Source organism: Sinomonas terricola (assembly GCF_034931225.1).
Lineage (GTDB): Bacteria > Actinomycetota > Actinomycetes > Actinomycetales > Micrococcaceae > Sinomonas > Sinomonas terricola.
Map to the genome: position 1 here is coordinate 169563 of NZ_JAYGGQ010000005.1, position 55294 is coordinate 224856.

Consider the following 55294-nt stretch of genomic DNA (forward strand, 5'->3'; position numbering starts at 1 on the left):
TCACGGCGACGACGAGCTGGCGGCGTGCGTGCGTGGGGGCTGCTGCGGGCTCAGGCGCGGCTGCTTCGGCCGAGGCGGCCGCGGTTTCGCCGAGACCCAGGGCCTCGTTGACGAGGTCCACGACTTCCTGCGGGGTGCGGGCCTCGCGGAGCGATGCCGTGAAGTCCTTCTTGATGAGGCTGCGGGCGAGCTTCGCGAGGAGCTTGAGGTGCTCCTGGTCGGCGCCGGACGGGGCGGCGATGAAGAAGACGACATCGGCGGGGCCGTCCTTGGCTCCGAAGTCCACGGGCTGCGAGAGGCGGGCCATCGCGAGGGACGGGACCGTCACCGCTTCCGAGCGGCAGTGGGGGATCGCGATACCCCCGGGGACGCCGGTCGACGTCTTCTGCTCGCGGGCGTAGGCGTCGGCGAACAGGCCTTCGGCGGCCGTCGCGCGGCCGGCATTGGCCACGGTTTCTGCGAGCTTGCGAATCACGTCGGCCGAAGTGCTGCCGAGCGCGACGTCCAAGAGGACGAGCTCAGGGCTGATGAGTTCGGTCATGGTCAGTCCTTCGTGAGAGCCGTGATGGTCACGGCGGAGGGGTCGGTCTGGTTGACTGCCGGGACGGTTGACCCGGGCAGGGAGGCGGCGGCCGCGCCATGCGCGACTGCCTGGCGGAGGCGGCCTTCGGCGTCCGCTCCGGAGATGTCGGCCAGGAGGTACCCGGCCAACGAGGAGTCGCCGGCACCGACGGTGCTGACGGCTTTGATGGGGGCGTGTGCGGCGAACCACGCGCCGTCGGCCGTCACGAGGACGGCTCCCTTCGCGCCGAGGGTCGCGAGGACGGCGCCGACCCCCGCTTCCACGAGCGAGCGCGCGGCGGTGGCCGCCCGCTCCGGCGAGGCCTCGAGTTCCGCCGGGGTACCGACGTCGGGGAGGCCTACGAGCGCGGCGAGCTCGGCAAGCTCGTCCGCGTTGGGCTTGAGGAGGTCCGGGCGCCCGCCGAGGGAGGCCGCGAGCGGCGCGCCGGACGAATCGATCGCGATCTTCGGCGCCGCGGCGCCGAATTCGGCGCGCAGGCGCTCGGACGCGGTCGTGTAGAAGTCGGTCGGGATGCCGGGCGGGAGGGACCCCGCGAGGACGACCCACGTCGCCCCGCTTGATTCCTTGACCAAGAGCGTGAGGAGCTGCTCCCGCTGGTCGCCGTCGAGCTCGGGGCCCGGCTCGTTGACCTTGGTCGTCACGCCGCCGGGCTCGGTGAGCGTCACGTTCGAGCGGAGCGCCTGGCCGATGGGGAGGGCCGCGAACGGGACGGAGGTGGCCTCGAGTCCCGCGAGCACGGGGTCGGCGGGGTCTCCTGGGAGGACTGCGATGGTGTCGAGGCCCGAGGCCACGAGCGCGCGGGAGACGTTGACGCCCTTCCCGCCGGATTCCTGCCGCACGGCGACGGCGCGCTGCACCTCTCCACGGAGGAGCGGCCCGCCGAGCTCGACCGTGCGGTCGAGGCTCGGGTTCGCGGTCAGGGTCACGATCATGGATTCACTGCCTTCACAACTTCCACTCCTGCCTGGTCCAGGGCTGCTGCCAGATCCGGCTGTGGATCGGCATTGGTGACGAGCGAGTCGAGCTGATCGAGCCGCGCGAACTGCACGAGCGTCTCGACGCCCAGTTTGCTCGCATCGGCGAGGACGACGACGCGACGCGCCGCACGGACAAACGCGGCCTTTACCGCGGCCTCCTCTGTGTCCGGCGTGCTGAGCCCGAAGGCCGCGTGCACGCCGTTCGTGCCGATGACGGCGAGGTCCGGGCGCAGGCGTTCGACGGCGGCGATCGTCTCGGGCCCGACGGCCGCCTTCGTGAGCCCGCGGATGCGGCCGCCGAGGAGGTGGACGGCGTGCCCCGGGCTTGCCGCGAGCTTGTCGGCGATCGGCAGCGCGTTCGTGATGATGTGCTGTTCGGCCCCCTGCGCGCCGTTCGATCCTGAGGGGCGCATCCGCAGGAGGGCGTCCACGAGGGCCTCGGTCGAGCTGCCCGCGTCGACGAGGATGCTGCCGGGCCGGCTGGCCGCGATGAGCTGTGCGGCGGCTTCGGCGATGAGGAGCTTCTCGGGGAGGTGCTGCACGAGACGCTCGGAGAGCGTGGTCTCGGTGGTCGAGACGTCGTCGGCCGGGACGGCGCCGCCGTGCACGCGGCGCAGCACGCCTGCCTGCTCGAGGGCCGCGAGGTCCCGGCGGACGGTCTCGGTCGTGACGGCGAACCGCTCGGCCAGCTCGGTGACGCTCACGCGGCCGGCTTCCGCAACCCGCGCGGCGACGAGCCTCTGGCGCTCCTCGGCGAACATCTGCATCGAACGTCCTTGTCCTTGTGGCCCTCACCCTCGAGGTGTGGTCCCCATCACATCAAGCTTTGATTCATTGACTCTATCTGTGTTTATGTTGCTTTGTCAACGGGTTCCAACATAAACGCAGAATGGGGTCTGCGGGCATGGGAAGAGCCCGGCGCGGGCCGGGCTCTTGGGCTCTCAAGGTGCCTCTCAGGTCAGTACTCTCGGACGTCCGGCTCTTGCCGGTGCACGACCGTCCGGTGAGACGAAGCCATGATGAGGGACACGATGAGACCGATCACTCCGACGGCCATGAAGATGTAGCCGATGATCACCTGGTTGACGTACGGAATGAGCCCCGGCGTGAGCGCGAAGGACAGGACGGCGCCCAGCGCGATGAGGACGATCGATGAACCAATGCGCATGATCCGCTCCTAATCTGTCAGTGGGATATTCAGGGCGCCCGGGTTCACACCCTGTGGATGCTTCGTTACCCCGCCCAGCGGCGCTCCAAACATCCGGCCCCCGCTAGACTCGCGCCCATGTCAGTGCGCCCGGTCGACGCCGTGTGGTCCCGCCCTGAGGGCGAGCGCGAGGGGACCCCGCTCGTCGTCCTCCTCCACGGCTACGGAAGCAACCCCGAGTCGATCCTCGTCGCCGCGCGCGGCCTTCCGCCCGAGTTCACGCTCGCAGCCCCGCGGGCGCCGCTCGACGTGGGCGGAGACCGCGGGTGGTTCCTCCTCGACTACTTCCTCGCCAACGACTTCGCGGAGGTCATGGCGACGACGACGGCGGTCCAGGCCTGGGTGAACACCGTCCGGGGCTCGCATTCGAGCGTCGCGCTCCTCGGCTTCTCCCAGGGCATGGCCCTCGCGAGCACCCTCATGCGCCTCAAGCCCGAGGCGTTCTCCGCAGTCGTCGGCCTCTCTGGCTTCATCCTCGAAAGCGAGCTCCTCTCGCTCACGGAGAGCCTCCCCGAGCCGCCTCCGTTCTTCTGGGGCCGCGACCCCGAGGATCTCGTGATCCATCCCGACGCCGTCGCGGCGACCTCCGCATGGCTCGACGCCCACACGCGCCTCACGGCGCGGACCTATCCGGGCATGGGGCACCGCATCGGGACGAGGGAGATCGCGGATGTGTCTGTGTTCCTCTCGCACTATGTCCTGAGGGCGCAGCGCTGAGGGCAGGGATCCCCTGAGCGGCGCGCTTCGTCCGCCGCTGGCTAGGCTGGAACCATGGCGAGGAAGAACTCTGCCCTCCGCATCGCCCAGGACGGCGCACGCAGCGCCATCCTCGATCGGGAAGGCCGCGCGCGGCCGGGCCTCCAGCGCATGCTCCTGCGAGCCGTCGACGTCCAACGCCCCCTCGTCCTCGCCAATCTCCGCCGCATGCAACGCCAGCACCCGTACGAGACGGCCGCCGAGCTCAGCCGCCGGCTTGAGCGCAACTACCTCGCCGCCGTCGGAGGAACCGGAGCCGCCGTCGGCGGGAGCGCCGCCGTCCCGGGCATCGGCACGGTGACGTCGCTCGGGCTGTCCGCCGCCGCGACCGTGGGCTTCCTCGAGGCCACGGCCCTCTACGCGGCCTCGGTCGCGGAGCTGCACGGCGTCCATCTCGAAGACCCGGAGCGCGCCCGCACTACGGTCATGGCGATCATGCTGGGCGAGGAGGGAACGGCCCTCCTCGGCGCCTTGACGCGACACGCGCTCGGCCACGGCGGGGATCCGCGCGCCGCATGGGGCGCCGCCATCAATCGGTCGATCCCGGGCCCCGCGGCACGGCTCATCCAGCGTCAGGTCCAAGACCGATTCTTCAAGTGGCTCCTGCGCAAGCAGACCGGGGCGTTCCTTGGGCGGGCCCTTCCCTTCGGCATCGGCGCGGTGATCGGGGGAATGGGCAACCTCGCGATGGGCCGGGCCGTCGTGCGGTCCACGCGGATTGCCTTCGGCCCTGCGCCGGTAGCCCTGCCGCCTGCGCATCCCGTCGGCGCGGCTCCGCTCGCCATGCGGCCGAGGGAGTCGCCCGAGCAGGAGGTCGAACGCGAGATCGAGGAGCGGCGCGCTCGGCTGCACCCTGAATCTCCGTAGTGTCAGGAGGCCCCAAGGCGTCGTCGGGAGTCCCCGTCCCGGCCGATCGCAGTCCCCTGCTCGCTGTGAAGTTCTCTTCAAGCGGACTTGCGTGCGAGGAGGGAACTGCGATCGGCCTGCCGGTGAGGCTCGCTCCGGCTACTTCTTGCAGAACGCGATGTAGTCGGTGAGCGGCGGGTAGGGAACACTGTCGCCGGTGGTGAGCAGGACCTCGACGCTCAGGCTCAGCAGGTACGCACACGGGGCGAGCGACCCGAAGGACCACCCGCCCGCGGGCACCGCGTTGCCGTAGAGGTTCTGGCCAGCCGTCGATCCCGCGTCCGGCACGAGCGTGAACGCAAACGGGCCGCCCGGGCCCTGAAGCTCGGCGGACACGCTCCCGAGGTGCGAATGCGCGGCCGTGAACTTGACCGTGAGCGAATCCGAGAGCGTCGAGCACGGGTTGACCCGCAGCTCCTCGATGCCGATGTCCGAGACCGCGAGTTCGTTCGACGCCCCGAACAGCCCGCCGGGCCAGTACGGGTGGTGCGAGACGTTGTTGTACAACGTGTTGTTGATCGCGATGTGCGGGCACGTCCCGGCCTCGGCGCCCGAGCCGCTCGTTCCCTGATTGCGCAGCCGCATGCGGATCCCGTAGTGGACGTCCGTCATGAGCGGCGCGTTGGCCGAGGCGCCCGCGACGACGCCCGTCTCGTCGACCGACGCGGTGTAGGGCAGCGTCGTCGTCATGAAGTTGATAAGCGCGTCGCCCGGGTAGAAGCGCCAGTTCGGATCGGGGACAGGCACCATGGGCGGCACGGGGAACATCGGCGGGACCTTGATCCAGCCGTCGGGGCTCGGCGTGATGTTGTAGTCCGCGGGATTCGTGCCATTGACGACGACGCGGATCTCCTCGAAGAAGGGCGGGCCCGCAATGGGTCGCTCGAACACCCCGATCTCCGTCGCCGCGATCTGCGCCGGCACGACGGGCTGCCAGGAGGTCGGGAGGATCGGTGTGCCGTCCGCGAGCGTGCTGCCGTCCGAGTTGGTATTGACCGTCTCGAAGCGGTACTCGACGAGCGGCGCGCCGTCGACGAGAGAGAGCCCGCCGTTGAGCCGCAGCGTCGAGTAGAAGGCGCGTGCGTCGGCGACGGTCAGGCCCGTGTTCCCAGCGGCGCTGTGGACGTCGGTTGCGTAGTGCAGCGCGCCGATCTTCGTGAAGATGCCGAGGTTGCGCGGCGGGCACACGCAGAAGCAGAACCGCGTGCACCGCAGGAGGCACACCCAGTGGCAGAACTGGAGGCAGAAGCGCTCGTAGCCGAACTCCTTGGCCAATTCGCCAACCAGTTCGGCGTCCCCACGAAGGGCCGCCGCCGCGAGACGTTCGATGCCCGCCTGGGGGAGTGCCGCCGTCGCCCGTGCGAACTCGAGCATCTCCCCGATCGGCGATTCCGGTGCCGCGAGCGGGAACCGCCGGCACAGCTCGATGCACCGCAGGAAGCACCGCCAGCTGCAGAACCACTCGCACACGAGTCGACACCACGGGCCGAGGGCGGCCCGTTCGAGGACGTCCTGGAGCCCGAGGCACCGATCCGCGATGACGGCCTTCTCCGCCTCGGCGAAGAGCTCCCGGTCGGCCGCGAGGGCGCCGATGGCACGTCCCGCGGCGCCGAGCTCGGCGACGAGGCTCTGCCGTGCGACGACCGGCTTCGGGTTGCACACGACCTCGCACACGAGGCGGTAATGGACGGCCGAGGCCCAATGGCACAGCTCGTGGCTGAATCGTGCGGCGTCGGCCTGCTTGACGAGTTCGTCCCAGGATTCGCGGCTGCGTTCCGTTACGGCCCTCGCAAGAAGTTCGATCAATTCTTCGTCGGCTGCGATCTTTGCGACGACCTGTGCGAATCCGAACGCGTCGCCGGAGACTTCTTCGGTGGGCGGTCCCGCGAGTTCGAGGCAGAGCAGCACAGTTTCCTTGCTGCGCAGCCACCGGCAGATGATCTCGCATTGCTCCGCCAGCTGATGCCGGGCCAGAAGGCCGGCCATCGATTCGCCGTCTTCCGCGCGGAACGCGTCCACGGCGGCCCGGAATACCTCTTCGTTGCCTGCGAGGGCGCCGAGTGCGGCGGCGCCTGCTATGAGCTCGTCGAGCTCGTGACGGCCAGTCGGCTCTTCGGCCATGACCATCCCTGTCCCTTCATCGGAATGTTGAAAATGGGGATGCGCGCGCACGCAAAACCAGTTTCTAACTTCGACAGATAAAAGGTCAACGACTAGACGATACTGTCAAGATAATGAGATCCAGCCCTCGAGAGGGGGACGGCTCACCCGCCGAAGACCGCGTGGGCCACGGCGTAGATGAGGAGCCCAGCCAGGGCTCCGACGATGGTTCCGTTGAGTCGGATGTACTGGAGATCGCGCCCCACTTGGAGCTCGATCTTCTGCGAGGTCTCCTCGGCGTCCCACCGGGCGATGGTGTCCTCGATGACCCCCGCGATGTCAGAGCGGTACGTCGAGACGATGTAGCCCGCGGCGTCGCCGATCCACGCGTTGACCTTCCCCGCGAGCTCGTCCTCGGCGACGAGCCGCGCGCCGAAGTCGCGCACCGCCGTCGTGAAGCGCTGGTAGAGCTCGCTGTGCGGATCGTTGACGGCGTCGAGGAGCGCGTGCTTGATGGTCGTCCACGTGCGGCGCGCGAGGTCGCGGACTTCGGGGTCGCCGAGGATCTGGCCCTTGATGTTCTCGGCCCGCGCGATCATCGCCGGGTCGAATTGGAGATCCCGCGCGAGGTCAGTGAGGTACTTGTCGATCGACTTGCGCACCTGGTGGTTCTGGTCCGACTGCACCGCTGCGACGAACTTCGAGAGCTCGATGTAGACCTTGTCCCCCACGAGCTCATTCGCGAAGTTCGGCACCCAGGACGGGGAGCGATCGGTCACGAGCCGCGAGACGGTCGAGTAGTTCCCTGCCACCCACTCGGCAGCGCGGTCCACGAGGAGGTCCACGAGACGGTGGTGATGCCCTGCCTCGAACACGCGCTCGGCGAGCCGCCCGAGGGGCGGCCCCCACGGCGGGGTGAGCAGATGCTTGCGGACGAGCCCCTCGATGACCGCCTGGACGTCGTCGTCATTAAGGACGGTGAACGCTCCGCGGACGACGGCGGCGCCCTCCTTCGCGATCCGCTCGGCCCCCGCCGGGGTCGCGAGCCACGCGCCAGCCTTGCGCGCGATGTCCGCCGAGTCCAGCTTGGCGCGCACGACGTCGGCCGAGAGGAAGTTGTCCTCGACGAAATCGCTCAGGGCCGTGCCGATTTGGTCCTTGCGGCGCGGGATGATCGCGGTGTGCGGGATCTTGATCCCCATCGGATGCCGAAAGAGCGCGGTGACGGCGAACCAGTCCGCGAGGGCGCCGACCATGCCGCCTTCCGCGGCCGCCCGGATGTACTGGAGCCAGGGGTACTGCGCCTGCAGGGCAAACGCGACCGCGAACACGACGGCCATCGCGACGAGCAGGCTCAGCGCGATCGTCTTCATGCTCCGGAGGCCTGCGGCACGCTCCGCGTCGGCAGGGCTCAGCTCGGGCCGGGCGGGCTTCCGGCGCGGATTCGGTCTCTGCCGCCGATCGAGCGTCACCATACGCCTCACCCTACTCGTGGGGGCTGACAAGCGAAGGGTCGTCGTCGCCCTGGGGCGTCCGCGGAACTCCGCCCGGGGGATGCAGGATGATCCACGTCGCGACGGCGTTGACAGAGGAGCGGTTCGAGAGCAGGTGCGGCGTGGTGCTCGGGAAGGAGATCGAGTCCCCGGCGCACAGCGTCAGGGTCTCGGATCCGAGCTCCACGGTGAGCTCCCCGGAGGTCACGGTCCCGAGCTCGAGTCCCTCGTGCTGGACCGGGGCCCCGGCGTTGGACGCGGAGCCGGGAGGGTAGACGGACTCGAAGAATTCGACGCCGTCGACGGGGCGCGGCGTGAGACGCCGGATGGTCACTCCGCCGCGGACCGGGACGGCGCGATTGTCCCCCGAGCGGGCGACGACGACGCCCTCCGCACGCACGATCGCGCCAGGGGGGAGGCGGCCGGGGGCGAAGGCAGACGTCAGGGGGACCCCGAGGGCTTCGGTCATGGCGATGACGCGTCCGAGCGACGGCTGGAGGTGCCCTCGCTCGATCTGCGAGACGGCGCTCGGGCTGATGCCGAGGGCCTTCGCGAGGCCCCGCAAGCTCACGCCGGTGGATTCGCGGAGCGCGCGGAGCCGTGCGCCGACGCCCTGCGCCATGTCGTCCTGCATCCCCCGGCTCCCTTCTTCCCCCCAAGCGTCGCGGTCTCAGGCCCTCTGGCCGCGCGCCCTCCCACGGTTTCACACACTCGTTACACGAGTGAAACGGCATCGGCGATCCGCACTTCTAACTTTGAAGGGTGTTAAGCAGCCGCTTAACACCCCCTCCTCTTCCCGGAAGGCGGGACCGATATGTCCACCTCCACACCCCCTGTCGCGGCAGAGGCCGTCGCCGAGCGCGATCCGCGTCTTTCGAATAAGGACCTCGTGCCGTTGGAGGATCAGCATTGGGGTTCGTACAACATCTTCGCGTTCTGGATGTCCGATGTTCACAGCGTCGGCGGGTATCTGACGGCGGGCAGCCTTTTTGCCCTCGGGCTCGCCTCCTGGCAAGTGCTCGTCGCACTCGTCGTCGGGATCGTGATCGTGCAGCTCTTCTGCAACCTTGTGGCCAAGCCAAGCCAGGTCACCGGCGTGCCGTACCCGGTGATCAACCGGGCGATCTTCGGGGTCAAGGGTGCGAACATCCCGGCCATCATCCGCGGCTCCATTGCGATCGCCTGGTACGGGGTGCAGACCTACCTGGCCTCCCAGTCCCTGGTGATCGTGATGCTCAAGTTCTGGCCGTCGCTGGCCCCGCTCGCGGTCAATGAACACGGCTTCCTCGGGCTTTCCCCGCTCGGGTACATCGCGTACGCGATCCTGTGGGTCGCCCAGGGCTTCGTGTTCTGGCACGGCATGGAGGCGATCAAGCGCTTCGTCGATTGGGCCGGCCCGGCGGTCTACGTGGTCATGGTCCTCCTCGCGATCTATCTCGTATCCAAGGCCGGATGGGACCACATCTCCCTGAACCTCTCCACGGGCAAGCCACTGGACTTCGGGGCCTCGATCCCGGTCATGCTCTCCGCGATCGCCCTCGTGGTGTCCTACTTCTCCGGCCCGATGCTGAACTTCGGCGACTTCTCCCGCTATGCCAAGTCCTTCGACAAGGTCAAGAAGGGCAACTTCCTCGGCCTGCCCGTGAACTTCCTCTTCTTCTCGCTCCTGACCGTGATCACCGCCTCCGCCACGGTTCCGGTGTTCGGCGAGCTCATCACCGACCCGATCGAGACCGTCTCCCGGATTGACGCCCCGTTCGCGACCATCCTCGGCGGGCTGACCTTCGTGACCGCGACCGTCGGGATCAACATCGTGGCCAACTTCATCTCCCCCGCCTTCGACTTCTCCCACGTGAACCCGCAGAAGATCTCGTGGCGCGCCGGCGGCATGATCGCCGCGGTCGGCTCAGTCCTGCTGACCCCGTGGAACTGGTACTCGAACCCGACCGCGATCCAGTGGTCCTTGGGCATCCTCGGCGGTCTTATCGGGCCCCTGTTCGGGATCCTCATCGCCGGCTACTTCGTCATCTCCCGCCAGAAGGTCTGGGTCGACGAGATGTACACCATGAGCCCGACCGGCCGGTACTGGTTCGTCAACGGCTTCAATCCCAACGCCGTGTGGGCCACCGTCATCGCCGGCGTCCCCTCGATCGCGTCCGGCCTCGTCCCGAGCCTCATCGGCCAGGCCAAGTGGATCTCCGACTACTCCTGGTTCATCGGCTGCGGCCTCGGCTTCATCGCCTTCATCGCCCTCGAACGGACCCGCCCCCAGATCAAGACCACCGAAACCGAAACCCTCACCACCGCCTAACCCCACCCCCCACCGGGGGCGTTCGGAAGTCCGATAGCTTAGAGCCATGACCTCCGAGCGCCCCCTCGTGTATGCCCACCGCGGCGCGAGCGCCCAGTTCGCCGAACACACACGCGCCGCCTATCTCCAGGCCATCGCCGACGGAGCCGACGGCGTCGAATGCGACGTCCACCTCACCCGGGACCAGCACGTCGTCCTCCTGCACGACCCGAATCTCGACCGCACGTCGAACGGCACGGGACCCGTCGCGGATCGCTCCCTCGACGACCTGCGCGAACTCGACTTCTCGTCGTGGAAGGGGGCGCGCATCCCGGTCGAATACGGCGCCGTGAGCCAGCAGCTGCTCACCCTGTCCGAACTGCTCGACCTCCTCGCGGGCGCGGGCCGCGAGATCGGGCTGGCGATCGAGCTCAAGCATCCGAGCCCCTACCAGCTCCGGCTCGAGGACACCGTGCTCGGCCTCCTCACGGACCGCGGCTGGGACCCCCAGACCTCGCGGCTCGGGAACGTCCGGGTGAGCTTCATGAGCTTCGACGCGGACGCCGTGCGCTACCTCCTCGAGCGCGTTCCGCCCGAGCACGTGTGCATGCTCGTCGACGACGTGCAGGTCGAGGACGTCCGCGCGGACCTCGCGCTCGGCCGGCTCACGGGAGGCGCCGTCGCGAACATGCTCAAGGCGGCGCAGGCCGAGGCGGAGGCGATCCTCGACGCGGGCAACGCCGGCATCGCGGGGCCAGGCATCGGCTACGTGCGCAACCACCCGAACCGCGTGCGCGACTGGCTCGCCGACGGCCGCCGCTTCCGCGTATGGACCGTCGACGCGCCCGAGGACGTCGACCACTGCCTCGCCGTGGGAATCCAGGAGATCACAACCAACCGTCCGGCCGAGGTCCTCGACCGCGTGGGCGCGGCCATTGTCTGAGCGGAATTCTGGGCCTGACGGGCATCCCGGGGGCGGCGGCGGAGCGGACGACGGCGCCGCCGGCGTCCCGTTTCGCTCGTCGCCGGGGTTCCGGGTCGGGCTGTCCATCGCCGTCGCAACGGGCCTCTACGGGGTCTCCTTCGGCGCGCTCGGGGTCGCGTCCGGCCTGAGCGTCCTCCAGACGATCGCCCTGAGCCTGCTCATGTTCACGGGAGGCTCGCAGTTCGCGTTCATCGGCGTCGTCGGCGGGGGCGGCGCGGGGGCCGCGGCCGCCGCGGCAGCGGCGCTCCTCGGGATCCGCAACGCCGTGTACGGGATGCAGCTCAACGCGATGCTCGCGCCGCGGGGATGGCGGCGCTTCGCCGTGGCGCAGGTGACGATCGACGAGTCCACCGCCACGGCGTCCGGCCAGGCGGAGCGGCTCGAGCAGCGCCGCGGGTTCTGGACCGCGGGGCTCGGGATCTACGTCCTCTGGAACATCTTCACGGCCGTGGGCGCCTTCGCGGGCAATGCGCTCGGCGACCCCAAGCAGTGGGGGCTCGACGGCGCCGCCGTCGCCGCGTTCCTCGGCCTCCTGTGGCCCCGCCTGAGAGGGAGCGAACCCGCGGCGATCGCCGTCGTCTGCGCGCTCGCCACCGTGCTCGCTGTCCCCTTCGTACCGCCCGGCGTGCCGATTCTCGTCGCGGCGTTCGTCGCCGCCGTCCTCGGGTGGGTGAGCCACGCGCGGGCGACGGCGGGGCGTCCCCTCGAGGTCGAGGGTCTTGAGCCCGACGTGGATCCGTACGCCCATGGCGCGCCGCGTCAGCACGGGGCGGGGCGCCAGCGCGGGGCGGAGCGCCCGCGCGAGGAGGACGACGCCGAATGAGCCTGTGGGCGTGGATCATCCTGGCGAGCGTCGCGGCCTACGCGATCAAGCTCCTGGGCTACCTTCTGCCGAGACGCTGGATGGAGAACGAGCGCATGACCCGCATCGCTGGGACCATGACGATCGGGTTGCTCGCGTCCCTCACGGCGGTCAACGCCGTCGCACATGGGCAGGCGATCGCCGTCGACGCTCGCCTCGGCGCTCTAGCGGCCGCCGCCGTCGCCCTCGTGTTCCGGGCGCCGTTCCTCGTCGTCGTCCTCGCCGGCGCCGCGGCGGCGGCCAGCCTGCGGATGCTCGGCTGGGGCTGACCGCGCCCTACCATCACCTCGTGCGGAAGCCGGCCCACACGACGACGGCCCCTGCCGGGTTGGCAGTGGGAACCGCCAACGCCTGCGGGGGCCGTCGGACTGCTGAAGGTGTTACTGCTGCGGACCGCCGGGCTCGCCAGGCTGCTGCTGCGGGGGCTGCTGGCCGTACTGCGGGGGCTGGTAGCCCTGCGGGGGCTGCTGCCCGTACTGCTGCGGCGGCTGGCCGTACTGCTGCGGCTGCTGGTAGCCCTGCTGGCCGTAGAAGCCTGCCGCCTGCGGGCCCATGAGGGCGCCCTGGCCGAGGTAAGGCGACTGGCCGTAGCCGAGGATCGAGACGAAGACCACCGGCAGGAGGACGAGGCCGACCGTCCACGCGGTGTCCTTGCCGAAGGACTTTGCGAGGTCGTTCATGACGAAGATCTGGAGGACGAGGATTCCGACCCACGCGAGGAAGCCGATGAACGGGATGAAGCCCACGACCGTGGCTCCGACGTAGAGCCAGATCCACCACGACGGGCGGCCCACGATGTCGAGGAGGACGTAGATGTTGTAGTAGGGGACGAACGCGGCCCACACGGGCTTGCCGGCCTTGCGGAAGACCCCCATGAAGACGAGGCCGGCCACCGCAACGCCGATGATCAGGGTGAAGATCAGGGAGACGAAGAAGATCCCCATGGCCGCCGCACTCGTGGCGCTGTCGTTATAGGTGCTCATGATGTGCATGTGCGAGACATTAGTCGGAGGAATGGACTTTTGGCGACAGGTTGAGGTGAACATTGCCCCTGTCGCGGGTAAAAATCGCGTCAGAGCGGCAGATCGACCTCGGGAATCGCCTCAAGAGGCGGCAGCGGCCGCGGCTCGCGGTGTGTGCGGATCGCATCCTCGACAAGAGCGACGTAGCGAGTCCACGCCATCGACCCCGGCGCCACCGTGTCCCCCACACCGATGAGCATGGCCACAAGTCGGACCATGTCGAGCAGCCGCAGCTCCTCCCGGAGCGTCCCCTGATCCTGGCCGCGGTTGAGGAGCACGCCGAGGGACTCGATGAGCTTGCTCGCGAGCCCGACGAGGAGCTGCCGGCGGCCGGCGACGGCGGAGAGCAGGTGGTGCTCTTCGTTCGCGACCTGCATGACCGCGCCGAGGACCTCGACGAGTCCGGCCGCCGCGTCCGGGTTGTTGAGAGCTTGCTCGGCCACGGGTTCGACCTTGAGCTTGATCTGCCGCTCGATGGCCGCGAGGACGAGCTCGTCCTTGTCCGCGAAGTTGCGGAAGAGCGTCGCGGGGCCCACGCCCGCGCGGTCGGCAACGGCCTTGAGAGAGACGTGCGGGCCTTCCTCGCGGAAGCACTCGAGCGCCGCCGTGATGATCTTCTCGATGTTGCGGGCCGCGTCCGCGCGCATGGGCTTCCGCCACGCTCCTTCGTACTGCATGCCTACACCGTATCTACCGAGAGTGATGGTGTCGTTCATGTGAAGCGTTCCCATGGATATGCGGCCCATCCCGCGCGCCGATGACGCCCCCCCCGGCGCCTGCGCGGCGCGTGCAAGACTGGTCGCATGATCGTTGCCTTCTCCGTCGCCCCGTCCGGCGAGCGTCCTGCCGGAGGCGGGGACACGCCGTCGTCCTCTTCCTCGACGCCCGCGGATTCGGTGCATGACGCCGTGGCCGCCGCGGTGAAGATCGTGCGCGAATCCGGCCTACCGAACCGGACGAGCTCGATGTTCACCGAGATCGAGGGCGAATGGGACGAGGTCATGGACGTCGTCAAGCGGGCCACGGAGGCCGTCGGCCGCTACGGCACGCGGGTCTCCCTCGTGCTCAAGGCGGACGTCCGTCCCGGGCACACGGGCGAGCTCAACGGCAAGGTCGAACGCCTCGAACGGGCCATCGCCGAGCACCGGGACTGAGCCCTTCCCACGGCCAGCACCCACGGGCGAGACTGGCGGCATGATCGAGCATGTCGCGCAGCCCGAATGGATCGACGTCGAACGCTGGCTCACGCACACCGTTGTCAGGCCCGGGCCGGAGCACGAGCGGGCTCTGAGCACCGCCGTCGAACGCGGGATGCCGCCCATCGAAGTCCAGCCGACCTCGGGGAAGCTGCTCCAGCTCCTCGTGCGGATCAGCGGGGCCCGGCGCGTGCTCGAGATCGGCACGCTCGCGGGCTTCAGCACCGTGTGGATGGCGCAGGCCCTGCCCGAGGGCGGCCACCTCGACACGCTCGAGTACCTTCCCGAGCACGCCGAGGTCGCGCGGGAGAACCTCGCCGCGGCGGGGCTCGGGGACCGGGTCGACGTGCACGTGGGCCCGGCCCTCGCGACCCTCCCCACGCTTGAGGGGCCGTACGATTTCGTGTTCATCGACGCGGACAAGCAGAACAACTCGGCGTATCTCGAATGGGCCGTGCGCCTCGGGCGGCCCGGGACGGTCGTCGTCGTGGACAACGCGGTGTGGGAGGGCTCGCTCCTCGATCCCGCGCGCGACGAGACGAACGCGCCCAGCATCGTGGCAGCGCTCGAACTCCTCGGCGGGCCGACTTTCGACGCGACCGTCATCCAGACCGTCGGCTCGAAGGGCTGGGACGGCTTCGCGCTCGCCCTCGTCCGCTGACGCTGACTCCCCGGTAGCGTGGATCCATGGACTTCGAGATCCGCGACGCGGGCCCCGACGACGCCGAAGAGCTCCTCGCAGTCAAGGACCAGGGCTGGCGCGAGGCGTACGCGCATCTGCTCTCGCCCGAGTTCCTCGCCGCGCTCGGCGGCGACGAGGAACGCACGGAGCGCTGGCGCGGCATCTTGGCGAACGACGACGGCGGCTGGCACTTCGCGGTCGGCTGCTCGCGCGGGCGCATCGTCGGGATGGCGGGAGCCGGGCCGGCCCTCGACGGCGACGCCCCCCAAGCCGAGGAGGTCTACACCGTGTACGTCCTCGCGGAGGCCTACGGGACGGGGCTCGCCCACGCGCTCGTGGACCGGGTGATCGGGCGCCGTGCGGCCTTCCTATGGGTGTTCGAGGACAATCCCCGGGCGATCGCGTTCTACACGAAGCTCGGCTTCGCCCCCGACGGTGCCGGGCGCGTCGAAGAGTTCGACGGCCGCCGGCTCCCCGAGATCCGCATGGTGCGGCGATGAGCGCCGGTCGCACGGGCGGCGCCAACCGGGCAGCGGGCCCGACCCGGCGCGGGCGCTCCGGCTCGCCTGGGGGAGGCCCGGCTGAGGGGCTCTATCCGATCGACACCGGTACCGCGGAGCTCGTCCTCGACGGCGACTCGCCCGACGGCTGGCTTCTCAAGATCAACGGGGTGCAGAGCTCGCACATCGTGCTGAGCGACCCCCTTCGGCTCGACTTCGAGTACATGCGCTGGATCGTCGCCCTCGTCGAGGAGCACCTTCCCCCCGAGACGACGCAGCTCCTCCGTGCCCTCCACCAGGGCGGCGGCGGGTGCTCGATCCCGCGCTATCTCACGGCGAGGTACCCGGATTCGCGGCAGGTCGTCGTCGAGCTCGACGGGCAGCTCGCCGAGTACGTGCGCGAGTGGTTCGATCTGCCGAAAGCCCCGCTCCTCCGGATTCGCGTCGGGGAGGCCCGCGCGGTGACCGAGTCGCTCACCCCCGGCACGCGGGATCTGGTGGTGCGGGACGTCTTCGCGGGCTCGCGCACGCCGTTCAGCCTCACGACGGTCGAGTTCCTCCGCGCCTCCGAGAGGCTCCTCGCGCCGGACGGGCTCTTCGTGGCCAACATCGGCAGCGCCCCCGATCTCGTGACGGCGCGCGAGGAGGCGGCGTCGATCGCTGCCGTGTTCCCGCACGTCGCGCTCGTCGCGGACCCGGCGATGCTCAAGGGGCGCCGTTTCGGGAACATCGTCATGGCCGGCAGCGGCGTCCCGATCGACGGGACGGCGGCGCTCACCCGCCGCCTGCTCGGCGGGGGAGTCCCGGCGCACTTCTGGGACGACGCGCGGGTCCGGGCATGGATCGGAGCGACGGCGCCGCGCCGCGATCCGAGCTAGCGCGGCCCCGCGACAATTTACATAGATGCAATAACGCTGTGACACGGCTTGTCACGACCCTCGATAGGTTCCTCGGAGACCCCAAACGCTCCGGAGGGACCTATGACCCAGACCGTTACCACGTCCACGCGCGCCCTGGAGAGCGAGGGCCGCAGTGCGGCCGCCGCGGCGGCGCATGAGAGCCTCGAGGACTACACGCTCCGCTTCGCGCCGCGCTCGTACCGCAAGTGGGGCGTCGGCGTCGTCGCGACGAGCGCGCTCGGCGGGATCGCCTACCTCGCCGACTTCGCGATCGGCGCGAACATTGGCATGTCCTACGGAACCGTGAACGCGCTCCTCGGGATCGCCGTCGCCGCCGTCGTGATCTTCGTGACCGGCTTCCCACTCGCGTACTACGCGGCGCGGTACAACATCGACCTCGACCTCATCACGCGCGGCTCGGGCTTCGGCTACTACGGCTCGATCCTCACGAACATCATCTTCGCCGTCTTCACGTTCATCTTCTTCGCTCTCGAGGGCTCGATCATGGCGCAGGGCCTCGAGCTTGGGCTCGGGATTCCCCGATGGATCGGCTATGCGATCTCGTCGCTGCTCATCATCCCGCTCGTCGTGTTCGGCATGAACGCCCTAGCGAAGCTCCAAGTCTGGACCACCCCGCTCTGGCTCCTGCTCATGGTCGTGCCGCTCGTCTACCTCATCGCGGCCCACCCGGATTCGCTCGGCGAGTTCTTCGCGTACCGCGGCGCGGGTCCCGGCGGCATGGACTTCGCGTCGGTCATGCTCGCGGCCGGCGTGTGCCTCTCGCTCATGGCGCAGATCGCGGAGCAGATCGACTACCTGCGCTTCATGCCGCCCAAGACCGCGGAGAACAGCCGTGCGTGGTGGCGCGCCGTGATCCTTGCTGGACCCGGCTGGGTCATGTTCGGCGCCCTCAAGCAGGCCATCGGGCTGTTCATCGCGGTGTACCTCGTCGCCCGCCTCGACCCCGGCGCGGCGGCGACGGCGAACGAGCCCGTCCACCAGTTCCTGGGCGTCTACCGCGACATGATGCCGCCCTGGCTCGCGATGACGCTCGCCGTCGTCCTCGTCGTGATCTCGCAGATCAAGATCAACGTCACCAACGCCTACTCGGGCTCGCTCGCGTGGACCAACTCGTTCACGCGGCTCACGCGCCGCTACCCCGGAAGGCTCGTGTTCGTCGTCGTCAATGTGGGCATCGCGCTCGCGCTCATGGAGGCGGACATGTTCTCGGTGCTCAACACGATTCTGGGGTTCTACGCGAACTGCGCGATGTCGTGGGTCGTCACGGTCGCGACGGACATTGGGATCAACAAGTATCTGCTCAAGATCTCGCCCAAGGTGCCCGAGTTCCGGCGGGGCATGCTGTATGCGGTCAACCCGGTCGGCTTCGTGTCGATGATCCTCTCGGCGGGGCTCTCGATCGCGGTGTTCTTCGGGGCCTTTGGGCCCGGTGTGCAGCCATACTCGCCCGTGGTTGCGGTGCTTGTCGCGTTCGTCGCGACGCCACTCCTCGCGATCGCGACGAAGGGCCGCTATTACCTCCGGCGTCGCGACGACGGCGTGGGCCTCGCGATGTTCGACGCCGACGGCAACCCGTCCGCCGAGACCCTCCGGTGCCACGTCACGGGCTTGGACTTCGAGCGCCCCGACATGATCCTGTCGGCGGTGGCGGGTCCCGACGGCGAGCCGCAGTACATCTCCTCTCTCGCCCTCGCGACGGATCGCTCCGGCGTCCACGTCCTCCCGGCCCAGCGCTGAGACGTGGCCACGCGTTAGGCGAGATCTGGCCACGCATTGGGGAACGCGTGGCCACCTCTCGCTCGACGCGTGGCCACTCACCCGCCGTCGTCGGCTGTCCCCTCGGGGTTTCCCATGAGCACTGGCCGCAGCTCCGCGACCTTCCGCCGGAGCGCGCCGACGACGGCGGCGACGGCCGGCTGCCGCATCGCGTCAGGCCGCACGACCATCCAGTACGGAAGCTGCTCGCGGAAATAGTCGGGCAGTAGCCGCACGAGGTCGCCGTGGCGGTCCGCCATGAAGCACGGCAGGAAGCCGATCCCGGCGCCGGCGCGCGTCGCCTCGACGTGCACGAACACATTCGTGGACGTGAGCCCGTCCTGCATGTCCGGGGCGAGGCGGCGGGGCGCGTCGAGGTCGTCGACTTGGAGCATCGAGTCCACGAAGTAGACGAGCCCATGGCGGGCAAGCTCCTCGGGAGTCCGCGGCGTGCCGTGCTGCGCGAGATAATCGCGCGACGCATACATGCCGAGCGTGTACTCGCCGAGCCGGATCGCCTCGGCCCGGTGCACCTGCGGCTCGCCCACGACCACCTCGATGTCCACGCCCGAGCGCTGCTGGAGCGCGCGCCGCGTCACGGTGACGAGCTCGACGGCGAGGCCCGGGTGCTCGCGGCGCAGCTCAGCGACGGCGGGGGAGGCGATATACGCGCTGAACCCGTCTGTCGCCGTCATCCGCACGACGCCAGTCACCGGATCGTCGGCGCCCGGTGCCAAACGGGCGACGGCGTCCGCGACCTGGGCGGCGACGCCCACCGCGCGCTCGCCGAGGGGTGTGAGTTCCCACCCGCCGGCCGCACGGGCGAGGACTCGACCGCCGAGGGCCTTCTCGAGGGCGGCGATCTTGCGCGCGATCGTGGTGTGGTTGAGCCCGAGCGTTTCGCCCGCCGTCGTGAACTTGCCGGCCCGTGAGACCTCGAGGAGCACGAGGAGCTGGTCCGGCGATGGAGCGGTCATGGGCCAACATTAGGGTCCAATCTGCAAAAATGCACGGTTACCTTGCGGTACTGGTCATTGATGCCGCAAATTCGCGCAGCAATACTGGCTGGGTCAAGCACGTGTCAGAGCAGACACCGGAGGGACCCATGAGCTCAACGCAGCGCTCGGGCGGCGCGACCGCCGACAGGCCGCTTCTCACCAAGATCGTCTCCGCGTCGATGGCCGGAACGGTCGTCGAGTGGTACGACTTCTTCCTGTACGCGACGGCGTCCACGATCGTCTTCAACAAGATTCTCCTGCCCAAGATGGGCAACGAGTACGACGCCATCATCGCCGCGTTCCTGACCTACGCCGTCGGCTTCGTGGCCCGCCCGCTCGGCGGCGTCGTGTTCGGGCAGATCGGCGACCGGCTCGGCCGCAAGCAGACGCTCCAGATCACGATCATGCTCATCGGCGTCGCGACCGTGCTCATGGGCTGCCTCCCGACGTACCAGCAGGCCGGCGTCTGGGCCCCGATCCTGCTGGTCACGCTCCGCTTCATCCAAGGCCTCGCGCTCGGCGGCGAGTGGGGCGGCGCCGTGCTGCTCGTCGCGGAGCACGCGCCCGATTCGCAGCGGGCGTTCTGGGCATCGTGGCCGCAGGCTGCGGTGCCCGTCGGCAACGTCCTCGCGACCTTCGTCCTGTGGATCATGACGACGGTGCTCCCCGCCGAGGGCTTCCTCGCCTGGGGCTGGCGGGTCGCGTTCTGGCTCTCCGCCGTCGTCGTCCTCGTCGGCTACTACATCCGCACCAAGATCGCCGACGCGCCGATCTTCCAGGCGGCGAAGGCCGAGCTCGACTCCGAGAAGGCCGCGGGCTACGGCGTCCTCGAGGTGCTCAAGCGCTATCCGCGCGGCGTGCTGACCGGCATGGGGCTGCGCTTCGCGGAGAACATCATGTACTACCTCGTGGTCACGTTCTCGATCGTGTACCTTGGCACGGGCCTCAAGATGAACACGGGCGCGATCCTCGGCGTCATCGCGATAGCACACCTGTGCCACTTCGCGGTGATCCCGCTGATCGGGCGACTCGCGGACCGCGTGGGCCGCAAGCCCATCTACCTTGTGGGGGCCATCCTCGGCGGAACGTGGGGGCTCTGGGCCTTCCCGGCGTTCGGCACGAAGAACACCTGGGTCATCCTCGTGACGATCATCGTGGGCCTCGTCTTCCACGCCCTCATGTACGCCGGCCAGCCCGCCATCATGGCCGAGATGTTCCCGACCCGCATGCGCTACTCGGGCGTCTCGATCAGCTATCAGGTCACCTCGATCGTCGCGGGCTCTCTTGCCCCCGTCTTCGCGACGGAGTGGCTCAAGGCGACTGGCTCGTGGTGGCCGACGGCGGTGTATCTCGCGATCGCGGGCGTCATCACGGCGGCCGCCGTCTTGGCCCTGCGCGAGACGCGCGGGGCGTCGCTCCACGCGCTCGACGCCGCGGACGCCGCCCGCACGGCGGCCGCCCCGAGCGATGCGGAGGCCCGCGCATGAGCGCGCCTCGCGTGGGCGGAGGATTGGCCGGGCGCAAGGCCCTCGTGACCGGGGGAGCCGCGGGGATCGGAGCCGCCGTGGCGAGGGGGCTCGCGGAGAGGGGCGCCGCCGTCGTCGTCGCGGACCTTGACGGCGACGCCGCGGAGAAGCTCGCCGCAGACCTCGGCGGCGAAGCGTGGACCGTGGACCTCCTCGACACCGCGCCGCTCGAGACGCTGCCCCTCGACTGCGACATCCTGGTCAACAACGCCGGGATCCAGAAGGTCGCGCCGATCCACGAGTTCGCGCCCGAGGACTTCCGGCAGATCCAGCGCCTCATGGTCGAGGTGCCGTTCCTTCTGACCCGGGCCGCGCTCCCGCACATGTACGAGCACGGCTGGGGCCGGGTGATCAACCTCAGCTCGGTGCACGGGATCCGGGCCTCGGCCTTCAAGAGCGCCTATGTGACGGCGAAGCATGCGCTCGAGGGGTTCTCGAAGGTCACCGCGCTCGAGGGCGCCCCGCACGGCGTGACCTCGAACTGCATCAATCCCGGATACGTGCGGACGGCCCTCGTGGAGCGGCAGATTGCGGACCAGGCGGCGATGCACGGCGTCTCCGAGGGCGAGGTCCTCGAGAAGGTCATGCTCACCGAGATGGCGATCAAGCGGCTCGTCGAGCCGGAGGAGGTCGCCTCCCTCGCGTGCTGGCTCGCCTCGGACGACGCCGGCATGGTCACCGGCGCGAGCTACACGATGGACGGTGGCTGGTCGGCGCGGTAGCGGGCCCGGCGAGCCGCCTCGGTGCTCGGGCGGTCCCCTCCCCGCGAACCGCAGTCCCCTCCTCGCTGTCAAGTCCCCCTTAAGCGGACTTCTGGGCGAGGAGGGGACTTTATCCTTTGGGTAGACGGTAGCGCTTCGAAAATCAGCTTCCGCAGGTGATGGTGCTCGCGCCAATCTGGTGCGTGCCCGGGCCGAGCTGCTGGCACTGCTGTGCGACCGCGCCGATGCCGACGATGATCGCGATCGTCACGATGATGCCGACGACAACGCTGATCGCGCCGAGCACGATGCCGACGACGGCGGGCGTGTTCTTGGCGCCGGCCTTCTTCGACTGGGACTTCGCGACGATGCCGAGGATCAGGCCGATGAGGCCGAAGCCCACGAACGGGAGAATCACGGAGACGATCCCGAGGGTCTTCCCCGGAACGGTCTGCGGCTGGAGGTTTCCGGAGGGGTAGGGAGCGGTGGTGGAGTCGGAGTGCTGGGACATGGCGTGGCCTCTCTGAGGGCGGTCATGGAAGATGCAGCCGCCGGGCCGCTCCCTGGGCCTCAGAGGCCCGGAAAGGCCCGGCAGCATGATCGTGTCAATTGGACATGTCAAACGCCAGTGTGACGCGCGGGAACGTCGCTCCGTGACGGGCAGGTGCTGCCCTGGCCCGCACGTCCGTGGGACGTTTCGCACGGAGATGCGGCTGAAGGCAGCACCTGTGGCCCGGCGCGCCGCGCGCAGGCCTCCGGACGCCTAGCGTCCCGAACCGACCTCCTCGCGAACCTCGCCCGCGGCGACCACCGGCAGCGGCGACGTCTCGTCGCGGAGGGCCGGGCGCCGTCGTCCGTCGCCCCGGACCCACAGCGCGAACGCGCCCCAGAGCAGGGCGAGCCACGCCGCGCCCACCACGAGCGCCACGCGCGTCTCCTCGAACCAGCCCAGCAGCCCGATGACGAGCGCCATGAAGGCGATCGCCGCGATCGACGCGGCGGGCCACAGGGGCGATGGGAACTCCGACGGCGCGAGGGCGTACTTCCGGATCTCGCGCTTCATCGCGACGTGGCTCGCGAGGATCATGGCCCACACCCACACGGTCGCGAACGTCGCGATCGACGCGATGACGAGGAACACGTCCTCTGGAATCACGGCGTTGAGCACCACACCCACGAGCAGCACGCCCGTCATGACCACCACGGTCAGCCACGGCACCCCGCGCTTCGAGACCTTGCCGAAGGACGACGGCGCGTGCCCCTGCTGGGCGAGCCCGAACAGGACGCGGCCGGCGCCGAAGATGTCCGAGTTGATCGACGAGAGCGCGGCCGTGATGACGACGGCGTTGAGCACGTTCGCGGCGCCGGGCACCCCGAGGCCGTCGAAGATCTGGACAAATGGGCTGCCGTTCGAGCCGACCTCGGACCACGGGAACAGGCTCATGAGGACCGTGAGCGTCAGAACGTAGAACAGGAGTACGCGGACGGGCACGGTGTTGACGGCCTGGGGGATCGCGCGCTTGGGGTCGGAGGCCTCGCCCGCCGTGACGCCGATCGTCTCGACGCCGCCGAACGCGAAGACCACCACGGAGAACGCCGCGAGCATCCCGCCGAAGCCGTTCGGCATGAAGCCGCCGTGGTCCACGAGATGCCCGAGCCCGGGCTGCTGCCCGCCGAGCTGAATGCCGAAGACAATCAGCGCGGCGCCGCCCACGATCATCGCGCCGATCGCGAGCACCTTGACGAGCGTGAACCAGAACTCGAGTTCGCCGAACACCTTGACGCTCAGCAGGTTCACCCCCGTCAGGAAGAAGATGACGGCGAGAATCCAGATCCAGCGGGGAGTGTCCGGGAACCAGAAGCCCACATAGATAGAGAAAGCGGTGACGTCCGCGATCGCGACGATCGCCATTTCGAAGACGTACGTCCAGCCGGTCACGAAGCCCGCGAGCGGCCCGAGGTAGCGGCCCGCGTACTGGCTGAACGAGCCCGCCACGGGGTGGCGCACGGCCATCTCGCCGAGCGAGCGCATGACCATGAACACGGCGGCGCCCGCGATCATGTACGCGATGAGGACGGCGGGGCCCGCGGCCTGGATCGCGGAGGCGGAGCCGTAGAACAGGCCGGTCCCGATCGCCGAGCCCAAGGCCATGAAACGGATGTGCCGGACGTTCAGGCCGCGGCTGAGCGCGGCGGGTGACGACTGCATGGGTTCCTCACGTCGCTGGGAAGGATTCCCTTCCACTGTGCCTGTGCGAGAGGGGGCTGTGAGTGTCGTCACCGCTTTCGGTGTCTCGGATCGCAGACGGCGAATGTGTCCGGTATCGCAGACGGCCGACGACGGCGGGAGGTGCGGGGCGCCGTCGTCGGCTGTCACACTGGAGTTCGGTATTCCAGACACTCCCAGAGGTTCCATGCCCACCGAAGCTGCCGCGAAGTCCAAGGTCCCCGCCGCCGAGAGCACGCTGCGCATCCTGCGGCTGCTCGCGTCCCGGCGCGGCCCGCAGCCAGCCGCGAGCATTGCCGCGACGCTCGGCCTTCCGCGCTCTACCGTGTACCACCTTCTCGCGGTCATGGAGGAGAACGGCTTCGTCATGCACCTCGAGGAGGAGCGGCGGTACGGGCTCGGCATCGGGGCTTTCGAGCTTTCGAGCGCGTATTCGCGGCAGGAGCCGCTCTCCCGCCTCGGCCGGCCCATGCTCGCGTCCCTCGTGGACTCGATCGGAGAGAGTGCCCACCTCGCTGTACTCCACGGCCGCGACGTCCTCTACATCGTCGAGGAGCGCGCCAAGAACCGCCCGTCGCTCGTGACCGACGTCGGCGTCCGCCTCCCGAGCCACCTCACCGCGAGCGGGCGTGCGATCCTCGCCGCGCTGCCCAAGTCGCAGGTCCGCGCGCTCTACCCGAATGCCGCGGCGTTCAGCGAGCGGACCGAGGAGGGCGAGCACATCCGCAGCTACTCTGCGCTCCAGTCCGCCCTCGACCAGGTGCGCCAGCGCGGCTACGCGACCGAGGACGGCGAGGTCACGTCCGGCTTCGCGTCCGTCGCCGCCGCGGTCAAGGACCACGCAGGATGGCCGACGGCGGCCGTCGCCGTGACCTTCCTCGGCGAGAAGGTGCCAGGCGAGGAGCGGGACGAGCTCGCGGGGCAGGTCGCGCGCGTGGCCGCCGAGCTTTCGCACCGCATCTACGGCCGGGGCTGACGCCGGCGCGCTCGGATCGCAGTCGCGCGAAAGCCCCTGGTGCGGCCGCTCAGCGCGGCCGGGTCAGGGGCTTTCGAAGTGTGTGAACAAGTAGGCGGGGCCGGTGAATGCCCCTGTCCGAATCCCTCGGGTGGTGTGCCTAGGGACCCGCAGCCTCCGCCGTCGAGCCGGTGGGCCTTCGGGTGGACTGCCAATATTGCAGCAATAGACTCGCACTTGGGGCAAGAGTCTCAGCGTAGACTGGTCGATCTGACCAGCTGAGCGGGGCACAAGGCGGAAGAAGTGATCAGAATGCAGCAGCTCGACGCGACCGATCGGCGGATCCTCCTCGCGCTCGACGACGATCCGCGCTTGCCGATCATGGTCCTGGCACAGCGACTCGGCCTTGCTCGCGGAACGGTCCAGTCACGGCTCGAGCGCATGACGGCGAGTGGCGCCTTGAGGACGCACAGTACGAGGGTGGACGCTGCGGCCCTTGGCCGCGGCGTATCCGCCGAGGTCGCGGCCGAGCTCGACCAGAGCCAGATCGACGCTGCCATCACGGGGCTCCGCGAGATCCCCGAAGTGCTCGAGTGCCTCGCGCCCGCGGGAGATACAGACCTCCTGATCCGCGTCGTCGCGACGAGCCCCGACGACCTCTACCGCGTCTCGGAGGAGATCCGCTTGTGCCCGGGGATTACCCGCACGTCGACACGCATGATCCTCCGCACTGTCATCCCATACCGGACGACGGCGCTGCTCGCCGAAGGCTGAGCGTCACCGCAGTTTCGCGGGCTCTCCTTCGTCAGTGCCATCCGGTCTTGAACCCGAATGCCAAGGAGTAACCTTTCCGGGCGCTGTGCCGATGACCGCGGTGACGGCCCGCAGGAAAGGCAGGCCGCCGTCGTTCGATCACTGTTCTCACGCGGAGGGTGTCATGTCATTCTTCACCGCGCTGGTCACCAGCAAGATCGCAGCCGGCGCTTTGGCCGCCAGCGCCCTCGCCGCCGGGGGCACTGCGGCGGCCGCCTACACGGGGTCGCTCCCCGAACCGCTGCAGCAGGAAGCCCACTCCCTGATCGGCGCCCCTCCTCCTTCAGCGGCACCGACTGCCGCCCCGACGGACAAGCCGAGCCCGACCTCGGCCCACGTGGGCCCGGACGCCACCGGGCCAGAAGCGTTTGGCCTGTGCACGGCCTTCACCCACGGCGGTCTCGATGCCTCCTCTGCCGCGTTCGCCTCTCTGGCGAAGGCGGCCAAGGGGGCGGCGAACATCACCGACTTCTGCGCCAAGGTCGCCCCGCCGGGCAAGTCCGGTGACCACCGCCCCAGCGACACGGCGACGCCTGGTGGTCACGGTCACGGCGAGGACGCGACGCCGGACGATCCGAAGCGCGGGGCGAAAGCCCGCGGCTAGGCATCACCAGCGCCGCAGCGCCTCGCACTGCGCCCAAGTAGCCACCTGAGTGACCGAGGCCGAATCCGGGTAGTCCCACCGCCGCGCGGGGCGGAATACGAGTATCGGCTACGCATCACACGGTCCCTTGGCTGGTGCGAAGGTGGACGAACCGGCCAACAGGACGGGGCCACCGCGATTCTGGGACGGGCGCGCATCGATCGGTGTCGGCCGCCTTGAGGGGGGTAGGGAATGCGTGCGCGAACCGAGGCGGACTGCGCGGGTCCGCCCGATGACTCCGGGGCGGCATTGCTCTTCTCCGAGGCATACCGGGAGCTCGCTCCCGTGGTTCGGGGCTACCTGAGATCGCACGGTGTCGCCGATCCGGAAGCTGTCACCCAGGACGTGTTTCTGGCCCTGTACCCCCGGATCGGGTCGGTCACGGGAGGGGCCGAAGGACTGAGGACTCTCGTGTTCACCATCGCCCACGCCCGGTACGTGGACTACTGCAGGCAGCGCGCAAAGGCGCCGCGGATGGCGGAATACGATCCCGCCGTGGACGCCCGGACCTCGGCCTCGGCCGAGGACGAGGCTTTCGGATCTGACTCCCAGGAGGGGATCTTGGAACTGCTGCACGGGCTGAGCAAAGACCAGCGCGAGGTGATCACGCTGCGCATCGTCGCGGACCTGTCGTTGGAGCAGACGGCGGCCGTCACGGGCCGCAGCGTCGGAGCAGTGAAGCAGCTCCAGCGCCGCGCCCTGCTGAACCTGCGCAACCGGCTCTCGCTGATCGAGCGGGTCGCGCCATGAACGACGAATATCAGGACCCGGCCATGGCCCTGCCCATCCAGGGCGTGTCCTCGCGGGGGGACTCGATCCGATCGCTGCTGGCCGAGTCGGGTCTCGACGGCGACGCTGATCGCCTCGTACCGGTCCTGCTGGAACTGCGTGCGCTGGGCGCGGGAGCGCCGCCGGTGCCGTCCGCAGCCCTCGCCGCCCTTCTCGATGCCGACGATGCGGGTTCGTCCGCGAGCGGGAACATCGTCCGGCTGGACCCTGGAGGGGCACGCGGCGGGGGCAGCCCTGGGTCCCGGCGTCATCGGCGGGGCAGGCGGGGCGGCGGTCTGACCGCCCTAGCGGTCGCCGCCTGCCTCAGCCTTGCTGGGGGCGGCGTGGCGGCAGCCGACCAGGGCTTCCGCCACGCCGCCGGAGACGCTGCCGCCTTCTTGGTCGGAACCCTGACCGGCGCCCGCCCGGACCAGCATCCGTCACCGCTGCCGGGCGCGCCCGCAGACATGCATGCGACCGGCCACGACCAGCGCCCGGCCGTGCCCCCCGGCCAAGCGGTCCGCGATTCCGACCAAGGAGGCCAGGGCGCAGCCCCCTCAACGGACCATCCGGCACCCCAGGCCTCGGCAGCGTCTCGGACCCTTCCCCCGACCGTTCCCGGCACCGCGGCGGCGTCAACAGCGCCCCCCGCGAGCCGACGTCCCTGAAGTCGTCCGGACCGCGGAGTCGATGAGGAACCGACAGAGGGGAGTGCGAGAAGTGAGACGTTCGAAGGAACTCCTGGCTGTGTGGTCGCGCGCAGGCAGGACGGCGCTCAGGGCCGCATTTATCAGTCTGCTCGGGATCATGCTGCCCGCAGGAACGCTCTTCGCGGCGGGCACGGCGGCCAAGCCGGACTTCAGCGTCCAGACCTGGCCCGCCGGACGCTCGGTGGCACCCGGGTCCAGCGCGGTGTACAGCATCACCATCACATCACAGAACGGCTTCGCCGGCACGGTGACGATGTCCGTCTCTTCCCTGCCCAGTGCATCGACTGCGGCTTTCTCGCCGGCCAGCGTGAATGTCACAGCCTGGGGCAAGGCTTACTCGACCCTCAAGGTGTCGACGACGACGTCGACCCAGGCAGGCCCTTACGCGCTCCGCATCCAGGGGACTTCCCGAAAGGCCAGCATCTCGGCCACTGCAGGCCTGACGGTCAGCGACCGGCTGTCCGCCTCCAGTCCTCCGGCGTTCCCGAGCATCGCACCCGGCTCCGGCGGCACCCCCGGCATCACCCGAACCATGATGTCCGGCCGATCACCTTCAGCCTCTCCGGGCTGGCCGTAACCCCCGCACATCGCCCCGAGCCACGAGTCAGCCGTTGTCGGCGCAGCCGACTGCGAAACGGGCACAGCGGTAGGTGACGAGGAAGGCGTATCCGTCAAAGGTTGTCTCCGCGTCCGAGACGATGGCCCCGGCGTACTCCGGCGGCATCGACAGCATGTCGCTCGCCCATTGGGTGAGGCCGCTGGTCGGCACGAAACGGTGGTCGGCGGTCCAGTTGACCGGGAATGCCCCCGCTTCCACGGGGCGCACTATCGTGCCGCCTGCTGTCCTGATGGTCCCAGAAGGTCCGATCTGGTCGGCGATCGCATTCGCGGCGACCGCGTCGGCGTAACTCTGCCGACTGACCTGCCCATACTGGTAGCCAAGCATTGCCTCTAGGGAGCCGAAGACGAAAGTTCGCAGCCTGGACGCTCGGTTGAGTTCGCAGCCAAGAGGCGTACAGGGTGGGATGCCATAGCCAAGAGTGGCCCACAGCTGCTCAAGGTGATCGGCGGTCTCCGTCGGCGTGCCGCCCTGCAGTCCAAGGGAGACGAGGACCGGGTAACCCCGATGTGGGTCGCCGTCCTTGGTCAGGGTCTGGAGGGCCTGGGTCGCCTGGAGGAACGGATCGAAACGGCCAGCCAGCAGGAACGTGTCCACGCCCAGCAGGCAGACCTTGCTGGTATAGGGGTAGGCGGTCGTGCCCGCAGCCGGTTGGTGGTCGCAATCGGCGTAGGCGTTGTCGGACCCGGAAGCAACGAACGGCAGGTCATCAGGGAGCTGCTGGCCCGCTCCGAAGATCGTGGCGCGGAGGTCCACTCCCGGGGTGAAGCCGTTGGCCCGAAGGAAGCTCGCGAGTCGGTCCGCGCGGACGCCGTCGCCGCGGAGGGCCGCGTACAGGTAGGCCTCCTGAGTGGCGTGACGGACGGTGTAGCGCAGGCTTCGCAGCAGGCTGCGCTCAGCCGTTGGGAAGGACCGGACCACGGGGGCGGTGCTGTCGCCGGGCGAGTACGTTGCCAGCGGCTCCTCGTCCAGCCACAGCTGCGCGCTCGTGCCCTTGTCGGTCAGCTGTGGGTTGGAGACGGTCACGCTGAATTGGCCGGGTGCGGCGGCCCAGTCCAGGGACACGGTGACGCGGAGCGCGTCCGGTGTCGTGGGACTGGCGAAGGAGACCCTGTAGGTCTCAGTAGTGGCGCTGGCTGCGACGGCCGTGATCGAGGTGGCGCCGGTACATCCGGGCATGCAGTCACCCGCGCGACCCTGCCCGAGCAGCACCCAATGGTCATACCCGCTGAAGTAGACCCGCAGCGGGAGGCCGTAGTACTCGCTCTGCACGGCTTGCCCGTTCGGCAGCGGCTTGTACAGCCCGTCGAGGTAGCCCTCTGCCAAGGCGATGGCGTTGTTCACCTGCTCCAGCGACGGAGTCGGCGGTGATGGCGGGCTGGCATCGGCATGTCCCGCTGCCGCGGAAGGGATGAGGAGCGCGGCCGCAAGGAACGCGGCGCGGAGCCGACGACTCGGCGGCTTGCAGTGCCGGCCGAGCCGGCTGCGCAGGGCAGCGGGGTGGCCGCGAGCGGCAGTTGAGCGAGCAGCGTCGCGCAGCTGAGCGCCCAGAATGGAAACAACCGCCGCAGCCAGTGACCGCGGTGCCCTGTGAAAACCCACCGCTCGGTCAGGGTGAAATTCCATCCGATCGCAACCTGGGTGGCCATGATCGCGCTGAGCGCCTCGCCGCCCGTGATCCGGGAACCGACGTGGGCCATCAGCAACAGCGCCAAGGCCCCCAGGTTCACCAAAACCCCGCTGGCCCCGACCGCCGCAAAACGCGCGAGCCGTCCCAACCGCTCGCGCCTCCACAGCCGCAGCCCCGCCAGGAGGCGGACGCCGCGAACCGCTTCTCGGGCCGAGGCTTTGCCCTGAGCGGCGGGCCGCCCGGCGAACGGAGCCGCGGTTGCGGCTCCTGCCCCGTTCCTGCTTGTCCTGTTTGAAAGTCCGCGCATCATGAAACCTTTAGGCGTTGAATTTTCGGGCGCAGGCGAGCAGCATTGCGCCAAAGGCAACATCGGCCGGCAGGCAAAGGCGATGCCCTCATTCAGTAAAAGAAGAACACGCCTCAACCGGCAAGATCGTCTACCCGACTTTCAGGCCGACGGAAGTCTAAGTCCCAAATACTCGTTTCGTGCGCTTCAAATAAAACCCTACATGGCGGGATCGAGAGCCGCATGAGAAGCAAGTACCCGAAAAAGAGGCGGCGAGTATTTGGTCCAATACGCAGGCAGTCTCCCTTATACCTGCCCCCGCTCCCTGGGGAGCGCGTCTTCGCCGCGCGCGGGCGGGTCCCTCACATGTGCGGACCGAGCTCGCCGTCGCGGAGCTGCTCGAGGCTGGGGACCGGGTCGTCGATGCCAGCGCGCCGTCCTCGCGAGAGTCTTCTGTATTCGGTGAGTAACCTTTCCGGCCCTGCTGCCGATGACCGCCGTGACGGCCCGCACCGGCCGGCCGTCGCGGGGCGCTGGGGAGCGCAGCTCGCTGGATTCAGCGGGCTCATAGGGCGATGCCGCCTGTGCGGTGCCCGTTTCTCGGCTGTCTGAGGGCCGGCCCGCAGCGGCGAACGCCCGCCGCGGATTCGTTCCCCGGAACAGCCGTCCTATGAAACTTATCCGCCGCACACACGCTATTGCTTATTCGGAAATGAGCATCCCATGAGAAACAGAACAATCACAGAACTGGGCGCTGGTATCGCCTGTCTGGCCCTGGTCCTCAGCGGGGCCACCGCAGCGCAGGCGAACCTTGCTGGCAGCACGTTCGAAGGCAATGACGGGAACCTGATCACCAATACTGCAGGCGACACCGACTGGAACAACGTGGCAGGCGTCCACAAGGGCATCGATTTGCCGTCGGGCAGTGGAGACAACTCCTTCGGACAAGGAACGAAAGAAGACAATTCCAACGTGTCCGTCGTGACCGGCTCCATTCCGCCCAACAAGAACGATCTCACGAGGTTCTACGAGGCGTCCGAGACGGCAGGCAACGGCCACACCTACCTCTATCTGGCGTGGGAACGCCTGGTCAACATCGGCAACGCCAACCTCGACTTCGAAATCAACCAAAACCCCACGTCGGGCTTCGCCAGCACGACCACGGGGCCTGTGACCCTCAACCGGACAGCAGGCGACGTCCTGGTCACCTACGATTTCTCCGGCAGCGGCACCCCGACCCTGGGCATCAACAGATGGCTTACTGCTGCCGCGGGCAACACAGTGAGCCAGTGCTTCTCCGCTAACTCGCTGCCCTGCTGGGGCAGCCACACCACCCTGGGTTCGTCGTCGTCCGAAGGCGCCGTCAATACAGTTCCGGTGGCGGATCCGCTCCAAACCCCGCAAGCGCAACTGGGCGTGGGCCTCTTCGGCGAGGCATCGATTGACCTGACCGCCGCCGGCGTGTTCCCCCAGGGGACCTGCGAGGCATTCGGCAGCGCGTTCGCCAAGAGCCGGTCCTCGTCCTCGTTCACCGCCGAGATCAAGGACTTCATCGCACCTATCCCCGTGTCGATCTCCAACTGTGGGATGATCACGATCCACAAGGTGACAGAGAACGGAGACTCGACCTTCAACTACGCTCCCACAGGCCAGATCGGGACCGCCGGCTTCACGCTGAGCAACGGCGGGCAGAAGCAATACACCGGCATCCAACCTGGAACGTCGACGATCACCGAGAATCTCACGGCAGCACAGACGGCGGCGGGCTGGACGCTCAAGAGCCTCACATGCGGCACGGTGACCGGAGCGAACACGAGCGTCACGATCAACGGGGCCACCCTGAGCGTCCAGATGGGTGCGGGCGGCAACGTCGACTGCACCTACACCAACCACATCAACGCCAGCCCCACCATTGGTACGACATTGTCCGCCACGACGGTCGATCTCGGTGGCTCCGTCCAGGATTCCGCCACTCTCACCGGGGCAACGTCCACAGCGGGCGGCACCGTGACCTACACCGTCTACACCAACGACACCTGCACGGCGGGTGCCCAGGATGCCGGGACCGTGAGCGTCATCAACGGCGTGGTGCCCGGTTCGAACGCGATCACGTTCAACACCGCAGGTACCTACTACTGGCAGGCGGTGTACAGCGGTGACGCGAACAACAACGGCGCCACGAGCCCCTGCACGGCAGAGCAGGTCGTGGTCAACAAAGCGCAGCCGACCGTGGCCACCGCGCAGGATCTGATCCCGAACGACAACTTCACGCTGTCCGGCGGATTCAGCCCCACCGGGACGGTCACCTTCAACCTGTACGCTCCGAGCGACGCGACGTGCTCGGGGACCCCGGTGCTGAGCCAAACGGTGAGCGTCAACGGGAACGGCACCTACAGCACCGCCAACTCCACCTTCCACGCCATCACGGCCGGGACGTGGCGCTGGGCGTCCAGCTACTCAGGTGACAGCAACAACCTCACGGCCTCGTCTGCCTGCGGTGTTGAGAGCTTCACCATCGTCAACGGCTGAGCCGTAGGGAATACACCCTCGGAAAGGACAGCGTCCCCGGCCACCCGCCGGGGACGCTCGTTCGTCCAGCGAACGTGGCCGCTCAGCGCGCGGCGTCCGGCGGAGTGGTGAACGCTGCGTCCGTCGCCGCAACCGAGGCCCGTTCGACGGGCGGGCACTCGACCTTCACGATCGACTCCTCGGGCGAGTCGAGCCCCAGCAGGAGGCGGATCCCCGCGGCGCCGAGCTCGTCGTGGGGGAGCGCGACGGTAGAGAGCGGCGGGCGTACGTGGGCCGCGATGACCTCCTGGTTGTCGAAGCCGACCACGGAGAGATCGCCCGGCACGGAGACTCCGCGCTCGCGCAGGCCGTCGTAGAGGCCCGCGGCCATGCGGTCGTTGTAGCAGTACACCGCCGTGGCCCCGAGCGCGAGGAGCGCAGGGACGGCGTCGTAGCCCCCCTCCTGGTCGGGGTACGCCTCGAGGACGAGCGCGGGGTCGAAGGCCAGCCCGCCGTCGTCGAGCGCTGCCCGGTACCCCGCAAGCCGTCCGTCCTTCGCGGGTGCGGGGATCGTCGCGTTGATGAACGCGATCCGCCGATGCCCCGCCCGGATGAGCAGCTCGGTCGCCTCGCGGCCGCCCTGCGCCTCGTCCGGTACGACGGCGCGGACGCCGTCCTCGGCCGCGAAGCAGTTCACGAGCACGAAGTCCGCCTCGCGCAGCGCCTCGGGGATCTCGGTGACGCGGTGGAACCACGTCGAGTAGAGGATGCCGCGCACCTTGTGCTCGAGCATCATCGTGATCGCGTCCTTCTCGAGGTCGCTGTTGCCCTCGGTGTTCGCGATGAGGAGCGCGTAGCCGTGCTTCCACGCCTCGTCCTGGGCGCCGTGGATGATCTGGCCGGCGAACGGGGTAGTTGCGATCGCGTCCGCGACGAGGCCGATGAACCGTGAGCTCCCGCTCACGAGGGTCTTCGCGAGCGCGTTCGGCCGGTAGCCGAGGTCTCGGATCGCGTCCCGGACGCGGCGCCGGGTCTCGGCCGAGATCCGCGCGTCCTTCTTCTTGTTGACCACGAGGGAGACGGTCGACGGCGAGACCCCCGCCGCCTCGGCGACCTCGCGGAGCGTCGCGGGGCGCGCGGGCGTCATCCCTTCGTCGCCCCGGATTCGAGGCCCTGGATCATGGCCTTGTTGAGCACGAGGAACACGAGCAGAAGCGGCGTGACGGTCACGCACACGGCCGCGAACGTCGCCGTCCAGTCGGTCTTGCCCATCGCGCCGATGTAGTTCTGCAGCCCGAGCGGAATCGTCTTGAGGCCCTCGGTGAGCACGAAGGTGTTGGCGAAGATGAAGTCGTTCCAGATGAAGATGCTGTTGACGAGCACGACGGTGACGACGGTGTTGAGCGAGAGCGGCAGCGTGATGAGCCCGAAGATCCGGTACGGCCCGGCGCCGTCGATCGACGCGGCTTCGTACGTCTCCCGAGGGATGTACTCGAAGAAGGACGAGAACAGGTACACGGACATCGGCAGCGCGAACCCGGCAAGCGGGATGATCATCGACTGGTACGTGTCGAGCAGGCCGATCTTCGAATAGTCGATGAAGAGCGGCACGAGCGCGATCTGCACGGGCACGATGATGCCCATGAGGAACACGGCACGGACGAGTTTGCTGAGCCGGAAGCCGAGGACCTGGATCGCGTACGCGGCCATCATGCCGAGCACGACGATGAGCAGGTTCGCGCCCATCGTCACGATGAAGCTGTTGAGGATGTTCTGCCCGAGGTTCCCCACGGCGAACGCCCGCGCGTAGTTGTCCAGGGTCAGCGCGCTCGGGAGCGCGAACGGGTTCCCGGACGCGAAGTCCTGCTCGGTCCGCAGGCTCGTGATGAAGAGCCATGCGAGCGGGTAGACCTGTGCGATGACGATCACGATGACGAGCACGCGCGAGAGCGTCTTGTAGACGTTGGGGCGCGAACGACGACGGCGCCGCGCCGCCGCGGGGGAGGGCTGCGGTGCAGCGGTGCGAACCGCGGCCGGGGCTGGGTGCGTGATCATGCGTCCGCCTTTCGCCTCAGCATGAGCACGATGAGGCCAACCGCGACGAGGCACTCGGCGACGATGAAGACCGAGATCGTGCTCGCGTAGCCGTAGTCCGTGCTCGTGAACGCTGTCTTATACATGTAGGTGGTGACGAGCTCGGAGGACTGGCCGGGACCGCCGTTGGTCATGAGGTAGGGGATGTCGAAGCCGCGGAGGCCGTACGTCGTCGCCATGATCGTCGTCGTGATCCACACGGGCCGGATGTACGGGAAGCGGATCTTCGTGAAGAGCTGCCAGCGGGAGGCGCCGTCGAGGATCGCGGCCTCTTCGAGTTCGCGCGGCACCGCAAGGAGTGCCGCGTAGATGATGAGCATGTAGAGGCCCGTGAACCGCCAGCCCTCGGGGGCGGAGACGGCGGCGAGGACGGTGTTGACGTCCGAGAGCCAGGGCCGTTCGAGCGCCCCGAGGCCGAGCCACGAGAGCACCTGGTTGAGCAGGCCGACCGGGTCGAGCGAGTAGATCCGTTCGAAGAGGAACGCGATCGCGACGGTCGAGATGACGGCCGGGAGGAGGTACAGGGTCTTGACGAGCTCGCGCCCGCGGCGGAGCGAGAGGAGAAGGCTTGCGACGACGAGCGCGCCCCCGAGTTGGAGCACGAGGCAGATCGCGAGGTAGCCGATCGCGTTGAGGAAGGACCTCCAGAACACGTCATCGTGCGTGAGCATGTGCACGTAGTTGGCGAGGCCGACGAACTCCACGTCCCCGATCCCGTTCCACGAGAAGAAGCTCAGGACGAGGGACTGGAGGATCGGGAACAGTACGGCCGCGCCGTAGACGAGCAGCGGGGGGAGGAGGAAGACGAGGACCGAGATCCTCGATCGGGTGGGAAGCATGATGTGCCTTTCGGGCGGGGGAGCCGGGGCTCCCCCGCCGTGGGGGACTGGTTCGAAGAGTGGTTCTTACTTGAAGAACTTGGGCGCGTTCTGCGCGATGGTGCTGTCCATCGTGCTCGTGAAGTCGGCCGGGGACGTGTTGCCCTGGACGAGGAGCGTGAGCTCCTGCTGGAGGCGCGTGTTGCTCGTCGGGTCGAGCTGCGTGTCCCACGGCATGATCTGCTTGGTGCCGAGGTCGTTGGCCTTCTCGAGCGCCTTCTTGTAGAGCGGCGTCGCGTTGGCCGGGATCGTCGTCTGGACGTTCGTCGTCGGGGCGAGCGCTCCCGTGGCCGCGTACTCGGCCGGGTACTTCGTGAGGGCGAACTTGAGGAAGTCGGCCACGAGCGGGTCATAGGTCTTGGCGTTGACGGCCATGCCGATGCCCGAGGGGGAGACGAACTCGTTGGCCTTCGTGACCGAAGCCGAGGTGGTCGGGAGCGTGAAGAAGTCGATGTCGTTCCGGACGGCCGGGTTGAGCTTGTCCGTCGCGAGGCTCGAGAGCTCCCACGTGCCGATGTTGTACATGGCCGCCTGGCCGGAGGTGAACGCGTTCTGGGCGTCCGAGTAGCCCTGGGACGAGAAGCCGTCGGAGAAGCACTTCGCCTTGCCGAGGGCGTCGAGCCAGCTCACGGCCTTCTGGCCGGGGGCGTCGGCGAACTTGGCCTGGCCCTTCTTGAGGCTCGTGACGTAGTCAGGCCCGGCGGCCCGGAACGGCTGGTATGAGACGTAGCGCTCGAGCGGCCACTGGTCCTGGCCGTCGAGAGCGATCGGCGTGATGCCCGCCTTGCGCAGGGCCGTGCACATGGCCGGGATGTCGTCGAGGGACGTGGGCACCGAGACGCCAGCCTTCTGGAACAGCGACTTGTTGTACCAGAAGTACTCGAGCTCGAACTGCATCGGGACCATGTAGAGCGAGCCGTCGTCGAAGCGCTGGTAGTCGAGGGCCGCGGGCCGGAAGTTGTCGTAGAGGCCGAGGTCCTTGAGCATCTTGCCCGCGTCCATCATCTTGCCCTGCTTCGCGAGCTGCTGGGCGAACGGCGTCGCGTCCGTGTCGAAGAGCTCGGGGAGCTTGTCCGCGGCCGCGAGGGTCTCGTACTTCTGGATGTAGGACGGCCGGTCGGGCGTCGTGATGAGGTTGAGCGAGAAGCCGGGGTGGTCCTTCGCGTAATCGTCGGCGAGCTTCTTCATGATCGTGATGACCGAGCCGTCGGCGGGCCGCGAGAGGAGCCACGAGATCTGCCGGGGCACGATCTGGCCGGTCGGGCTCACGTTCGTGGGGCTGCTCGACGGGCCGCCGCCGCAGCCGGCGAGGGCCAACGCGGCAACCGCAGCAACCGCCGCGGTGCGGCAGAGTCTCGAGCGGAGGAGTCGTTTCATGGGGGTCAATCTCCTTTGATTCCGGGTGCTTTTCTTGGGGATGAGAAGGCTCTTCAGGTGGCAGTGCGTTGACGGACAGCGAGCGACTCGACCGCCGCGGAGCCTTCCCCAACGAAGACTCCGAGCCGGCCGGCCTTCCGGTCGTAGATGCGCGTGCTGAGGGCCACGCGACGGTCGACGACGGCGACGCACACATCGCCGTCGACGATCACCTCGAGCGTGTGCTCGCCCGGAGGCAAGTAGCACGGTCGTTCTAGTTCGATCTCGAAGGCCACGTCCCCCGAGATCTCCCACTGGCCGGGGCCTGTCGACTGGCGCGGCCAGCGGTCGAACACGACCCGACCCCGCTTCGGCTCGAGCCGCACGACGTAGGACTCGTCACCGTCGTCGCTCGCCCGGAGCAGGAGGCCGCACTCGGTGGTACCTGCATCGATCGCGAAGTCCGCCCGCGCGTAGAACTGCCCGGGGAGGACTTCCTCCGAGACGAGTGCGCGGTAGCCGTCGGGGGCGCTGAGCCGCGCGGGGAGCGGCTCGCCGAAGGAGACCGGTACGTCGTCCCAGAAGCTCTCGACAAGCTCGTCCGAGAAGCCGAACGCGAGCGTCCCGTCGTCGTTCTGGCGCGCTTCAAGGACGGCGAGGGTGCCGGCCCACTGCCAGGCGCCGTCGTCGGCCGCTCCCTCCTTGCTCGCGATCCAGCCGAAGAAGAAGCGGCGGCCTTCACGCTCCGCGGACTTCGACGCGTAGAACGCGCGCCCGTCCACGGTGTCGAGGTCGGGGACGGTCCACGGGCCGTCGGAGGATTTCGCCATGCGGTACCGCGTGCTGAACGAGTCGGAGAACTCGGAGTAGACGAGGTACCACCAGTCGCCCCACTGGAAGACATCCGGGCATTCGTGCATGATGTAGCGCCGCGGATCCCAGAACGGCTCGGCCTTGCTCCAGTGCAGGAGGTTGCGCGAGACGTACTGGGCGATGAGCCCGCGGCGCCGCTCGGGCCCGTCGGTGTGACGCGCCGCGACGAGCATCCGCCACACGCCGTCGGGGTCGCGGAAGACGAAGGGGTCGCGCCAGTCGGCCGTCTCGTAGCCCTCGGGCGCGCCGAACGTGAGGTTGCGGAGCTTGGCCCACGTCTTCATGCCGTCGAGGCTCGTCGCGTGCATGACGAGCTGGAGCGGGAGGCCGTCGGCCCCGAGCCGCTGCGGGTTCTGGCCCGTGTAGAAGAGGTGGTGGACGCCGTAGTCGTCGAGCACCACGGAGCCCGTGTAGGCGTTGAAGTCCGGCTCGTCCGCTGTGCCGTGGGGGAGCGAGACGCCGTGGTCCACGAACTGGGTGAGGTCCTTCGTCGTGACGAGGTTCCAGGCGGTTCCGGGCTTGGGATCCTCGCGGAGCTCGTGGAGGTAGAAGAGCCAGAATTCGCCGTCGTGCTGGAAGGGGATCACGTCCCCGACCCATCCGCCGTCGCCGGGCTGGAAGAAGACTTGCTGTGACATCTGCGGTGACGTCCTGTCTGCTAAAGCGTTTGATCATCATGACTGTAAGGCGCGTCACAATCCGTGGTCAAGCGTTTTAGCAAAAATCTTCCGCGGCAGGTTGGGACCGCCCGGCCGCAGCTGTGCCGCCTCGCCGCTATTGTGCCGCGGGGCAGCGGCCCAATAGCGGGGGAGGGTGCCCGGAGCGGGGAAGCGGCACCGGAGCGGGGGAGGGTGCCCGGAGCGGGAGGGGCGCGGCCGGCCGGTGTGTGGCGACAGGGCGACACGCGCGGCGACTGCCGCCGCATGCCGTGATCGCCTCACTCGATGGGCGGTGGGATCTCTCCAGAGCCGCGCTCGATGAGGTCGGTGGGCACGTCGATCACTTCGGGAACCCATAGCCCCGGCCGTTCGATCCTGGCGAAGAGCCTGTCGGCGGCGAGCCGTCCGATCTGGCTGGGGCGCTGGGCGATCACGGTCACGCCGGGGTCGAGGAGATCCGCGAACTCGAAGTCGTCGAAGCCGACGACGGCGATCTGGTGCTGCAGGCCGAGGCGCTGCAGCGTGCGTACTGCGCCGAAGGTGATGAGGTTCTTTCCGCAGAAGAGGGCCGTGGGCGGGGTGGCCGATTTCATGAGGCGGGCCGCCGCCATGCCGCTGGACTCGGCGTCGCGCAGGCCGGGCACGATCGGGCAGTCCGCGGTGTCGAGGCCGACGGCGCGAATCGCGTCGAGGAATCCGAGCCGGCGCTGCTGGGCGGTCCAGAGGTCCTCCCGGTCGAGCAGCAGCGCGATGCGCCGATGGCCGCGGCGGAGCAGATGCCTGGTCGCGATCGTCGCCGCAGTGCGGCTGTCCGAGCGGACGGCGTCCAGCGCGATCCCGCGCGGCTCACGGTCGACGCAGACGACGGCGAGCCCACGGTCGATCTCCTCCTGCAGGTAGGCCTGGCTCGGCGCGATCGGCATGAGCGCGATGCCGTCGACGCGCCGCCGCATGAGCGCTGCGATCGAGGCGAGCTCACGATCGGGATCCTCCTCGAGGGTCGACGTGAACACCGCAGAACCGCGGCGCACGGCGACATCTTCGATCGCACGGCTCACCTGGGCTGCGAACGGGTTGGTCACGCTCCCGACGAGCAGGCCGATGGTGTGCGTCCGGCCGTCCGACCGGCGCAGGTTTCGCGCACCGAGATCGGGTTCCCAGCGCAGCTGCGCCATCGCCTTCCGGACCCGCTCGGCGGTCGCCGGGGCCACGTTGGGCTCGTCGTTGGCGACCCGGGAGACGGTCTTGATGCCTACCCCGGCGAGCTGGGCGACGTCGCGGATTGTCGCCCGGCGGGCCTCTGCGTCCGCCGAGCCCGATGATAACGATGTCATTACGGCGCCCTCCTTCTTGCCAACGCTATCTTGCCAAGGCTCCGCCATGAGTCTACAAATTGTCGTTGACATCGTTGTCAGGGGTTCCGGCCCCACACCTGAGAGGACACGCAATGACGCACTCCACCACCGGCACCCGCCGCACCCGCACCGTCGTCGTCGCCGCCTTCGCTGCCGTCGCCGCCCTGGGCCTGGGCGCGTGCGCCTCGTCGAGCGCGGCGGGATCTGGCTCGACCGCCGGGGCGAACGAGACAGTCGGGGTCAGCCTGATCGTGAAGACCACGACCAACCCGTTCTTCGTGGCGATGGAAGACGCCGCCCAGGCGGACGCCCAGAAGGCGAACGTGAAGCTCACCCTGGCCGCGGGCAAGAAGGACGGCGACACGGACACCCAGATCCAGGCGATCGAGAACGCGATCTCGCGTGGAGACAAGGGCATCCTGATCACCCCGAACGGGCCTGCGGTGAACAACGAGATCGCCAAGGCGCGCAAGGCCGGCCTCTACGTGATCGCCCTGGACACTCCGCCGGACCCGGCGGACACCGTGGACATCACCTTCGCGACGGACAACTACGCGGCCGGGCAGTCGATCGGCAAGTGGACGTCTTCGGCCCTCGGCGGCAAGAAGGCCGTCATCGCCATGCTCGACCTGTTCAGCGACCAGATCGTCTCCGTCGACGTGAACCGCGATCACGGCTTCCTGAACGGCATGGGCATCGACGCCGGGGACAAGTCCAAGAATGGCGGCGAGGCCGCGACCGGCAAGTACAGCGGTGGCCAGGGTGGCGATTACGAGATCGTCGGCCACCAAGCCTCCCAGGGGGCCGAGGACGGGGGCCGGAGCGCGATGGAGACGCTGCTGTCGAAGAACCCGAACATCAACGTGGTGTACACAATCAACGAGCCCGCCGCCTACGGCGCCTACCAAGCCCTCAAGGCCGCCGGCAAGGACAAGGACGTCATGATCGTGAGCATCGACGGCGGCTGCGCCGGCGTCGGCTACGCGAAGCAGGGGATCATCAGCGCGACCGCGCAGCAGTACCCCTCGAAGATGGCCTCGCTCGGCATGGAGGCGATTGCCAGCATCGCCCGCGGCGGCGCCAAGCCAGCCGTGAGCAGCGGCCTCGACTTCTACAACACCGGCTCCAAGCTCGTGACCGACAAGCCGGCCGGCGGGGTCGAGAGCATCACGAGCGATGCCGCCTCGAGCACCTGCTGGGGCACGAAGTAACAGGATCGGTCCGGCTGGGGCGCCCGCCCGGTGCCCCGGCCGTCCCCCAGAACGAAGCGATCCCCTGAGGAGACCCATGACAACGCCCGCCCCAGCACCGACACCCACCGAGCGGCCGCCCGCGCCGGACCCGGCCAGCGAGTTCATCGACCGCCGCACCCCAGTCGCCCGGCTCCGCGGTGTTCTGCACCGTTACCCGGCGATCAGCCCCGGAGTCGTACTCGTGGTCGCGATCCTGGTGTTCGGCGCTCTGAATCCCCACTTCCTCGCCCCGGCCAATCTGTCCCTGATCACCCAGCAGGTTGCCGTGATCGGCGTGCTCGGCATCGCCGAGACCCTCGTGATCCTCACGGCCGGAATCGACCTCTCCGTCGGAGCAGCGATGGTGCTCAGCTCAGTGGTCGTGGGCAACACCGCCGCAGGGCTCCACTTCCCAGCCCCCCTCGCCCTGCTCGCCGGCCTGGCCACGGGCCTGCTCGCAGGTGCGCTGAACGGCATCCTGGTCACGCGGCTCGCCCTGCCTCCCTTCATCGTCACGCTCGGGACCTTGAGCATCTTCACCGCGTTGCTGCTGCTGATCTCCAACGGAGCCACCGTCCAGGGCACCAAGCTGCCCGACCTGGCCACCTGGACCGGTGGAACGTTCAAGCTCGCGGGGGTCGACATCAGCTACGGCGTCGTGCTCATGGCGGCGCTCTACCTCGCGGTGGCCTACGTGCTCGGCCGCACCGCGTGGGGTCGCCACGTCTACGCCGTCGGCGACGACAAGGAGGCCGCGCGCCTGACCGGCATCCGCGTCAACCGCGTGCTGCTGAGCGTCTACATGCTCGCCGGCGCCATCGTGGTGATCGCCGCATGGACCCAGATCGGCCGCGACTTCGGCTCGAGCCCCAACGCTGCGACCGACGCGAACCTCAACGCCATCACCGCCGTCGTCATCGGCGGCACGAGCCTCTTCGGCGGCCGCGGAAACATCTGGGGCACTCTGCTCGGCGCACTCATCGTCGGAGTGTTCCGCAACGGACTTGCACTCATCGGCCTCGACGTCCTCTACCAGACCCTCGCAGTCGGCATCCTCGTCATCGCCGCCGTCGCCATCGATCAGTGGATCAGGAAGGTCCGCAAGTGAACCCCATCGAACGCACCTCAGACGAACAGCGCGTGCCCGTTCTCTCCGCCCGGGGCCTCGTCAAGACCTACGGCCACGTCGTCGGCCTCGACGGCGTCAGCCTCGACCTCTATCCCGGAGAAGTGCTCGCCATCATCGGCGACAATGGCGCGGGCAAGACCACGCTGATCAAATGCCTCACCGGCGCGGAGATCCCGGACGACGGCGAGCTTCGTCTCGACGGCGAGCCGGTCCATTTCCGCCGCCCCCAGGACGCCCGCGACGCCGGCATCGAGACCGTCTACCAGTCCCTCGCCGTCTCTCCAGCGCTGGACGTCGCAGCCAACATGTACCTCGGCCGCGAGCTCCGCCGCCCGGGCATCCTGGGCAGCATGCTTCGCCTCATCGACACCAAGACGATGCGCGAGAATGCGAAGGCGGAACTCCGAGAGCTCGGTATCTCCACTCTTCAGGACGTCACCGTGCCCATCGAAAACCTCTCCGGCGGCCAGCGCCAAGCCGTCGCCGTCGCCCGCGCCGCCGCGTTCGGCTCCAAGGTCGTCGTGCTCGACGAGCCCACCGCCGCGCTCGGAGTCAGGGAGTCGAACCAGGTGCTCGAGCTCATCCTGCGGCTGAGAGACCGGGGCATCCCGGTCATCCTCATCAGCCACAACATGCCGCACGTCTTCGACGTTGCCGATCGGATCCATATCCAGCGCCTCGGCAAGCGAGCCGCCACCATCACCCCGCAGACGCATTCCATGACCGACGCAGTCGCGATCATGACCGGGGCGAAAGCCGCGTAAGTCCCAGTCGGGCCTCAGGAACGCCGCAGTCCCACCGCTCGAGGGACGGCTCCCTTTCCCTGCGCTGGCCCCACTGACGAGCGGACGACGGCGGGGCATGCGACTTCGACGCGGCCGTCGCCTGGGGCGTCCTCGACGCCGAGCAGCACGCGGACGCCGGCCGCGCCGAGCTCGTAGTGGGGGAGGGCCACGGTCGTGAGCGGCGGGCGCAGGTGGGCGGCGATGACCTCCTGGTTGTCGAAGCCGACCACCGCAAGATCCTCCGGGATGGACAGCCCGCGCTCGCGGAGCCCGTCGTAGAGCCCCATTGCGACGCGGTCATTGTGGCAGAAGACGCCCGTGGGGCCCTGGGCGAGCAGGTGCTCGACGACGTCGTACCCGCCGGACTGGTCGGGCTGGGCGTTGAAGACGAGCGCGGGATCGTAGGCGACGCCCGCCGCCTCGAGCGCCTCGCGGTAGCCGCGGAGCCGGCCGTCGTGGGCGGGGGAGGGGGTTGTCGTGTTGATGATCGCGATCCGGCGGTGGCCCTCGCGGAGCAGGAGCTCGGTCGCCGTCCTGCCGCCCTGGACCTCGGCGGGGACGACCGCGCGCACGTCCCCTGCTGGGGAATAGCAGTTGACGAGGACGACGTCGGTCTCCCGCAGCGGCGCGGGCACGGCGGCGGCGCGGTGGTACCACGTCGAGTACAGGACGCCGCGCACCTGGTGTTCGAGCATCATCGAGATGGCCTCGCGTTCGGCCTCCTCGTTGCCCTCGATGTTGGCGATGAGCAGGATGTAGCCATGCTTCCACGCCTCGTCCTGCGCGCCGTGGATGATCTGGCCGGCGAACGGGGTGGTCGCGATCGCGTCCGTCACGAGGCCGATGAAGCGCGAGCCGCCGCTCACGAGGTTCTTCGCGAGGGCGTTGGGGCGGTAGCCGAGGGCGCGGATCGCGTCGTGGACGCGTTGCCTAGCGTCGGCGCCGATCCGCGCGTCGGGCTTGTTGTTGACGACAAGGGAGACGGTCGCGACCGAGACGCCAGCAGCCTCCGCGACCTCGCGCATGGTCACGTGGTGGCCTGATCTCTTCCGTGCCGACGCTCCCGCGGCGTCGCCGCGTCGACCCGCTGCCTCATCCGACGTCATTGTCCTCGCAGTGTACGGCCGTGAGGCGGATCACGCCCAAACTCGTCTTGGTTAAACGCTTGATCAACCGTCGGAAATGCCCTAACCTCACATCTGTTAAAACGCTTTAGCATCCCGTATCGACGACGATTGAGGTGTGCATGGCCCGCTCGGCAACGAAGCCGTCGAAGAAGGCGCGATTTTCGGCCGTCTTCGCCGTTCTCACGATGATCTCCGCGTCTACCCTCGTCACCGCAAGCCTCCCGGGCGCTGGTGCCGTCGGCAGCATCGTCCCGCCGCCCCTTCGCGCGGCGTACCACATGACCCCGCCCCAAGGCTGGCTGAGCGACCCTCAGCGGCCCGTCTATCTCAACGGCAAGTACAACCTGTATTACCTGCACAGCACGCAAGACAACGGACCGGGCGGATGGCGACATGCGACGTCGTCGGACACCGTCGTGTTCAACGATCAAGGCGACGCCCTCCCGCTCCAGACCAACTTCCCCGTCTGGACGGGCTCGTCGGTCGTGGATACGAACAACACGGCAGGCTTCGGCGCGGGCGCCGTCGTCGCGCTCGCGACCCAGCCCACGGACGGCGACGCCTTCCAGCAGTCCCAGTACCTCTGGTACTCGACCGACGGCGGCTCGACGTTCACGCAGTACGGCGCCCCCGTCATCGCGAACCCGGACGGCTCGGACTGGTTCCGCGACCCGAAGATCGTCTGGGATTCCGCACACTCGAACTGGGTCGCCGCGATCGGGCGGCAGCAGAAGATCGTGTTCTACACGTCCCCTGACCTCAAGACGTGGACGCACCAGACCGACTTCACGTACACATCGCCGAACATCGGCGGCGTCGAGTGCCCGGACATCTTCCAGATGAAGGCCGACGACGGCACGTGGCACTGGGTCATGGCCGGCAGCATGCAAGGCGACTACAGCGGCAAGCCGGACACGTACGCGTATTGGACGGGCACGTGGAACGGGAGCTCGTTCGTGACGGACCAGGCCGACCCGCAGTGGCTCGACTGGGGCTGGGACTGGTACGCCGCGGTCTCGTGGCCCGACGCCGCGAACCCGGACACCTCGCGGTACGCCGTCGGGTGGATGAACAACTGGCACTACGCGCCGCACACGGTGCCGACGGATGCGACGGACTCCTACAACGGGCAGAACTCGATCGTGCGGCAGATGAGCCTCAAGTCCGAGGGCGGCGGCGTGTACAGTCTCCTCTCGCAGCCCACGCCGAACCTTGCGAACTACGCGACGAAGACCGTGAAGCCCGCGGACGTCACTGTGAACGGGCGCACCCCGCTTGACTACCACGGCTCCGCCTACGAGCTCGACGCGGACGTGAGCTGGACGGCGCTCAACAACGTCGGCATCTCGATCGGCGAGAACAAGGACGCGAGCCGCCACACGAACATCGGCGTGTACAACGGAAATCTCTACGTGGACCGCTCGGCGCAGGATCAGGTGCCGTACTCGTTCGGCTCCTACCAGCAGTCGCAGGCGCCCCTGCCCGCCGGCACCACGTCCGTGCACCTGCGCATCCTCGTGGACCACGGAAGCGTCGAGGTGTTCGTCGGCGACGGCAAGACCGTCCTCTCCAACCAGGACTTCTTCACGTCCTACGACACCGGGATCTCGCTCTACACGATCGGCGGGAGCGCGACGTTCTCGAATCTCTCGATCACCGAATATGCGAACGTGACCGAGCAGGCGAACCCCGCGGCGCCGTACGCGGACTTCGAGGGCAGCACCTACGGATCGTGGACGACGACGGGAACCGCCTTCGGCTCGGGGCCCGCCGCCGGGACGCTCCCCAACCAGCAGACGGTGACGGGCTTCCTCGGGAGCAAGCTCGCCAACAGCTACAACGGCGGCGACGCCTCGACGGGGACGCTCACGTCGCCGTCGTTCACGATCGGCCACTCGTACGTCAACTTCCTCGCGGGCGGCGGGAACAACCCCCGGCCGTCGGACGTCTTCGCGGACTTCGAGGGCTCGACGTGGGGTTCGGGGTGGACGGCGACGGGCAGCTACGCGAGCCAGGGGCCGACGGCGGAGTCCCTCCCGGGGCAGGTCGGGTCCAAGGTGCTTGACACGTACGTCGGCGGGGGAGACTCATCCACCGGGGCGATCACGTCGCCGACGTTCACGATCACGCGCGACTACATCGATTTCCTCATCGCGGGCGGGAACCACCCGTGGGGATCGACGGGGGCCGCGGCCGTGAACCTCTTGGTGAACGGCCAGGTGGTCCGCACAGCCACGGGGAACAACTCCTCGACGATGTCCGGCGTGAGCTGGGACGTACACACGCTCGTCGGGCAGAAGGCCCAGATCCAGGTGGTTGACCATGCGACGGGCTCGTGGGGCCACATCATGGTGGACCAGATCGTGTTCAGCAGCGTTCCGGGCGCCGTGGGCGGCGAGGCCGATCACCAGACGACCGTGAACCTCGTGGTCAACGGCCAGGTGGTCCGCACCGCGACGGGCCAGAACAGCGAGCACCTCACGTGGAACTCGTGGAACGTCTCCGACCTCAGCGGCCAGACCGCCCAGCTGCAGGTCGTGGACAACGGGACGGGGTCGTGGGGCCACGTCCTCGTGGACCAGGTCATCTTCGAGGACCAGCCGGCCGCGTAGACGGCGCCGGGAGACGGGTTCCGTCCGAGAAGTCAGCCTCAGTGCGTCCTCTCGGACGGAACCCGTCTCATGCAGGCCCGCCGGGCCACCCGGTACCGTTGCCCCATGATCCTGCGCCCCTTCGCCGAAGCCGACCGCGCCGCCGTCGTCGCCCTGTGGCACGAGGCGGGCCTCACGCGGCCCTGGAACGACCCGCACAAGGACATAGACCGCGCCGTCAAGACCTGGCCGGACCTGTTCCTCGTCGCAGAGGAGGCCGACGCCGTCGTCGGCACCGCGATGTGCGGGTACGACGGGCACCGCGGCTGGATCTACTACCTCGCCGTCGCGCCCTCGCGCCAAGGTCGCGGCATCGGGCGCACGCTCATCGCCGAGGCCGAGGTGCGGCTCACCGAGCTGGGCTGCCCCAAGGTCATGCTCATGGTCCGGCGCGGCAACGAGCAGGCCCACGCCTTCTACGGCGGCGAGGGCTACGCCGAGGACGACGTCGCGACCTTCGGGAAGCGCCTCATCGCCGACTGACCGCGGGCTGCTTGAGAGACGTCTGGAATCCCGGACAACACCCCTCCAAACCCCCTGTTTCTGCGCCCTCCCGCGCGGTGTCATGGATACAGAAGATCCCCGTGGATCGCTAGCCAACCATCACCGACGCAGGAGTCACGATGACCACCACCACCCCGGCTCCCAAGGCCGACTTCACGACGGGCGCGCGCCCGGTGCGCGCCCCGCGCGGCACCGAGATCACGGCCAAGTCCTGGCAGACCGAGGCGCCGATGCGCATGCTCATGAACAATCTCGACCCCGAGGTCGCGGAGCGCCCCGACGAGCTCGTCGTCTACGGCGGCACGGGCCGCGCCGCGCGTTCGTGGAAGGCGTTCGACGCTATCGTCGACACGCTCAAGGACATGGACGACGACGAGACCCTCCTCGTGCAGTCCGGCAAGCCTGTGGGCGTCTTCCGCACCAACAAGTGGGCCCCGCGCGTGCTCATCGCGAACTCGAACCTCGTGGGCGACTGGGCGAACTGGCCCGAGTTCCGCCGCCTCGAGGCCGAGGGTCTCACGATGTACGGCCAGATGACGGCCGGCTCGTGGATCTACATCGGCACCCAGGGCATCCTGCAGGGCACGTACGAGACGTTCGCTGCCGTCGCGGCCAAGCGGTTTGGCGGGTCCTTGAAGGGCACGTTGACCCTTACCGGCGGCTGCGGCGGTATGGGCGGCGCCCAGCCGCTCGCCGTGACGCTCAACAGCGGCGCGGTCCTGATCGTCGACGTCGACGAGACCCGCCTCCGCCGCCGTGCGGGCAAGCGCTACCTCGACGAGGTCGAGACGGACCTCGACGCCGCGCTCGCCAAGGTCGTCGCCGCGAAGGCCGAGGGCCGCGCGCTCTCGGTCGGGTACGTTGGCAACGCCGCCGAGGTGTTCCCCGAGATCCTCCGCCGCCACCGCGCGGGCGAGCTCACGGTGGACATCGTGACCGACCAGACCTCCGCCCACGATCCGCTCTCGTACCTCCCCACCGAGTACACGGTCGAGCAGTGGCACGAAGAGGCCGCCGCCGATCCCGACGGCTTCACGAAGAAGTCCCAGAACGCGATGGCCCGCCACGTCCAGGCTATGGTCGAGTTCCAGGACGAGGGCGCCGAGGTCTTCGACTACGGCAACTCGATCCGCGACGAGGCCCGCAAGGGCGGCTACGAGCGCGCGTTCGAGTTCCCCGGCTTCGTCCCGGCGTACATCCGCCCGCTGTTCTGCGAGGGCCTCGGCCCGTTCCGCTGGGTGGCCCTGTCCGGGGACCCGGAGGACATCAAGGTCACCGACCAGGCGATCAAGGAGCTCTTCCCCGAGAACGAGCACCTGCACCGCTGGATCGACGCGGCCGAGGAGTTCGTCGAGTTCGAGGGCCTGCCCGCGCGGATCTGCTGGCTCGGCTACGGCGAGCGTCACCAGGCCGGCCTCCTGTTCAACAAGCTCGTCGCCGAGGGCAGGGTCAAGGCGCCGATCGTGATCGGGCGCGACCACCTCGACTCGGGCTCCGTCGCCTCGCCGTACCGCGAGACCGAGGCCATGAAGGACGGCTCGGACGCGATCGCCGACTGGCCGCTCCTCAACGCCCTCACCGCGGCGTCCTCGGGCGCGACGTGGGTCTCGATCCACCACGGCGGCGGCGTGGGCATCGGCCGCTCGATCCACGCCGGCCAGGTCTCCGTGGCCGACGGCACCGAGCTCGCGGCGGCCAAGCTCACCGCACTGCTCACCAACGACCCCGGCATGGGCGTCATCCGCCACGTCGACGCCGGCTACGAGCGGGCCGTCGAGGTCGCCGCCGAACGCGGCGTGAAGATCCCCATGGCTGGCCGCTGACCGAGACTCACCGTCCAATTCGCCACAATTCACAGCCGAACGGCGCTGAAATCACCCGGAACGCTCGCGGATTGTGGCGAATTGAACCGCACCTTAGGAATCCAAGATGACCCTCACTGCCCCTGAAACCGGCCTCCCCACCGAGGTCACCCTCTCGACGAGCGGCCTCACCGCGGCCGCAGTCGTCGCCGTTGCCCGTCACGGCGCACACGTGAGCATCGCCCCCGAGGCGCTCGCCGAGGTGGCCCGTGTCCGCGCCCACGTCGAGGAGCTCGCCGCGAGCGAGACCCCCGCGTACGGCATCTCGACGGGCTTCGGCGCCCTCGCGAACCGCCACATCCCGCAGGAGCTTCGCACGCAGCTCCAGAAGTCGCTCATCCGCAGCCACGCGGCGGGGATGGGCCCCGCCGTCGAGCGCGAAGTGGTCCGCGCGCTCATGCTCCTGCGCGCCAAGACCCTCGCGTCGGGCCGCACGGGCGTTCGCCCCGTGGTCCTCGAGACGTTCGTCAAGCTCCTCAACGCGGGCATCAGCCCGCTCGTGCGCGAATTCGGCTCGCTCGGCTGCTCGGGCGACCTCGCCCCGCTCAGCCACGTCGCGCTCGTCCTCATGGGCGAGGGCGAGGCCGTGGGCCCCGACGGCGAGGTGTTCGGCGGCCGCGGCCAGCGGACGACGGCGGAGCTCCTCGCCGAGCACGGCATCGAGCCCGTCACCCTCGCGGAGAAGGAGGGCCTCGCGCTCGTCAACGGCACAGAGGGCATGCTCGGCATGCTGCTCATGGCGCTCCACGACCTCGACGCCCTCGTCAAGACGGCGGATGTCACGGCAGCGCTGTCCGTGGACGGCCTCCTCGGCACGGATCAGGTGTTCCTGCCTGAGCTCCACTTCGCGCTGCGCCCCCATCCGGGCCAGGCCGATTCGGCCGCGAACATGCTCGCGGTGCTGCGCGGCTCGAAGATCGTCGAGTCGCACAAGGTCGGCGACAGCCGCGTCCAGGACGCCTACTCGCTGCGCTGCGCGCCGCAGGTCGCGGGCGCCGCGCGGGACACGATCGCCCACGCCCGCACGGTCGCCGAGCGCGAGCTCGAGGCCGCGATCGACAACCCCGTGGTGCTCCCAGACGGCCGGGTGAGCTCGAACGGCAACTTCCACGGCGCACCGGTCGCGTACGTGCTGGACTTCCTCGCAATCGCCGTCGCGGACCTTGCGTCGATGGCCGAGCGCCGCACGGACCGTATGCTCGACCCGGCCCGCTCGCACGGCCTGCCGGCGTTCCTCGCGGACGATCCGGGCGTCGACTCGGGCCTCATGATCGCCCAGTACACCCAGGCGGGGCTGGTCTCCGACTGCAAGCGGCTCGCCGTCCCGGCGTCTGTGGACTCGATCCCGAGCTCCGCGATGCAGGAGGACCACGTCTCGATGGGCTGGCACGCTGCGCGCAAGCTCCGCAAGGCCGTCGAGAACCTGCGCCGCGTCCTCGCGATCGAGCTCGTGACGGCGGCCCGCGCCATCGACATCCGGACGGCGACGTCCGACGGCGTGCTCGTCCCCGGTCCCGGCGGCGCGGCGGCGATCGAGGTCCTTCGGCGCATAGTGCCAGGTCCGGGAGCGGACCGCTTCATGTCGCCCGAGCTCGAGGATGCAGACCGTGTCCTCGCGAGCGGAGAGCTGCTCGCCGCGGTGAACGACGCCGTGGGCGGCCTTCGCTGACCCCGGCCTAGCCGGAATGCAGAGACCTCTGTGGAGGCCCGAATCCGGGCTTCCACCGAGGTCTGACCACAGTCTTAGAGAAGTGCACAACGGTATCCACGATTTGTCGTCCGACGTTACATAGCGAGGACGTTCTGGAACCGATAGAAACAAGAGTGTCCGCAATGACGCGGATCACAGCAGGCACGGGACAGGCTTCAAGAAGGGGTTATCACCATGAAGGCACGCGGGGCAGTTCTGACCAGGCGAAGTGCGCAGCAGGCACCGCTCGCGAACTGGGCGGAACTCCGGGCCGAGGACCAGATCGAGATCGTCAAGCATGCACAGGTCGTCGCCACCGGGAGGGTCGAGGAAGTCTCGCTCAGCGGCAACGTCCTGTGGATCGAGGCCGACGGCGACCAGCCGCGTCGGCTCTTCCTCAAGTCTGACGGCGTGCTCGTACGCCGCGCATAGAGTTCCCTCGCTCGCAACGGGGAACGCTGGCACCGCCAGAGAACACCGGCAGGGGCCCCGCACCAACGATGGTGCGGGGCCCCTGCTGGTTCCACCCCCGACGCGTGGCCACGTCCCGCCGGACGCGTGGCCACGTCCCGCCGGACGCGTGGCCACGTCCCGCCAGAGGGTGCGGCGTCAGGCGGTCGTCGAGTCGATGCCGACGGCCTTGACTTCGGCTTTGGCCTCGGCGAGAGCTTCGCGGTGGCCGCCAAGCTGTTCGAGCTCGTGGGCGAGTTCGGCGAGTTCGGCGCCACCGGCCATCTGGGCCGTGAGCTCTTCGAGAGTGATGTCCTTCTTGTCGTAGTAGCCGATCGAGCGGCCGCGCTTGAGGAGCAGGAACCGGTCTCCGACGGGGTAGGCGTGGTGCGGGTTGTGGGTGATGAAGATGACCCCGAGGCCGCGGTCGCGGGCCTGGAGGATGTAGCGCAGCACGACGCCGGACTGCTTGACGCCGAGGGCCGCGGTGGGCTCGTCGAGGATGAGGACCTTGGCCCCGAAGTACACGGCCCGCGCGATCGCAACGCACTGGCGCTCGCCGCCAGAGAGCTGGCCGATGGGCTGCTCGACATCGCGCAGGTCGATGCCCATGTCGGCGAGTTCCTTCTTGGTGATCTCCTTCATCCGGTTCACATCCATGCGCTTGAACGGGCCGGCGCCGGTCGTGAGCTCGGATCCGAGGAAGAAGTTGCGCCAGATCGGCATGAGGGAGACGACGGCGAGGTCCTGGTAGACGGCCGCGATCCCGGAGTCGAGGGCCTCGCGGGGGCTCGAGAGCCTGCGCTCCTCGCCCATGATGGCGAAGGTGCCCTCGTCGTGCTGGTGCAGGCCCGCGATGATCTTGATGAGCGTGGACTTGCCGGCGCCGTTGTCGCCGAGCACGCACGTGACGCGGCCGTTGTCCACGGCCATGGTCACGTCCCGCAGCGCGATGATGTTGCCGTAGTGCTTGCCGACGGCGTCGAGCTTGAGCAGGTGCACGGCCCGGTCGGTGAGCGGGTCGGTCTCCCCCTTCAGGAGGGCCTCGTTGCTGATGTGCTGTCCCATGGCGCTCACTTCCGTTCGGCGCGGTTCTTGACGATGAGGTTCACGATCGTGGCCAGGAGGAGCATGAGGCCGAGGAAGAACTTGAACCAGTCGGGGTTCCATTGGGCGTAGACGATGCCCTTGTTGGCCATGCCGAAGATGAACGCGCCGATCGCGCCGCCGACGGCGGAGCCGTAGCCGCCCGTGAGCAGGCACCCGCCGATGACGGCGGCGATGATGTAGAGGAACTCGTTTCCCACGCCCTCGCCGGACTGGACGGCGTCGAACGCGAACAGGTTGTGCATGCCCAGGAGCCAGCCGCAGAACCCTACGCCCATGAACAGCCCGATCTTGGTGGCCTTGACGGGGACGCCCACCGCGCGGGCGGCGTTCGCGTCCCCGCCGACAGCGAAAATCCAGTTCCCCACGCGGGTGCGCAGGAGGATCCACGACGCGATCACCACGAGCACGACCCAGTAGAGGATCGGGATCTTGAAGTCGACGCCTCCCACGACGAGCTCCGAGGCGAACACTGCCTTGGCGGCCGAGAATCCGTCCATGTTTGCGATCGACGGCGAGGAGACGGCCCCGCCGATGAGGCGCGTGAGCGCGAGGTTCAGGCCTGTGAGCATGAGGAACGAGGCGAGGGTCACGATGAACGAGGGCAGCTTCGTCTTCGACTGGATCCACCCGTTCACGAACCCGATGCTGAGCGAGACGACGAGCGCGAGACCCACGCCGACCCAGACGTTGACCGAGAAGTACCACGAGAACAGGGAGGCGGTGAGGGATGACGTGATGACGGCGACGCCGGCGGAGAGGTCGAACTCGCCACCGATCATGAGCAGGGACACGCCGACGGCCATGATGCCGATGGTCGAGGAGCCGTACAGCACCGTCGCGATGGCGTTGGGTTGCAGGAACGTGCTCGAGACGAGCGAGAAGAAGATGAAGAGGACGACGGCGCCCACGAGCGCTCCGACTTCGGGGCGGCCGAGGAGCTTCTGGAACGGGCTGCGGCGCCCGACCCGCTCGTCTGCGATCGGCTTCGGCGCCGAGGGCAGTGTTGCTGTTGCCATGGGAGGACTCCTTGTCCGTCGGGCCGCGCGGCGCGGGGCCGCGCGGCCCGGTTCCTGTTTAGCGGACGCCCTGCTGGGCGAACTTGAGGACGTCGGACGCGTTGGACTTGTCGACGATGGTCGGCCCGGTCAGGACGGGCTGGCCGCCGCCGAGCTTGAAGCCACCGCGCTTGCTCTGCCACAGCGCGTCGACCGACATGTAGCCCTGGAGCCACGGCTGCTGGTCGACCGTGAAGATGACCTTGCCGGACACGATGTCCTGCGCGAGCTCGGCGTTGAGGTCGAAGCTCGCGACCTTCGCGCTGCTGCCCGCGTCGGAGACCGACTTGAGCAGCGTGATCGTGATGGGGGCGCCGAGGCCGATGATGACGTCGGCGTCCTTCGTGGCCTGGAGCTTGGCCGTGGCCGTCGACTGGACGGAGGTCATGTCCTGGCCGTTCACGTAGAGGATCTCGGTTCCGGGAACCTTGGCCTTCACGCCGGCGCACCGGTTCTCGAGGCCAACGTGCCCCTGCTGCTGGATCACGCAGATGGGGTGCTTGTAGCCGCCCTGCGCGAGTTTCGTTCCGACGGCCTCGCCCGCGAGCTTCTCGTTCGAGCCGAAGTGCGTGAAGGCGCCGAGCTGGGCGGAGACGTCTTCGCCGGCGTTGAGGCTCACGACGGGGATGCCGGCGTCAGTGGCCTTCTTGACGACGTCCTTGAGGGCGTCGGGGGTCGCGAGCGTCACGGCGATGCCGTCGACCTTCTGGTCGATGGCCTGCTGGACGAGCTGGGCCTGGCGCCCGGCCTCGGGGTCGTTGAGGTACTGCAGGTCTACATTGTCCTTCGCCGCGGCTTCCTCCGCGCCCTTGCGGACGATGTCCCAGAACGTATCGCCCGCGGCCGCGTGCGTGATGAGCGCAACCTTGATCTTCGGCGTCGAGGCGACCTGGCCGCCGCCCCCACCGCCTGCGTTGTCCGCGGGCTTCCCGCCTTGCGACGAACATGCCGCGAGCGCGAGAACCGGGACGGCAAGCGCCGCGACAGCCATACGACGCCATGAGAACTTGTTCACTCGTGATCTCCTTCGATCAGGTACGGGCTCCGGGGTCCAACGCTGCGTGGATTCTGCGGTGCGGTGCAGATTCCCAGACCTCCGCTGATGTGATGTGGAGCACTCGGAGCGCTCCATGAGAGGAGCATAGGAATGAATACTATGTCCTGTCAATAAGCCTTTTTAACATGCGGCCAATGCCCGCTCGCGCTCCCCGGGCGGCACGGCCAGCCCGGTGCATCACCAGGCCCTCGCGATCGGCAAGTACGCTCACCCTCGCCGAAGTCCTCGTCGGCTCGGCGCGGAGCGGTCGCGAACGCGACGTCCGCGACGACCTCGTGGGCATCGGGATCCAGATTGCCGACCTTGGCGACGACGAAAGCCCTGACCCTTGCCCGCACGCGGGTGGATCATCGGCTCAAGATGCCGGTCACCTGCGTTCTCGCCACGGCGATCCACCACGGCATCCCGCTCGCATCCTTTGACGCGAGGCTCGCGGCCGCCGCCAGCCGCATCGGACTCCTCCACGATTCCTGACGGCAGCCGCAGTCGGCCTACCCCAAGATCGTGTCAACGAGCCGCGCTGCGACACGCGCGGTGCGGGAGTCGACGTCGTACGCGGGGTTGAGCTCCGCGATGTCCGCGTGCACGAGCTTCCCGCTCGCGGCGACCCTGCGCACGACGGCGACGATCACCTCGAGCGGCACGCCGAGCGCCGCGGGCGCGGACACGCCGGGGGCCACGGCGGCGGGCAGGACGTCGAGGTCGATCGTCAGGTACACCGCGTCGAGCCCCGCGAGGAAGTCCTCGACGAACGCCTCGGCGGTCTCGCGCGTCGCGTACTCGTCGAGGAGGTACCGCACGCCGAGCTC

The 55294-nt window shown here is 68.7% G+C and carries 54 protein-coding genes (2 of these 54 only partly in view); 29 read left to right on the forward strand and 25 right to left on the reverse strand.

What is annotated here, in order from left to right; genetic code table 11:
• From SPF06_RS08925 to SPF06_RS08940, 4 genes are all read right to left on the reverse strand, one after another.
• Positions 1-541 carry the start of a PTS fructose transporter subunit IIABC gene (locus SPF06_RS08925; RefSeq protein ID WP_323278685.1) on the reverse strand. Its footprint begins 1487 nt before the window's first position, so only the first 541 of its 2028 coding nucleotides appear in the window; the start codon lies at positions 539-541; its stop codon lies off the left edge, out of view.
• A gap of 2 nt (positions 542-543) precedes the next feature.
• Complete coding sequence (locus SPF06_RS08930) at positions 544-1515, reverse strand: 1-phosphofructokinase family hexose kinase (RefSeq protein ID WP_323278686.1); 972 nt, start codon at positions 1513-1515, stop codon at positions 544-546.
• Positions 1512-2321 carry a DeoR/GlpR family DNA-binding transcription regulator gene (locus SPF06_RS08935; RefSeq protein ID WP_323278772.1) on the reverse strand — a complete coding sequence of 270 codons (810 nt, stop codon included), beginning with the start codon at positions 2319-2321 and terminating at the stop codon, positions 1512-1514. Before SPF06_RS08935 ends, SPF06_RS08930 begins: the two co-directional genes overlap by 4 nt.
• A gap of 197 nt (positions 2322-2518) precedes the next feature.
• Positions 2519-2728, reverse strand: a complete 210-nt coding sequence (locus SPF06_RS08940) for a hypothetical protein (RefSeq protein ID WP_323278687.1) — start codon at positions 2726-2728, stop codon at positions 2519-2521.
• A 117-nt stretch (positions 2729-2845) separates the two neighbouring features.
• Between SPF06_RS08940 and SPF06_RS08945 the strand changes: the two genes are divergently transcribed.
• Together SPF06_RS08945 and SPF06_RS08950 are read left to right on the forward strand one after the other, a co-directional pair.
• The gene (locus tag SPF06_RS08945; protein WP_323278688.1) at positions 2846-3484 is read left to right on the forward strand and encodes an alpha/beta hydrolase; all 639 of its coding nucleotides are present in this window, start codon (positions 2846-2848) and stop codon (positions 3482-3484) included.
• 54 nt (positions 3485-3538) lie between these two features.
• Entirely contained in the window at positions 3539-4390 is an 852-nt protein-coding gene (locus SPF06_RS08950; RefSeq protein WP_323278689.1) for a hypothetical protein, read from the forward strand.
• A gap of 138 nt (positions 4391-4528) precedes the next feature.
• On the opposite strand, the gene SPF06_RS08955 is transcribed toward SPF06_RS08950, so the two are convergent.
• From SPF06_RS08955 to SPF06_RS08965, 3 genes are all read right to left on the reverse strand, one after another.
• Complete coding sequence (locus SPF06_RS08955; protein WP_323278690.1) at positions 4529-6550, reverse strand: hypothetical protein; 2022 nt, start codon at positions 6548-6550, stop codon at positions 4529-4531.
• Positions 6551-6693: 143 nt separating this feature from the next.
• Positions 6694-8004 (reverse strand): DUF445 domain-containing protein, encoded by a 1311-nt coding sequence (locus tag SPF06_RS08960; protein WP_323278692.1) that lies wholly within the window; start codon positions 8002-8004, stop codon positions 6694-6696.
• A 10-nt stretch (positions 8005-8014) separates the two neighbouring features.
• Entirely contained in the window at positions 8015-8656 is a 642-nt protein-coding gene (locus SPF06_RS08965; protein ID WP_323278693.1) for a helix-turn-helix domain-containing protein, read from the reverse strand.
• Between the two features lie 180 nt (positions 8657-8836).
• On the opposite strand from SPF06_RS08965, the gene SPF06_RS08970 reads away from it, so the two are divergent.
• The 4 genes from SPF06_RS08970 (at position 8837) to SPF06_RS08985 (ending at position 12428) form a co-directional block, all read left to right on the forward strand.
• On the forward strand, positions 8837-10333 hold the full coding sequence (locus SPF06_RS08970) for an NCS1 family nucleobase:cation symporter-1 (protein WP_323278694.1): 1497 nt from the start codon (positions 8837-8839) through the stop codon (positions 10331-10333).
• A 46-nt stretch (positions 10334-10379) separates the two neighbouring features.
• On the forward strand, positions 10380-11255 hold the full coding sequence (locus SPF06_RS08975) for a glycerophosphodiester phosphodiesterase (RefSeq protein WP_323278695.1): 876 nt from the start codon (positions 10380-10382) through the stop codon (positions 11253-11255).
• Positions 11256-11355: 100 nt separating this feature from the next.
• Complete coding sequence (locus tag SPF06_RS08980) at positions 11356-12120, forward strand: AzlC family ABC transporter permease (protein ID WP_323278773.1); 765 nt, start codon at positions 11356-11358, stop codon at positions 12118-12120.
• Positions 12117-12428, forward strand: a complete 312-nt coding sequence (locus SPF06_RS08985) for an AzlD domain-containing protein (RefSeq protein WP_323278696.1) — start codon at positions 12117-12119, stop codon at positions 12426-12428. The genes SPF06_RS08980 and SPF06_RS08985 overlap by 4 nt, the downstream gene beginning before the upstream one ends.
• 111 nt (positions 12429-12539) lie before the next feature.
• Here SPF06_RS08985 and SPF06_RS08990 read toward each other — a convergent pair whose 3' ends face one another.
• On the reverse strand, positions 12540-13142 hold the full coding sequence (locus SPF06_RS08990) for a DUF5684 domain-containing protein (protein WP_323278697.1): 603 nt from the start codon (positions 13140-13142) through the stop codon (positions 12540-12542).
• Positions 13143-13231: 89 nt separating this feature from the next.
• Positions 13232-13858: a TetR/AcrR family transcriptional regulator gene (locus SPF06_RS08995; protein WP_323278698.1), complete on the reverse strand. Its 627-nt coding sequence runs from the start codon at positions 13856-13858 to the stop codon at positions 13232-13234.
• Between the two features lie 126 nt (positions 13859-13984).
• Between SPF06_RS08995 and SPF06_RS09000 the strand changes: the two genes are divergently transcribed.
• The 5 genes from SPF06_RS09000 to SPF06_RS09020 all read left to right on the forward strand — a co-directional run bounded on the left by SPF06_RS09000 (position 13985) and on the right by SPF06_RS09020 (position 18216).
• Entirely contained in the window at positions 13985-14335 is a 351-nt protein-coding gene (locus SPF06_RS09000) for a thiamine-binding protein (protein ID WP_323278699.1), read from the forward strand.
• A 40-nt stretch (positions 14336-14375) separates the two neighbouring features.
• The gene (locus SPF06_RS09005) at positions 14376-15038 is read left to right on the forward strand and encodes an O-methyltransferase (protein WP_323278700.1); all 663 of its coding nucleotides are present in this window, start codon (positions 14376-14378) and stop codon (positions 15036-15038) included.
• A 26-nt stretch (positions 15039-15064) separates the two neighbouring features.
• Entirely contained in the window at positions 15065-15559 is a 495-nt protein-coding gene (locus tag SPF06_RS09010) for a GNAT family N-acetyltransferase (RefSeq protein ID WP_323278702.1), read from the forward strand.
• On the forward strand, positions 15556-16437 hold the full coding sequence (locus SPF06_RS09015) for a spermidine synthase (protein WP_323278703.1): 882 nt from the start codon (positions 15556-15558) through the stop codon (positions 16435-16437). Before SPF06_RS09010 ends, SPF06_RS09015 begins: the two co-directional genes overlap by 4 nt.
• 102 nt (positions 16438-16539) lie before the next feature.
• Positions 16540-18216 carry a purine-cytosine permease family protein gene (locus SPF06_RS09020; protein WP_323278704.1) on the forward strand — a complete coding sequence of 559 codons (1677 nt, stop codon included), beginning with the start codon at positions 16540-16542 and terminating at the stop codon, positions 18214-18216.
• A 77-nt stretch (positions 18217-18293) separates the two neighbouring features.
• On the opposite strand, the gene SPF06_RS09025 is transcribed toward SPF06_RS09020, so the two are convergent.
• Entirely contained in the window at positions 18294-19211 is a 918-nt protein-coding gene (locus SPF06_RS09025) for a LysR family transcriptional regulator (RefSeq protein WP_323278705.1), read from the reverse strand.
• Positions 19212-19339: 128 nt separating this feature from the next.
• On the opposite strand from SPF06_RS09025, the gene SPF06_RS09030 reads away from it, so the two are divergent.
• Positions 19340-20719 carry an MFS transporter gene (locus SPF06_RS09030; protein WP_323278706.1) on the forward strand — a complete coding sequence of 460 codons (1380 nt, stop codon included), beginning with the start codon at positions 19340-19342 and terminating at the stop codon, positions 20717-20719.
• A complete protein-coding gene (locus tag SPF06_RS09035; RefSeq protein ID WP_428985739.1) occupies positions 20716-21480 on the forward strand; it encodes a 3-hydroxybutyrate dehydrogenase in 765 nt (254 codons plus the stop codon). The genes SPF06_RS09030 and SPF06_RS09035 overlap by 4 nt, the downstream gene beginning before the upstream one ends.
• A 142-nt stretch (positions 21481-21622) precedes the next feature.
• Here SPF06_RS09035 and SPF06_RS09040 read toward each other — a convergent pair whose 3' ends face one another.
• Together SPF06_RS09040 and SPF06_RS09045 are read right to left on the reverse strand one after the other, a co-directional pair.
• Entirely contained in the window at positions 21623-21970 is a 348-nt protein-coding gene (locus SPF06_RS09040) for a DUF4190 domain-containing protein (RefSeq protein ID WP_323278707.1), read from the reverse strand.
• Between the two features lie 252 nt (positions 21971-22222).
• On the reverse strand, positions 22223-23668 hold the full coding sequence (locus tag SPF06_RS09045) for an amino acid permease (protein WP_323278708.1): 1446 nt from the start codon (positions 23666-23668) through the stop codon (positions 22223-22225).
• 205 nt (positions 23669-23873) lie between these two features.
• Here SPF06_RS09045 and SPF06_RS09050 point away from each other — a divergent pair, with 205 nt between their 5' ends.
• The 6 genes from SPF06_RS09050 to SPF06_RS09075 all read left to right on the forward strand — a co-directional run bounded on the left by SPF06_RS09050 (position 23874) and on the right by SPF06_RS09075 (position 28152).
• On the forward strand, positions 23874-24662 hold the full coding sequence (locus SPF06_RS09050; RefSeq protein WP_323278709.1) for an IclR family transcriptional regulator: 789 nt from the start codon (positions 23874-23876) through the stop codon (positions 24660-24662).
• A gap of 291 nt (positions 24663-24953) precedes the next feature.
• Positions 24954-25415 carry an Lrp/AsnC family transcriptional regulator gene (locus SPF06_RS09055; protein WP_323278775.1) on the forward strand — a complete coding sequence of 154 codons (462 nt, stop codon included), beginning with the start codon at positions 24954-24956 and terminating at the stop codon, positions 25413-25415.
• 163 nt (positions 25416-25578) lie between these two features.
• The gene (locus SPF06_RS09060) at positions 25579-26058 is read left to right on the forward strand and encodes a hypothetical protein (RefSeq protein ID WP_323278710.1); all 480 of its coding nucleotides are present in this window, start codon (positions 25579-25581) and stop codon (positions 26056-26058) included.
• Positions 26059-26289: 231 nt separating this feature from the next.
• Positions 26290-26847, forward strand: coding sequence for an RNA polymerase sigma factor (locus SPF06_RS09065; protein WP_323278711.1), 558 nt, complete (start codon positions 26290-26292; stop codon positions 26845-26847).
• A complete protein-coding gene (locus SPF06_RS09070) occupies positions 26844-27533 on the forward strand; it encodes a hypothetical protein (RefSeq protein WP_323278712.1) in 690 nt (229 codons plus the stop codon). Before SPF06_RS09065 ends, SPF06_RS09070 begins: the two co-directional genes overlap by 4 nt.
• A gap of 52 nt (positions 27534-27585) precedes the next feature.
• Positions 27586-28152, forward strand: coding sequence for a COG1470 family protein (locus SPF06_RS09075; protein WP_323278713.1), 567 nt, complete (start codon positions 27586-27588; stop codon positions 28150-28152).
• A gap of 27 nt (positions 28153-28179) precedes the next feature.
• Here SPF06_RS09075 and SPF06_RS09080 read toward each other — a convergent pair whose 3' ends face one another.
• Both SPF06_RS09080 and SPF06_RS09085 read right to left on the reverse strand, forming a co-directional pair.
• Positions 28180-29538, reverse strand: coding sequence for a hypothetical protein (locus tag SPF06_RS09080; RefSeq protein ID WP_323278714.1), 1359 nt, complete (start codon positions 29536-29538; stop codon positions 28180-28182).
• Entirely contained in the window at positions 29535-29972 is a 438-nt protein-coding gene (locus tag SPF06_RS09085) for a GtrA family protein (RefSeq protein ID WP_323278715.1), read from the reverse strand. Before SPF06_RS09085 ends, SPF06_RS09080 begins: the two co-directional genes overlap by 4 nt.
• Positions 29973-30833: 861 nt before the next feature.
• Here SPF06_RS09085 and SPF06_RS09090 point away from each other — a divergent pair.
• A complete protein-coding gene (locus SPF06_RS09090) occupies positions 30834-32639 on the forward strand; it encodes a prealbumin-like fold domain-containing protein (RefSeq protein ID WP_323278717.1) in 1806 nt (601 codons plus the stop codon).
• 82 nt (positions 32640-32721) lie between these two features.
• Here the strand turns inward: SPF06_RS09090 and SPF06_RS09095 are convergent, their stop codons facing one another.
• The 6 genes from SPF06_RS09095 to SPF06_RS09120 all read right to left on the reverse strand — a co-directional run bounded on the left by SPF06_RS09095 (position 32722) and on the right by SPF06_RS09120 (position 39812).
• Entirely contained in the window at positions 32722-33765 is a 1044-nt protein-coding gene (locus SPF06_RS09095; protein WP_323278718.1) for a LacI family DNA-binding transcriptional regulator, read from the reverse strand.
• Positions 33762-34673: a carbohydrate ABC transporter permease gene (locus SPF06_RS09100; RefSeq protein WP_323278719.1), complete on the reverse strand. Its 912-nt coding sequence runs from the start codon at positions 34671-34673 to the stop codon at positions 33762-33764. The genes SPF06_RS09095 and SPF06_RS09100 overlap by 4 nt, the downstream gene beginning before the upstream one ends.
• A complete protein-coding gene (locus SPF06_RS09105; RefSeq protein WP_323278720.1) occupies positions 34670-35551 on the reverse strand; it encodes a carbohydrate ABC transporter permease in 882 nt (293 codons plus the stop codon). The genes SPF06_RS09100 and SPF06_RS09105 overlap by 4 nt, the downstream gene beginning before the upstream one ends.
• A gap of 66 nt (positions 35552-35617) precedes the next feature.
• Entirely contained in the window at positions 35618-36967 is a 1350-nt protein-coding gene (locus SPF06_RS09110; RefSeq protein WP_323278721.1) for an ABC transporter substrate-binding protein, read from the reverse strand.
• Between the two features lie 53 nt (positions 36968-37020).
• Positions 37021-38457, reverse strand: a complete 1437-nt coding sequence (locus tag SPF06_RS09115; protein ID WP_323278722.1) for a GH32 C-terminal domain-containing protein — start codon at positions 38455-38457, stop codon at positions 37021-37023.
• A 299-nt stretch (positions 38458-38756) separates the two neighbouring features.
• Positions 38757-39812: a LacI family DNA-binding transcriptional regulator gene (locus SPF06_RS09120; RefSeq protein WP_323278723.1), complete on the reverse strand. Its 1056-nt coding sequence runs from the start codon at positions 39810-39812 to the stop codon at positions 38757-38759.
• A 113-nt stretch (positions 39813-39925) separates the two neighbouring features.
• Between SPF06_RS09120 and SPF06_RS09125 the strand changes: the two genes are divergently transcribed.
• The 3 genes from SPF06_RS09125 to SPF06_RS09135 all read left to right on the forward strand — a co-directional run bounded on the left by SPF06_RS09125 (position 39926) and on the right by SPF06_RS09135 (position 42958).
• The gene (locus SPF06_RS09125; protein WP_323278724.1) at positions 39926-41044 is read left to right on the forward strand and encodes a substrate-binding domain-containing protein; all 1119 of its coding nucleotides are present in this window, start codon (positions 39926-39928) and stop codon (positions 41042-41044) included.
• Positions 41045-41120: 76 nt separating this feature from the next.
• Positions 41121-42173: an ABC transporter permease gene (locus tag SPF06_RS09130; protein ID WP_323278725.1), complete on the forward strand. Its 1053-nt coding sequence runs from the start codon at positions 41121-41123 to the stop codon at positions 42171-42173.
• The gene (locus SPF06_RS09135) at positions 42170-42958 is read left to right on the forward strand and encodes an ATP-binding cassette domain-containing protein (protein WP_323278726.1); all 789 of its coding nucleotides are present in this window, start codon (positions 42170-42172) and stop codon (positions 42956-42958) included. The genes SPF06_RS09130 and SPF06_RS09135 overlap by 4 nt, the downstream gene beginning before the upstream one ends.
• 14 nt (positions 42959-42972) lie before the next feature.
• Here the strand turns inward: SPF06_RS09135 and SPF06_RS09140 are convergent, their stop codons facing one another.
• Positions 42973-44085 (reverse strand): LacI family DNA-binding transcriptional regulator, encoded by a 1113-nt coding sequence (locus SPF06_RS09140; RefSeq protein ID WP_428985740.1) that lies wholly within the window; start codon positions 44083-44085, stop codon positions 42973-42975.
• A gap of 140 nt (positions 44086-44225) precedes the next feature.
• Between SPF06_RS09140 and SPF06_RS09145 the strand changes: the two genes are divergently transcribed.
• The 5 genes from SPF06_RS09145 to SPF06_RS09165 all read left to right on the forward strand — a co-directional run bounded on the left by SPF06_RS09145 (position 44226) and on the right by SPF06_RS09165 (position 51245).
• Complete coding sequence (locus SPF06_RS09145) at positions 44226-46718, forward strand: glycoside hydrolase family 32 protein (protein ID WP_323278727.1); 2493 nt, start codon at positions 44226-44228, stop codon at positions 46716-46718.
• A 105-nt stretch (positions 46719-46823) separates the two neighbouring features.
• A complete protein-coding gene (locus tag SPF06_RS09150; protein WP_323278728.1) occupies positions 46824-47240 on the forward strand; it encodes a GNAT family acetyltransferase in 417 nt (138 codons plus the stop codon).
• A gap of 140 nt (positions 47241-47380) precedes the next feature.
• A complete protein-coding gene (gene hutU / locus SPF06_RS09155; RefSeq protein WP_323278730.1) occupies positions 47381-49084 on the forward strand; it encodes a urocanate hydratase in 1704 nt (567 codons plus the stop codon).
• A 106-nt stretch (positions 49085-49190) separates the two neighbouring features.
• Positions 49191-50792, forward strand: a complete 1602-nt coding sequence (gene hutH / locus SPF06_RS09160) for a histidine ammonia-lyase (protein WP_323278731.1) — start codon at positions 49191-49193, stop codon at positions 50790-50792.
• A gap of 216 nt (positions 50793-51008) precedes the next feature.
• Positions 51009-51245: a hypothetical protein gene (locus SPF06_RS09165; RefSeq protein WP_323278732.1), complete on the forward strand. Its 237-nt coding sequence runs from the start codon at positions 51009-51011 to the stop codon at positions 51243-51245.
• 177 nt (positions 51246-51422) lie between these two features.
• Here SPF06_RS09165 and SPF06_RS09170 read toward each other — a convergent pair whose 3' ends face one another.
• The 3 genes from SPF06_RS09170 to SPF06_RS09180 are packed head-to-tail and all read right to left on the reverse strand — an operon-like array spanning position 51423 to position 54443.
• Entirely contained in the window at positions 51423-52331 is a 909-nt protein-coding gene (locus tag SPF06_RS09170) for an ATP-binding cassette domain-containing protein (RefSeq protein ID WP_323278733.1), read from the reverse strand.
• A gap of 5 nt (positions 52332-52336) precedes the next feature.
• Positions 52337-53389 carry an ABC transporter permease gene (locus tag SPF06_RS09175; RefSeq protein ID WP_323278734.1) on the reverse strand — a complete coding sequence of 351 codons (1053 nt, stop codon included), beginning with the start codon at positions 53387-53389 and terminating at the stop codon, positions 52337-52339.
• A gap of 58 nt (positions 53390-53447) precedes the next feature.
• Positions 53448-54443, reverse strand: a complete 996-nt coding sequence (locus SPF06_RS09180) for a substrate-binding domain-containing protein (RefSeq protein ID WP_323278735.1) — start codon at positions 54441-54443, stop codon at positions 53448-53450.
• Between the two features lie 345 nt (positions 54444-54788).
• Here SPF06_RS09180 and SPF06_RS09185 point away from each other — a divergent pair, with 345 nt between their 5' ends.
• Entirely contained in the window at positions 54789-54959 is a 171-nt protein-coding gene (locus tag SPF06_RS09185; RefSeq protein WP_323278736.1) for a PIN domain-containing protein, read from the forward strand.
• A 17-nt stretch (positions 54960-54976) separates the two neighbouring features.
• Here the strand turns inward: SPF06_RS09185 and hutG are convergent, their stop codons facing one another.
• Positions 54977-55294 carry the 3' end of a formimidoylglutamase gene (gene hutG, locus SPF06_RS09190; RefSeq protein ID WP_323278737.1) on the reverse strand. 681 nt of this gene lie beyond the right edge of the window, so only the last 318 of its 999 coding nucleotides appear in the window; its start codon lies beyond the right edge, outside the window; the stop codon is at positions 54977-54979.

Excerpts from the sequence above, each read along its gene's own strand:
- SPF06_RS08930 (WP_323278686.1), bottom strand. The coding sequence starts at position 1,515 with ATGATCGTGACCCTGACCGCGAACCCGAGCCTCGACCGCACGGTCGAG.
- SPF06_RS08935 (WP_323278772.1), bottom strand. The coding sequence starts at position 2,321 with ATGTTCGCCGAGGAGCGCCAGAGGCTCGTCGCCGCGCGGGTTGCGGAA.
- SPF06_RS08940 (WP_323278687.1), bottom strand. The coding sequence starts at position 2,728 with ATGCGCATTGGTTCATCGATCGTCCTCATCGCGCTGGGCGCCGTCCTG.
- SPF06_RS08945 (WP_323278688.1), top strand. The coding sequence starts at position 2,846 with ATGTCAGTGCGCCCGGTCGACGCCGTGTGGTCCCGCCCTGAGGGCGAG.
- SPF06_RS08950 (WP_323278689.1), top strand. The coding sequence starts at position 3,539 with ATGGCGAGGAAGAACTCTGCCCTCCGCATCGCCCAGGACGGCGCACGC.
- SPF06_RS08955 (WP_323278690.1), bottom strand. The coding sequence starts at position 6,550 with ATGGCCGAAGAGCCGACTGGCCGTCACGAGCTCGACGAGCTCATAGCA.
- SPF06_RS08960 (WP_323278692.1), bottom strand. The coding sequence starts at position 8,004 with ATGGTGACGCTCGATCGGCGGCAGAGACCGAATCCGCGCCGGAAGCCC.
- SPF06_RS08965 (WP_323278693.1), bottom strand. The coding sequence starts at position 8,656 with ATGCAGGACGACATGGCGCAGGGCGTCGGCGCACGGCTCCGCGCGCTC.
- SPF06_RS08970 (WP_323278694.1), top strand. The coding sequence starts at position 8,837 with ATGTCCACCTCCACACCCCCTGTCGCGGCAGAGGCCGTCGCCGAGCGC.
- SPF06_RS08975 (WP_323278695.1), top strand. The coding sequence starts at position 10,380 with ATGACCTCCGAGCGCCCCCTCGTGTATGCCCACCGCGGCGCGAGCGCC.
- SPF06_RS08985 (WP_323278696.1), top strand. The coding sequence starts at position 12,117 with ATGAGCCTGTGGGCGTGGATCATCCTGGCGAGCGTCGCGGCCTACGCG.
- SPF06_RS08990 (WP_323278697.1), bottom strand. The coding sequence starts at position 13,142 with ATGAGCACCTATAACGACAGCGCCACGAGTGCGGCGGCCATGGGGATC.
- SPF06_RS08995 (WP_323278698.1), bottom strand. The coding sequence starts at position 13,858 with ATGCAGTACGAAGGAGCGTGGCGGAAGCCCATGCGCGCGGACGCGGCC.
- SPF06_RS09000 (WP_323278699.1), top strand. The coding sequence starts at position 13,985 with ATGATCGTTGCCTTCTCCGTCGCCCCGTCCGGCGAGCGTCCTGCCGGA.
- SPF06_RS09005 (WP_323278700.1), top strand. The coding sequence starts at position 14,376 with ATGATCGAGCATGTCGCGCAGCCCGAATGGATCGACGTCGAACGCTGG.
- SPF06_RS09010 (WP_323278702.1), top strand. The coding sequence starts at position 15,065 with ATGGACTTCGAGATCCGCGACGCGGGCCCCGACGACGCCGAAGAGCTC.
- SPF06_RS09015 (WP_323278703.1), top strand. The coding sequence starts at position 15,556 with ATGAGCGCCGGTCGCACGGGCGGCGCCAACCGGGCAGCGGGCCCGACC.
- SPF06_RS09020 (WP_323278704.1), top strand. The coding sequence starts at position 16,540 with ATGACCCAGACCGTTACCACGTCCACGCGCGCCCTGGAGAGCGAGGGC.
- SPF06_RS09025 (WP_323278705.1), bottom strand. The coding sequence starts at position 19,211 with ATGACCGCTCCATCGCCGGACCAGCTCCTCGTGCTCCTCGAGGTCTCA.
- SPF06_RS09030 (WP_323278706.1), top strand. The coding sequence starts at position 19,340 with ATGAGCTCAACGCAGCGCTCGGGCGGCGCGACCGCCGACAGGCCGCTT.
- SPF06_RS09035 (WP_428985739.1), top strand. The coding sequence starts at position 20,716 with ATGAGCGCGCCTCGCGTGGGCGGAGGATTGGCCGGGCGCAAGGCCCTC.
- SPF06_RS09040 (WP_323278707.1), bottom strand. The coding sequence starts at position 21,970 with ATGTCCCAGCACTCCGACTCCACCACCGCTCCCTACCCCTCCGGAAAC.
- SPF06_RS09045 (WP_323278708.1), bottom strand. The coding sequence starts at position 23,668 with ATGCAGTCGTCACCCGCCGCGCTCAGCCGCGGCCTGAACGTCCGGCAC.
- SPF06_RS09050 (WP_323278709.1), top strand. The coding sequence starts at position 23,874 with ATGCCCACCGAAGCTGCCGCGAAGTCCAAGGTCCCCGCCGCCGAGAGC.
- SPF06_RS09055 (WP_323278775.1), top strand. The coding sequence starts at position 24,954 with ATGCAGCAGCTCGACGCGACCGATCGGCGGATCCTCCTCGCGCTCGAC.
- SPF06_RS09060 (WP_323278710.1), top strand. The coding sequence starts at position 25,579 with ATGTCATTCTTCACCGCGCTGGTCACCAGCAAGATCGCAGCCGGCGCT.
- SPF06_RS09065 (WP_323278711.1), top strand. The coding sequence starts at position 26,290 with ATGCGTGCGCGAACCGAGGCGGACTGCGCGGGTCCGCCCGATGACTCC.
- SPF06_RS09070 (WP_323278712.1), top strand. The coding sequence starts at position 26,844 with ATGAACGACGAATATCAGGACCCGGCCATGGCCCTGCCCATCCAGGGC.
- SPF06_RS09090 (WP_323278717.1), top strand. The coding sequence starts at position 30,834 with ATGAGAAACAGAACAATCACAGAACTGGGCGCTGGTATCGCCTGTCTG.
- SPF06_RS09095 (WP_323278718.1), bottom strand. The coding sequence starts at position 33,765 with ATGACGCCCGCGCGCCCCGCGACGCTCCGCGAGGTCGCCGAGGCGGCG.
- SPF06_RS09100 (WP_323278719.1), bottom strand. The coding sequence starts at position 34,673 with ATGATCACGCACCCAGCCCCGGCCGCGGTTCGCACCGCTGCACCGCAG.
- SPF06_RS09105 (WP_323278720.1), bottom strand. The coding sequence starts at position 35,551 with ATGCTTCCCACCCGATCGAGGATCTCGGTCCTCGTCTTCCTCCTCCCC.
- SPF06_RS09110 (WP_323278721.1), bottom strand. The coding sequence starts at position 36,967 with ATGAAACGACTCCTCCGCTCGAGACTCTGCCGCACCGCGGCGGTTGCT.
- SPF06_RS09115 (WP_323278722.1), bottom strand. The coding sequence starts at position 38,457 with ATGTCACAGCAAGTCTTCTTCCAGCCCGGCGACGGCGGATGGGTCGGG.
- SPF06_RS09120 (WP_323278723.1), bottom strand. The coding sequence starts at position 39,812 with ATGACATCGTTATCATCGGGCTCGGCGGACGCAGAGGCCCGCCGGGCG.
- SPF06_RS09125 (WP_323278724.1), top strand. The coding sequence starts at position 39,926 with ATGACGCACTCCACCACCGGCACCCGCCGCACCCGCACCGTCGTCGTC.
- SPF06_RS09130 (WP_323278725.1), top strand. The coding sequence starts at position 41,121 with ATGACAACGCCCGCCCCAGCACCGACACCCACCGAGCGGCCGCCCGCG.
- SPF06_RS09140 (WP_428985740.1), bottom strand. The coding sequence starts at position 44,085 with ATGACGTCGGATGAGGCAGCGGGTCGACGCGGCGACGCCGCGGGAGCG.
- SPF06_RS09145 (WP_323278727.1), top strand. The coding sequence starts at position 44,226 with ATGGCCCGCTCGGCAACGAAGCCGTCGAAGAAGGCGCGATTTTCGGCC.
- SPF06_RS09150 (WP_323278728.1), top strand. The coding sequence starts at position 46,824 with ATGATCCTGCGCCCCTTCGCCGAAGCCGACCGCGCCGCCGTCGTCGCC.
- hutU (WP_323278730.1), top strand. The coding sequence starts at position 47,381 with ATGACCACCACCACCCCGGCTCCCAAGGCCGACTTCACGACGGGCGCG.
- hutH (WP_323278731.1), top strand. The coding sequence starts at position 49,191 with ATGACCCTCACTGCCCCTGAAACCGGCCTCCCCACCGAGGTCACCCTC.
- SPF06_RS09165 (WP_323278732.1), top strand. The coding sequence starts at position 51,009 with ATGAAGGCACGCGGGGCAGTTCTGACCAGGCGAAGTGCGCAGCAGGCA.
- SPF06_RS09170 (WP_323278733.1), bottom strand. The coding sequence starts at position 52,331 with ATGGGACAGCACATCAGCAACGAGGCCCTCCTGAAGGGGGAGACCGAC.
- SPF06_RS09175 (WP_323278734.1), bottom strand. The coding sequence starts at position 53,389 with ATGGCAACAGCAACACTGCCCTCGGCGCCGAAGCCGATCGCAGACGAG.